At 63.8% G+C, this 57017-nt stretch carries 52 protein-coding genes, 1 tRNA gene and 1 riboswitch (2 of these 54 running past the window's edge); of the genes, 25 read left to right on the top strand and 28 right to left on the bottom strand.

Annotated elements, in window-relative coordinates; translation table 11 throughout:
* On the top strand, positions 1-1297 hold the 3' portion of the coding sequence (hydA, locus tag FQ746_RS26535) for a dihydropyrimidinase (RefSeq protein WP_144112738.1). It extends 155 nt beyond the left edge of the window; only the last 1297 of its 1452 coding nucleotides appear in the window; the start codon falls outside the window, past its left edge; the stop codon is at positions 1295-1297.
* 64 nt (positions 1298-1361) lie between these two features.
* On the opposite strand, the gene FQ746_RS26530 is transcribed toward hydA, so the two are convergent.
* The 7 genes from FQ746_RS26530 to FQ746_RS26500 all read right to left on the bottom strand — a co-directional run bounded on the left by FQ746_RS26530 (position 1362) and on the right by FQ746_RS26500 (position 9934).
* Complete coding sequence (locus FQ746_RS26530) at positions 1362-2747, bottom strand: LLM class flavin-dependent oxidoreductase (RefSeq protein WP_144112737.1); 1386 nt, start codon at positions 2745-2747, stop codon at positions 1362-1364.
* A gap of 74 nt (positions 2748-2821) precedes the next feature.
* On the bottom strand, positions 2822-3709 hold the full coding sequence (locus tag FQ746_RS26525; RefSeq protein WP_144112736.1) for an ABC transporter ATP-binding protein: 888 nt from the start codon (positions 3707-3709) through the stop codon (positions 2822-2824).
* A gap of 22 nt (positions 3710-3731) precedes the next feature.
* Positions 3732-4628, bottom strand: coding sequence for an ABC transporter permease (locus FQ746_RS26520; protein ID WP_144112735.1), 897 nt, complete (start codon positions 4626-4628; stop codon positions 3732-3734).
* Between the two features lie 56 nt (positions 4629-4684).
* A complete protein-coding gene (locus FQ746_RS26515) occupies positions 4685-5554 on the bottom strand; it encodes an ABC transporter permease (protein WP_260854168.1) in 870 nt (289 codons plus the stop codon).
* A gap of 11 nt (positions 5555-5565) precedes the next feature.
* Entirely contained in the window at positions 5566-6633 is a 1068-nt protein-coding gene (locus FQ746_RS26510) for an ABC transporter substrate-binding protein (RefSeq protein ID WP_144112734.1), read from the bottom strand.
* Positions 6634-7019: 386 nt separating this feature from the next.
* Positions 7020-8738 (bottom strand): 2-isopropylmalate synthase, encoded by a 1719-nt coding sequence (gene leuA, locus FQ746_RS26505; RefSeq protein WP_144112733.1) that lies wholly within the window; start codon positions 8736-8738, stop codon positions 7020-7022.
* Between the two features lie 281 nt (positions 8739-9019).
* Complete coding sequence (locus FQ746_RS26500) at positions 9020-9934, bottom strand: class I SAM-dependent methyltransferase (RefSeq protein WP_409932431.1); 915 nt, start codon at positions 9932-9934, stop codon at positions 9020-9022.
* Between the two features lie 201 nt (positions 9935-10135).
* Between FQ746_RS26500 and FQ746_RS26495 the strand changes: the two genes are divergently transcribed.
* Positions 10136-10492, top strand: coding sequence for a hypothetical protein (locus FQ746_RS26495; protein ID WP_144112731.1), 357 nt, complete (start codon positions 10136-10138; stop codon positions 10490-10492).
* Positions 10493-10558: 66 nt separating this feature from the next.
* On the opposite strand, the gene FQ746_RS26490 is transcribed toward FQ746_RS26495, so the two are convergent.
* Positions 10559-11191, bottom strand: coding sequence for a cadmium resistance transporter (locus FQ746_RS26490; protein WP_144112730.1), 633 nt, complete (start codon positions 11189-11191; stop codon positions 10559-10561).
* Positions 11192-11415: 224 nt separating this feature from the next.
* On the opposite strand from FQ746_RS26490, the gene FQ746_RS26485 reads away from it, so the two are divergent.
* Entirely contained in the window at positions 11416-12075 is a 660-nt protein-coding gene (locus tag FQ746_RS26485) for a hypothetical protein (RefSeq protein WP_144112729.1), read from the top strand.
* A gap of 204 nt (positions 12076-12279) precedes the next feature.
* Here FQ746_RS26485 and FQ746_RS26480 read toward each other — a convergent pair whose 3' ends face one another.
* The 3 genes from FQ746_RS26480 to FQ746_RS26470 all read right to left on the bottom strand — a co-directional run bounded on the left by FQ746_RS26480 (position 12280) and on the right by FQ746_RS26470 (position 16178).
* On the bottom strand, positions 12280-14184 hold the full coding sequence (locus FQ746_RS26480; protein WP_144112783.1) for a glycosyl transferase family 1: 1905 nt from the start codon (positions 14182-14184) through the stop codon (positions 12280-12282).
* A 151-nt stretch (positions 14185-14335) separates the two neighbouring features.
* Positions 14336-15622, bottom strand: coding sequence for a DUF3443 domain-containing protein (locus FQ746_RS26475; RefSeq protein WP_144112728.1), 1287 nt, complete (start codon positions 15620-15622; stop codon positions 14336-14338).
* A gap of 100 nt (positions 15623-15722) precedes the next feature.
* Positions 15723-16178, bottom strand: coding sequence for a DUF2844 domain-containing protein (locus FQ746_RS26470; protein ID WP_144112727.1), 456 nt, complete (start codon positions 16176-16178; stop codon positions 15723-15725).
* A 392-nt stretch (positions 16179-16570) separates the two neighbouring features.
* On the opposite strand from FQ746_RS26470, the gene bamC reads away from it, so the two are divergent.
* Both bamC and FQ746_RS34890 read left to right on the top strand, forming a co-directional pair.
* On the top strand, positions 16571-17806 hold the full coding sequence (gene bamC / locus FQ746_RS26465) for an outer membrane protein assembly factor BamC (RefSeq protein ID WP_144112726.1): 1236 nt from the start codon (positions 16571-16573) through the stop codon (positions 17804-17806).
* Positions 17807-18024: 218 nt separating this feature from the next.
* Positions 18025-18192, top strand: coding sequence for a hypothetical protein (locus tag FQ746_RS34890; RefSeq protein WP_186310844.1), 168 nt, complete (start codon positions 18025-18027; stop codon positions 18190-18192).
* A 480-nt stretch (positions 18193-18672) separates the two neighbouring features.
* On the opposite strand, the gene FQ746_RS26460 is transcribed toward FQ746_RS34890, so the two are convergent.
* From FQ746_RS26460 to FQ746_RS26435, 6 genes are all read right to left on the bottom strand, one after another.
* Positions 18673-19599, bottom strand: a complete 927-nt coding sequence (locus FQ746_RS26460) for a DMT family transporter (RefSeq protein ID WP_144112725.1) — start codon at positions 19597-19599, stop codon at positions 18673-18675.
* Between the two features lie 422 nt (positions 19600-20021).
* Positions 20022-21620, bottom strand: coding sequence for an L-lactate permease (locus FQ746_RS26455; RefSeq protein WP_144112724.1), 1599 nt, complete (start codon positions 21618-21620; stop codon positions 20022-20024).
* A 269-nt stretch (positions 21621-21889) separates the two neighbouring features.
* Complete coding sequence (locus FQ746_RS26450) at positions 21890-22414, bottom strand: hypothetical protein (protein WP_186310843.1); 525 nt, start codon at positions 22412-22414, stop codon at positions 21890-21892.
* A 186-nt stretch (positions 22415-22600) separates the two neighbouring features.
* Positions 22601-22813 carry a glycine zipper 2TM domain-containing protein gene (locus FQ746_RS26445; RefSeq protein WP_144112723.1) on the bottom strand — a complete coding sequence of 71 codons (213 nt, stop codon included), beginning with the start codon at positions 22811-22813 and terminating at the stop codon, positions 22601-22603.
* Between the two features lie 222 nt (positions 22814-23035).
* Positions 23036-24967, bottom strand: coding sequence for a phosphomethylpyrimidine synthase ThiC (gene thiC / locus FQ746_RS26440; protein ID WP_144112722.1), 1932 nt, complete (start codon positions 24965-24967; stop codon positions 23036-23038).
* A gap of 129 nt (positions 24968-25096) precedes the next feature.
* Positions 25097-25215: riboswitch (TPP riboswitch) on the bottom strand.
* A gap of 165 nt (positions 25216-25380) precedes the next feature.
* Complete coding sequence (locus FQ746_RS26435) at positions 25381-25791, bottom strand: GreA/GreB family elongation factor (protein ID WP_186310842.1); 411 nt, start codon at positions 25789-25791, stop codon at positions 25381-25383.
* 672 nt (positions 25792-26463) lie between these two features.
* On the opposite strand from FQ746_RS26435, the gene FQ746_RS26430 reads away from it, so the two are divergent.
* Complete coding sequence (locus FQ746_RS26430; protein ID WP_144112721.1) at positions 26464-27408, top strand: EamA family transporter; 945 nt, start codon at positions 26464-26466, stop codon at positions 27406-27408.
* A gap of 13 nt (positions 27409-27421) precedes the next feature.
* Here the strand turns inward: FQ746_RS26430 and FQ746_RS26425 are convergent, their stop codons facing one another.
* Complete coding sequence (locus FQ746_RS26425) at positions 27422-29494, bottom strand: NADPH-dependent 2,4-dienoyl-CoA reductase (protein ID WP_144112720.1); 2073 nt, start codon at positions 29492-29494, stop codon at positions 27422-27424.
* 362 nt (positions 29495-29856) lie between these two features.
* On the opposite strand from FQ746_RS26425, the gene FQ746_RS26420 reads away from it, so the two are divergent.
* Positions 29857-30651, top strand: coding sequence for a DUF4397 domain-containing protein (locus FQ746_RS26420; protein WP_144112719.1), 795 nt, complete (start codon positions 29857-29859; stop codon positions 30649-30651).
* A gap of 241 nt (positions 30652-30892) precedes the next feature.
* Here FQ746_RS26420 and FQ746_RS26415 read toward each other — a convergent pair whose 3' ends face one another.
* Entirely contained in the window at positions 30893-31027 is a 135-nt protein-coding gene (locus tag FQ746_RS26415) for an entericidin A/B family lipoprotein (protein WP_144112718.1), read from the bottom strand.
* Between the two features lie 235 nt (positions 31028-31262).
* The gene (locus FQ746_RS26410) at positions 31263-32753 is read right to left on the bottom strand and encodes a sensor histidine kinase (protein WP_409932434.1); all 1491 of its coding nucleotides are present in this window, start codon (positions 32751-32753) and stop codon (positions 31263-31265) included.
* Between the two features lie 224 nt (positions 32754-32977).
* Between FQ746_RS26410 and FQ746_RS26405 the strand changes: the two genes are divergently transcribed.
* The 5 genes from FQ746_RS26405 to FQ746_RS26385 all read left to right on the top strand — a co-directional run bounded on the left by FQ746_RS26405 (position 32978) and on the right by FQ746_RS26385 (position 35355).
* Positions 32978-33154, top strand: coding sequence for a DUF1328 domain-containing protein (locus FQ746_RS26405; protein ID WP_144112780.1), 177 nt, complete (start codon positions 32978-32980; stop codon positions 33152-33154).
* 93 nt (positions 33155-33247) lie between these two features.
* A complete protein-coding gene (locus tag FQ746_RS26400) occupies positions 33248-33409 on the top strand; it encodes a DUF1328 domain-containing protein (RefSeq protein WP_075643714.1) in 162 nt (53 codons plus the stop codon).
* 86 nt (positions 33410-33495) lie between these two features.
* On the top strand, positions 33496-34062 hold the full coding sequence (locus FQ746_RS26395) for a bacterioferritin (RefSeq protein WP_144112717.1): 567 nt from the start codon (positions 33496-33498) through the stop codon (positions 34060-34062).
* A 211-nt stretch (positions 34063-34273) separates the two neighbouring features.
* Entirely contained in the window at positions 34274-34906 is a 633-nt protein-coding gene (locus FQ746_RS26390; protein ID WP_144112716.1) for a response regulator transcription factor, read from the top strand.
* A gap of 20 nt (positions 34907-34926) precedes the next feature.
* Positions 34927-35355: a response regulator gene (locus FQ746_RS26385; protein ID WP_144112715.1), complete on the top strand. Its 429-nt coding sequence runs from the start codon at positions 34927-34929 to the stop codon at positions 35353-35355.
* Positions 35356-35377: 22 nt separating this feature from the next.
* Here FQ746_RS26385 and FQ746_RS26380 read toward each other — a convergent pair whose 3' ends face one another.
* Positions 35378-36580, bottom strand: a complete 1203-nt coding sequence (locus tag FQ746_RS26380) for an MFS transporter (protein ID WP_144112714.1) — start codon at positions 36578-36580, stop codon at positions 35378-35380.
* A 233-nt stretch (positions 36581-36813) separates the two neighbouring features.
* On the opposite strand from FQ746_RS26380, the gene FQ746_RS26375 reads away from it, so the two are divergent.
* Entirely contained in the window at positions 36814-37299 is a 486-nt protein-coding gene (locus tag FQ746_RS26375) for a DUF2569 domain-containing protein (RefSeq protein ID WP_144112713.1), read from the top strand.
* A gap of 105 nt (positions 37300-37404) precedes the next feature.
* A tRNA-Leu gene (locus tag FQ746_RS26370) sits at positions 37405-37489 on the top strand.
* A 151-nt stretch (positions 37490-37640) separates the two neighbouring features.
* Here FQ746_RS26370 and FQ746_RS26365 read toward each other — a convergent pair.
* From FQ746_RS26365 to FQ746_RS26345, 5 genes are all read right to left on the bottom strand, one after another.
* Complete coding sequence (locus FQ746_RS26365) at positions 37641-37925, bottom strand: BrnA antitoxin family protein (protein ID WP_144112779.1); 285 nt, start codon at positions 37923-37925, stop codon at positions 37641-37643.
* Positions 37926-37932: 7 nt separating this feature from the next.
* Positions 37933-38199 (bottom strand): BrnT family toxin, encoded by a 267-nt coding sequence (locus FQ746_RS26360; protein ID WP_144112712.1) that lies wholly within the window; start codon positions 38197-38199, stop codon positions 37933-37935.
* A 253-nt stretch (positions 38200-38452) separates the two neighbouring features.
* Entirely contained in the window at positions 38453-39451 is a 999-nt protein-coding gene (gene pbpG / locus FQ746_RS26355; protein ID WP_409932430.1) for a D-alanyl-D-alanine endopeptidase, read from the bottom strand.
* A 265-nt stretch (positions 39452-39716) separates the two neighbouring features.
* Complete coding sequence (locus FQ746_RS26350; RefSeq protein WP_144112710.1) at positions 39717-40943, bottom strand: alpha-hydroxy acid oxidase; 1227 nt, start codon at positions 40941-40943, stop codon at positions 39717-39719.
* A 141-nt stretch (positions 40944-41084) separates the two neighbouring features.
* Positions 41085-41861, bottom strand: a complete 777-nt coding sequence (locus FQ746_RS26345) for a hypothetical protein (RefSeq protein WP_144112709.1) — start codon at positions 41859-41861, stop codon at positions 41085-41087.
* Positions 41862-42206: 345 nt separating this feature from the next.
* Here FQ746_RS26345 and FQ746_RS26335 point away from each other — a divergent pair, with 345 nt between their 5' ends.
* Positions 42207-42710, top strand: a complete 504-nt coding sequence (locus FQ746_RS26335; protein WP_144112708.1) for a M48 family metallopeptidase — start codon at positions 42207-42209, stop codon at positions 42708-42710.
* A gap of 14 nt (positions 42711-42724) precedes the next feature.
* Here FQ746_RS26335 and FQ746_RS26330 read toward each other — a convergent pair whose 3' ends face one another.
* Positions 42725-45049 carry an FdhF/YdeP family oxidoreductase gene (locus tag FQ746_RS26330; RefSeq protein ID WP_144112707.1) on the bottom strand — a complete coding sequence of 775 codons (2325 nt, stop codon included), beginning with the start codon at positions 45047-45049 and terminating at the stop codon, positions 42725-42727.
* A gap of 184 nt (positions 45050-45233) precedes the next feature.
* On the opposite strand from FQ746_RS26330, the gene FQ746_RS26325 reads away from it, so the two are divergent.
* The 4 genes from FQ746_RS26325 to FQ746_RS26310 all read left to right on the top strand — a co-directional run bounded on the left by FQ746_RS26325 (position 45234) and on the right by FQ746_RS26310 (position 48904).
* The gene (locus tag FQ746_RS26325; RefSeq protein ID WP_144112706.1) at positions 45234-46685 is read left to right on the top strand and encodes a PLP-dependent aminotransferase family protein; all 1452 of its coding nucleotides are present in this window, start codon (positions 45234-45236) and stop codon (positions 46683-46685) included.
* Between the two features lie 18 nt (positions 46686-46703).
* Complete coding sequence (locus FQ746_RS26320; protein ID WP_144112705.1) at positions 46704-47018, top strand: helix-turn-helix domain-containing protein; 315 nt, start codon at positions 46704-46706, stop codon at positions 47016-47018.
* Between the two features lie 139 nt (positions 47019-47157).
* Entirely contained in the window at positions 47158-48300 is a 1143-nt protein-coding gene (locus FQ746_RS26315; RefSeq protein WP_144112704.1) for a BMP family ABC transporter substrate-binding protein, read from the top strand.
* A gap of 61 nt (positions 48301-48361) precedes the next feature.
* Positions 48362-48904, top strand: coding sequence for a nucleoside deaminase (locus FQ746_RS26310; protein WP_186310841.1), 543 nt, complete (start codon positions 48362-48364; stop codon positions 48902-48904).
* Between the two features lie 63 nt (positions 48905-48967).
* Here the strand turns inward: FQ746_RS26310 and FQ746_RS26305 are convergent, their stop codons facing one another.
* On the bottom strand, positions 48968-49606 hold the full coding sequence (locus tag FQ746_RS26305) for a lysozyme inhibitor LprI family protein (RefSeq protein WP_144112703.1): 639 nt from the start codon (positions 49604-49606) through the stop codon (positions 48968-48970).
* 201 nt (positions 49607-49807) lie between these two features.
* Between FQ746_RS26305 and FQ746_RS26300 the strand changes: the two genes are divergently transcribed.
* The 6 genes from FQ746_RS26300 to FQ746_RS26275 form a co-directional block, all read left to right on the top strand.
* Entirely contained in the window at positions 49808-50746 is a 939-nt protein-coding gene (locus tag FQ746_RS26300; RefSeq protein ID WP_144112702.1) for an SH3 domain-containing protein, read from the top strand.
* 309 nt (positions 50747-51055) lie between these two features.
* Positions 51056-53365, top strand: a complete 2310-nt coding sequence (locus FQ746_RS26295; protein WP_144112701.1) for a putative bifunctional diguanylate cyclase/phosphodiesterase — start codon at positions 51056-51058, stop codon at positions 53363-53365.
* Positions 53366-53555: 190 nt separating this feature from the next.
* Complete coding sequence (locus tag FQ746_RS26290; protein WP_144112700.1) at positions 53556-53744, top strand: hypothetical protein; 189 nt, start codon at positions 53556-53558, stop codon at positions 53742-53744.
* A 137-nt stretch (positions 53745-53881) separates the two neighbouring features.
* Entirely contained in the window at positions 53882-55282 is a 1401-nt protein-coding gene (locus tag FQ746_RS26285; RefSeq protein WP_144112699.1) for an FAD-containing oxidoreductase, read from the top strand.
* 126 nt (positions 55283-55408) lie between these two features.
* The gene (locus FQ746_RS26280) at positions 55409-55984 is read left to right on the top strand and encodes a TMEM175 family protein (RefSeq protein ID WP_144112698.1); all 576 of its coding nucleotides are present in this window, start codon (positions 55409-55411) and stop codon (positions 55982-55984) included.
* Between the two features lie 558 nt (positions 55985-56542).
* Positions 56543-57017 carry the 5' portion of a metallophosphoesterase family protein gene (locus tag FQ746_RS26275; protein WP_144112697.1) on the top strand. Its footprint extends 11 nt past the window's final position, so 475 of the gene's 486 nt are visible here — the first part of the coding sequence; it begins with the start codon at positions 56543-56545; the stop codon falls past the right edge of the window.

Raw genomic sequence — 57017 nt, 5'->3', positions numbered from 1 at the left:
GCAATACGTGATGCCGGGCGGCATCGACCCGCACACGCATATGGAATTGCCGTTCATGGGCACGACGGCGAGCGACGACTTCTATACCGGCACGGCGGCCGGTTTATCCGGCGGCACGACCAGCATCATCGACTTCGTGATACCGAGCCCGAAGCAGTCGCTGATGGAAGCGTTCGGCGAATGGCGCGGCTGGGCGGAGAAGTCCTCGGCGGATTACGGGTTTCACGTCGCGGTGACCTGGTGGGACGATTCGGTGCATCGCGACATGGGCACGCTCGTGCATGAACACGGCGTGTCGAGCTTCAAGCATTTCATGGCCTACAAGAACGCGATCATGGCCGACGACGAGGTGCTGGTGAACAGCTTCGCGCGTTCGCTCGAACTCGGCGCGCTGCCCACCGTCCACGCGGAAAACGGCGAACTCGTGTTCCAGTTGCAGCGGCAACTGCTGGCCAAAGGCTTTACCGGACCGGAAGCACATCCATTGTCGCGGCCGCCCGAAGTCGAAGGCGAAGCAGCCAATCGCGCTATTCGCATTGCGCAGGTGTTGGGCGTGCCGGTGTATATCGTGCACGTCTCCGCCAAGGAAGCGGTCGACGCGATTGCACGCGCGCGCAGCGAGGGCTTGCGGGTGTTCGGCGAAGTGTTGCCGGGCCACCTGGTGATCGACGAAGCGGTGTATCGCGATCCCGACTGGAGCCGCGCGGCCGCGCACGTGATGAGCCCGCCGTTCCGTTCGGCCGAGCATCGCGAGGCGTTATGGCGCGGTTTGCAGGCGGGACAGTTGCACACCACGGCGACCGATCATTGCGTGTTCTGCGCATCGCAGAAAGCCATGGGCCGCGAAGACTTCACGAAGATCCCGAACGGTTGTGGCGGCGTCGAAGACCGGATGGCGGTGCTCTGGCATCACGGCGTGAATGCCGGACGTCTCACGCCGAACGAGTTCGTGCGCATCACGTCGACCAACGCGGCGCAGATTTTCAACTTGTATCCGCGTAAAGGCGCGGTACGGGTCGGCGCGGATGCCGATCTCGTGGTGTGGGACCCGAACGCGAGCAAAACGATTTCGGTGAAGACGCATCACCAGAAGGTCGACTTCAACGTGTTCGAAGGGATGACGGTGCAGGGCGTGGCGATGCATACGCTGACACGCGGCGCGCTGGCTTGGACCGACGGCGACCTGCGTGCCGTGCGCGGGGCGGGACGCTATCTGAAACGTCCGCCGAATTCGGCGTACTTCGACGCGATCCGCGTGGCGAACAAGCTGAAGGAGCCGCATCCGGTGGAACGTTGAACAACCGGTTCGCCCGGTGCGCATCTGAATGACCGGGCGAATCGTTCGACGCGACAGTCCGCGTTCAACTCGCCTGCGCGTCGACAGCCGGCAAGGCTTCGCGCGCGGCTTTCGCATAGCGGTTTTCCGGCCGCGGCAAGCCGAGATTTTCCCGCAAGGTCCGGCCTTCGTACTCGGTGCGAAACAGGCCGCGCCGCTGCAGTTCCGGCACCACCTGCCCGGCGAATTCCGTGAGGCCGCCGGGCAGCCACGGCGACATGATGTTGAAGCCGTCGGCGCCTTCTTCCTCGAACCATTGTTGCAACTGGTCCGCGATGCTCTTTGGTGTGCCGACCACTTGCTGGTGGCCACGCGCGCCGGCAATGCGCAGATACAGATCGCGAATCGTCAGGTTCTCGCGCCGCGCCAGATCGAATAGCAGACGCTGGCGACTCTTGCCGCCGTTGGTCTCCGGTAGTTCCGGCAGCGGCCCATCGACCGGATATGCGGACAGATCGACCCCGCCCGACATGTTGGAGAGCAGCGAGAGACCGACGGTCGGATGAATCAGGTCCTGCAGCGCGGCGAATTTCGCGTCGGCTTCTTCCTGCGTGCGGCCAATGACCGGAAAAATGCCCGGCATGATCTTCAGATGATCCGGCTGGCGTCCGTATTTCGCGAGCCGGCCTTTAACGTCGCGATAGAACGACTGCGCTTCCTCGAGCGTCTGATGCGCGACGAAAATCACTTCGGCGGTTTGCGCGGCCAGTTCGCGGCCCGCGTCGGAGGCGCCTGCCTGCACGACGACCGGCCAGCCTTGCGGCGAGCGCGCGACGTTCAGCGGCCCGCGTACCTTGAAGTGCTTGCCCTCGTGGCCGAGCACATGCAGCTTGTCCTGATCGAAGTAGATCCCGCTCGCCTTGTCGCGAATGAACGCGTCGTCTTCCCAGCTATCCCACAGGCCGGCGACGACGTCGTAGAACTCGCGCGCCCGCTCATAGCGCACCGCGTGATCCGGATGCTGTTCGAAGCTGAAGTTGTGCGCTTCCGATTCGGTGTTCGACGTGACGAGATTCCAGCCCGAGCGTCCGCCGCTCAGATGGTCGAGCGAAGCGAACTTGCGCGCGAGGTTGTACGGCTCGTTGAAAGTGGTCGAGACGGTGGCGATCAGGCCGAGATGCTTCGTCACGACCGAGAGCGCCGAGAGCAGCGTCAGCGGTTCGAAGTGGTCGGCGCGCGCGGTGCGCGACAGCGAATCCAGTCGTTCGCCGCGCACGCTAACGGTATCGGCGAAGAAGATCGTGTCGAAGCGCGCGCGTTCGGCAATCTGCGCGAGTTCCGCGTAATGAGCGAAATCGAGGCCGCCGCTCGCGTGAGCATCGGGATGCCGCCATGCGGCGATATGATGGCCGGTCTCCATCAGGAACGCGCCCAGTTTGATCTGACGCTTCGGCTTATTGTTGTGGCTCATCGTTGCTCCGTGATTTAAGGGCGCTGGCTGCTCTTCGCTGGCTGCTCTTCGCTTGTGCTCTTGCTTGTGCCTTATTACCAGGCGAGCCGCCATTCGGTGATCGGCGGACTGACCGGCGCGGCATGCGCGGCCGGCGCGACTGGCGTGCCGCCGCCGGATGGCCGGTCGTCGTTCGCGTCGTCGGCAGGGTCCGCGGTCTCGGCGAAATCGGCGAGCACTTCGTCGCGCAGACGGATGAAGCGCGGATCGTGCCGCTCGCGCGGACGCGGCAGCGACACGTCGACAATCCGTTCGATGCGCCCGGGCCGCGGCGCCATGGTGACGACGCGGTCGCCCAGATACAGCGCTTCGTCCACGTCGTGCGTGACGAGAATCATCGTGATGCGTTCGTGGGCCCAGATGCGTTGCAACTCGTTTTGCAGACGTCCGCGCGTGAGCGCATCCAGCGCGCCGAACGGCTCGTCGAGCAGCAGCACGCGCGGCCGGTTGACGAGGCCGCGGGCAATCGCCACGCGTTGCGCCATGCCGCCCGACAGTTGATGCGGATACGCGTTTTCGAAACCGTTCAGTCCGACCAGCGCGAGATGGTCGGCTACCGCCTCGCGCTTTTCCTTCGCGGACAGCGGCGCGTTGCGTAGCGCCGCGAGCACGTTCTGCGCGGCGGTGAGCCACGGAAACAGGCGGTGATCCTGAAACACGATGCCGCGTTCGAGCGAGGTGTCGCGCACGCGTTCGCCGGCCACCACGATTTCGCCGCGATAGTCGGTGTCGAGTCCGGCGATCAGTCGCAGCAAGGTCGACTTGCCGCAGCCGCTCGAGCCGACCACGCTGACGAATTCGCCGGGGCGCACGCGCAGATTGATGTCGTCGAGCACGGCGAGCGGGGCGCCGCCGCGTTGCGGATAGTCTTTGCCGACATGCAGGATGTCGAGCCCGTCGGAGACGGTGGCGGACGTGGTCATGGGCGATCCTGAGTGGGTTGCGTCATTGGGCGGATTGCTTGAAGCGGCGCGCGAAAATGGCGCGTTCGGCGGCGCGTGCCAGCGCGTTCAACGCCCAGCCCGTGATGCCCACGACGATCACGCCGAACAGCACCAGGTCCATGCGAAACTGCTCGCTGCCGTCGATCAGCGTATTGCCGATCCCGCTGCCGGCCACCAGCAGATATTCGGCGCCGAGCGTCGCAAGCCAGGAGTAGATGAGAGCGAGGTAGATGCCGGTGAAAATCGACGGCAACGCGGCAGGCAGGATCACTGCGCGAATCAGTTGCAGGCGGGAATAGCGGAATGCCCGCGCCACTTCGATATACGCGCGCGGCACGGCGTGAATGCCGTCGCAAGTGTGGGCCGTCACCGGCAGCAATGCCGCAAGCGAGAGGAAGACCACCTTCGCGACATCGCCGAGACCGAACCAGACGGAGATCAGCGGAATCCACGCGAACAGCGAAATCTGTTTGAAGGTATCGAAGCTCGGGCCGATGATTCGCGTGGCAATGCGCGAGAAACCCAGCACGCTGCCGAGCAGCAGGCCGCCTGCCGTGCCGATTACGAAACCGCTCGCTTCCCGCGCGAGCGACGCGGAGAGGGCTTTGACCAGCGCGCCGCTGACGATCTGCTGCCAGGCGGTCGCGAGCACTTGTCCCGGACTGACGAGCAGGCCGCTTTTCACCAGATGCGCTTCCGAGACGGCCCACCAGACAGCCATCGCGACGAGCGGCAGAACGGCGCCGCGCCAGTCGATCCGGCGCGGTTTGCGTTTTATACGCGCACTGCGCTGTGCGGCCTTGACGAACGAGGCGGGCGCGCCGCAATCGCAGGCGGAGGAGGACGGCGAAGCAGCCGGTTTCGACGGATCGGCACGCTTGAAAGAGAAGCGGGTCATCGAGTGTTCCTTGTCAATGTGCGGTGAGCGCGGGGAGCGAATAACCCGCGTCGCCCTTACTCGCGAAACGCGGAAGGCTGACCACGCCGCAAGCGCGCTTCGAGCGCATCGAGCAGGCGGTTCATCGCGAAGCCAATGGCGCCGACCACGACGACCGACGCCATCACCAGATCGAGCTGGAACAACTGCCGGCCGTACACGATCAGATAGCCCAGACCTTCGGACGAGGCGACCAGCTCGACCACCACCAGCGCGAGCCATGCTTTGGTAAACGCGAGCCGCAAGCCGGTGGCGAGCGTCGGCACCGCGGCGGGCAGCACGAGATAGACAATCCGCTGCCAGCGTGTGTATTCGAACGCGCGCGCCACTTCGTCGAGCGCGGGCGGCGTCTGCCGGAACCCTTGCAAGGTGCTGAGCGTGACGGGCACCAGCGCCGCATGCGCGATCAGGATGTATTTGAGCGGCTCGCCCACGCCGACCAGCAACAACAGGAACGGCAGCCAGCCGAGTACCGGAATCTGCACGAGCGCGTTGAAGCTCGGCAACACGTACGCCTCGAGCGTGCGCGACAGACCGAGCGCCGCGCCGATCGTAAAACCGACTGCCGTGCCCGCTGCAAAGCCGAGCAGCACGCGTTGCAAACTGATCAGCGTATTGCGCAGCAGGTCGCCGCTGCGCGCGAGTTCGACGAACGTGTCGAAGACGCGCGCCGGCGGCGGCAGAATCTGCGGCGCGATCCAGCCGCGTTCGCAGCCGATGCTCCAGAGCGCGAACAGCACGGCGGGCAGAAGCCACGGTGCGAGCCGCCATAACAGCGAGCGCAACCGGGCATTGCGATGCCATGGCGCGTGCTGGTCCTGCTGCGTGCCGGTGGCCTCGCGAGATTCGCGGGCTTCACGCGCGGCTGTAATGGCGGGCTGGCTCATGGGGGCTCCGGTTAGCCAAGCGGTTTGCCCGCTGCGTCGTAGGGGGTCCAGTAGTGCTCTAGCTTCTGCGCGTGCAGCGCGTTGTCGAGATATTTCGGCTCGAACCAGCTGTCGACGTCGACCGGCTGACGAATCAGCTTGAGCTTCAATGCGTCTTGCGCAACCGACTTGTAGCGCGCGACGATGAACGGGTCGAGCAGTGGCGAGTCGCGGTCTTTCAGCGTCTGATTGGCGAACTCCGCCTGCCACGACGAGTACGGCACGCCGCTTTTCGCCCACAGCTTGAAGAGCGCGTCGCGATTCGCTTCGTCGGACGACCATTGCGAGTCCTTGACGAACACATTGACCACGCGCTGCACGACATCGGGATGCGCGCGATCGAAATCGTCGAGCACCAGCAGATGCGATTGGCGCGTGAGTTGCGGCCCGTCGTTCTGCGATTCGTAGATGATTTTCGCAAGGCCCTGATCGCGCAGCTTGTACAGGTGGTAGTCGTTCACCGACGCATCGATGCCTTTGGACGCGAGTGCCGCGAGCGAGCTGGCCGTGTCGAGGTTGATCACGCGCAGATCGCGTTCGTCGAGCTGGTTCTTCGCGAGCGCGTTGTCGACCACGAGTTGCAGATTGGTGCCGCGAAAGATCGAGACACGGCGGCCTTTCAGATCCTTGATGCCATGCACGTCGGAGTCCGGCGGCACGGCGATCTTGATGCCGCTGCGCACGCCCGACGCGAGAATGAGGCGGGTCTTGAGGCCGTTGGCACGCGCGAGCACGGCGGGCAGGTCGCCTTGCAGCGCGAAGTCGAGCGACTTGTCGGCAATCGCTTCGTTGACCGCGGGGCCCGCGCCCTTGAAGAACAGCCATTCCACCTTGATGCCGTCGGCTGCGAATTCTTTTTCGAGCGACTGGCGCAGTTGTACGGTCGCCGCGGGCGAGCCGCCGAACGTGGGTGGATCGCCCGTGCCTTGCTGCGCGACGCCAATGCGGATGACGGCGGGTTTGTCGGCATAGGCATGACTGGCGGCCAGCGAAAACATAGCGACCGTGAATAGCGATTTCAGCAAACGGATAGCGCGCATGCGATGGATTTTTCTGATGTGATGGACGGTGCCGGCCAAGGACGAACAGCGCACGAACAGCGCACGAACAGCGCACGAACGGCAGCGTTAGCAGGGGCGACTGGCGCGAATGAGGCAGAGACATTCTTGTCGAGGCGACTCGTCAGGACAAGCAAGTAATCGAGCTATGCTTATGGCCGACGATGTATTTGGCGGCGTTGGGGCAGGAGTTGTGGATGCTATGACGCCGGGATAAATGTCGATGCGTCTATCGGGATCGTGGCGGCATCGACATGGGTGGTCATGCAGAGAATTTCGGCGCGTGCCGCACGAAGAGTCGGCGCGAAAAAAACGGGCGCCGAAGCGCCCCTTTGATCAGACCAGATAAAACCTCAGCGGTCCGGCAACTAGACTGCGATGCGCTCCGCTGCTTCGTTCAACGCGATTTCGAAGAAACGCGCTTGCGCTTCGGGATTGGCGCGCGCATATGCACGATTGACGCCGCTGATGACCGCACGAATCGACGCGGTCACCAGATTCGCATCGACGCCCACGCCGAACGCGCTGCCCGCCACATCCGCGCCGGCCATCTCGGCAACGGCGATCGCGCGGGCATCCGCACCTTGTGTGAGTGCGCGCTCTTCGTAGTGCTGGATACGCACCGGAGCACCGATGGCGTGCATCAACGCATCCAGCGGACCGTTGCCCTGGCCGTTCAACACACGCGGCGTTCCGTTGATCTCGACCGTGAGCTTGATGTGCTCGCGTCCGTCGCGCTCCGACAGGCTGTGGCCGATGTAGCGGATCGGCGCGGCGTTCTGCACGTATTCCTGCTGGAACAATTCCCAGATCTGCGTAGGCGTGACTTCGTGGCCGCTGTCATCGGTGTAGCGCTGCACGGCCGAGCTGAAATCGACCTGCAGGCGACGCGGCAACACGACGCCATAGCTCTGTTCGAGCAAATACGCGATGCCGCCCTTGCCCGATTGACTATTTACGCGGATCACCGAGTCGTAGGTGCGGCCGAGATCGCTCGGATCGATCGGCATGTAGGGCACTTCCCAGATGGCGTCCGGCTTCTGCACGGCGAGCCCCTTCTTGATCGCATCCTGATGCGAGCCCGAGAACGCGGTGAACACCAGATCGCCCACGTACGGATGACGCGGGTGCACCGGCAACTGCGTGCATTCCTCGGCAGTGCGCGCGACTTCGTTGATGTTGGAGAAGTCGAGTTCGGGGTCGACGCCTTGCGTGTAGAGATTCAGCGCGAGCGTCACGAGATCGACGTTGCCGGTGCGCTCGCCGTTACCGAAGAGGCAGCCTTCGATACGATCGGCGCCGGCCATCACGGCGAGTTCGGCGGCGGCGACCGCGGTGCCGCGGTCGTTATGCGGGTGGACCGAGACGATCAGCGAATCGCGGCGCGCGAGATTGCGGTGCATCCATTCGATCTGGTCCGCGTAGACATTCGGCGTCGACATTTCGACCGTGGCGGGCAAGTTGACGATGGCCTTGTGATCGGGCGTCGGTTGCCAGATGTCGAATACGGCGTCGCACACTTCGCGCGCGAATTCGAGTTCGGTGCCGCTGAATACTTCGGGGCTGTATTGCAACGTGAAGTGCGTTTCCGGCGCGGCATCGGCGAAACGCTTCATGGTGCGCGCGGCGCCTTGCGCGAGTTCCTTGACGCCGCTCTTTTCGAGGTTGAACACGATGCGGCGGAATTCCGGCGCCGTGGCGTTGTACAGGTGAACGATGGCGCGCGGAACGCCGCGCAAGGATTCGAAAGTGCGTTCGATCAGGTCGTCGCGGGCCTGCGTGAGCACTTCAATGGTGACGTCGTCGGGGATGTGACCGCCTTCGATCAACTCACGCACGAAATTGAAGTCGGTCTGCGATGCGGACGGAAACGCGACTTCGATTTCCTTGAAGCCGATCTGCACCAGCGTCTTGAACATGCGCATCTTGCGCTCGGCGTTCATCGGCTCGAACAGCGACTGGTTGCCGTCGCGCAAATCGGTGCTCATCCAGATCGGCGCACGCGTGATGCTGCGCGACGGCCATTGGCGATCCTTCAAATCGATAGGTTTGAAGGCGGTGTATTTGGTGGCAGGGTTCTTCAACATTTTCATCATCCTTGGAAATCGACCTGAACAGGTGTGTCGACCGGACGACGAAAAGACAAAGTGAAGCCGCCGGTCGGGAACCGGTGCTAAGTCTTGACTGGGGGAATTCAGCGGTGCGTCAGGTAATTCAGAGAGCAGCGCGCGGCAGCAGACCTAGCCCGGTAGAGCGGGCTAGTAGTAGCGATAGGGTGGTCTGGGCGCGGTACATAGGGCGCAATGGGAACATATTATCGAGACGGCGTCAAGCGCCGTCCCGGTTCGATGGACCTCCGACTCGCCGGTTACCTGGGCTTAACGAAACGTAAGGTCATGCGGTCCGACTCGCCGATGGCCGCGAAGCGGGCCCGGTCGGCGTCGCCGCCCTCGTAGGACGGCGGCAGCGACCAGACGCCGTGCGGATAATCTTTGGTGTCGCGCGGATTGGCGTTGATCTCGCTCTTGCCCACCAGCACGAAGCCGGCGGCTTGCGCGTGTTCGATCACGTAGGCTTCGGTTACGTAGCCGGTGTCGATGGTTTGCTGCAGCGTTGTGCCGGGCGCGGCGCGATGTTCTTCGACGCCGAGTAGTCCGCCCGGTTTGAGCGCCGCGTAGAACGCGCGCAGGTTCGCGTCGATCTGGCCGTCCTTTATCCAGTTATGAATGTTGCGGAAAGTCAGCACACGGTCGACGCTCGCATTGGCCGGAAAGCCGCTGAACTGGCCTGCGCGCAGCGTGCCGACCACCACGTGCCCGTAGATGGCCGGGCTCGCCGCCAGCTTGCGTGCGAAGGCGGCGCGGCCGGCCTGTTCGCCGGAGGATGGCGCCGCGCCCACGCCGTCGTACTGTGCTTCGTACAACGTGCCGTGATCGTGCAGATAAGGCGCGAGGATCTCCGTGTACCAGCCGCCGCCCGGTGCGATTTCGAGCACGCTTTGCGACGGCGCGAGTTCGAAGAATTGCAGCGTCTGCTGCGGGTGGCGATAGACGTCGCGCGCGCGAGCCGTGTCGCCGCGTTGCGGGCCGGCGATCGCGGCGGTGAGTTGGGGTGTGTTTGGGGCGGCTGTGGTAGCGGAGGGGTTGAGTGCGTCGGGTGCGTTGGGTGCGTTGGAGTTGGCGCACGCGCCCAGCAGAATCGCGGCGCTGATTATCGTGAGGTTTGCGAGTTTCGCGCGTAGCGCGCGAGTCTGAAGAACGGGGATAGGGCGGTCGAAGGTCATGGCATCCATTATCGGGCGCGATCGGCGGGGAAAGAAGTCGGCAATGGGCATAAGGATATGCGCGGATCGGGTTTGGAGTCGCCGATGTGCGCACCCGTCGAATCCGATGGCGCGGGCCGTGCGTATAAACAGGGTGACTGGCGTTTGCTGGACATCGTCACGCACACCCGGTCGCCTTCGTTCACTTTGCTGGAGACGGATATGAAACGAACCTCGAAAATGTCGGGCCTCGCGGGCCTCGCGGGCATATGGCGGCCGGTCGTGTGCGCGATTGCATGTGGCATCGCAGCACACGCGGGCGCGCAAGGCCTGAGCGTGCAGGACGATACGAATGCGCCGCAGAACAATCCGCGCTTGATGCCGAACGCGGCGCGCGGCAGCGAGTATCCGACGCACGGCAATCAGCAGGCGGGCGAGATGAATCTGAATCCGACCGATCCGCGCGCGCAACTGGTTAACGGCTTGCCCAACAATACCAACGCTGGCGGCTATGGTTCGCCGCTGGCGGGCGTGCGGACTTATGTGCAGCCTTCCGGGCCGGCTACGCCTTCCAACTGAACGATGTTTGCGGTGACGGTCGTGCTGCATCGCGCGGATGGCGGCGCATCTCCGCACGCACCATCGCTACAAGCCGAATACGATTCGCAGCGTATCGTTCTGCGCGATGACCGAGACGCCGATCGTGAGCAGAATCAGCGGCAGCAGTGCCTCGCCATACCGCCGGATCGGTGCGCCGAGCAACGGATGTTTGACGAGCCAGACCGCACCGGCGCACCACAGGCCGATCATCACCACGAAGGTCAGCGAGATCAGCGCGCCTTCGGTATGAGAATGGCCCGCGTACAGCGGCACGTAGACGGCGAGATTGTCGGAGCCGTTGGCGAGCGCGACTGCGACGACGGTCCATGATGTCGAGCCGGTTTTTGGAAACGGGGGAAGCGGTGGATCTATCGAGCTTTGCGCTGGCTCGTGCTGCCGGCGTTCTACCCGACCGTTACCGAAACGCTGCCCTAGCTTGACCAGCCCGAGCCCGACCGGCAGAAAGCCCAGCAGGCCCACGTAGCCGGCCGGCAGATGCGTCAACACAGCGGCGAGCAATGCCGAACCGATCACCAGACCCAGCGAGCCGATGCATTGCCCTGCAATGACATGACGCCGCCGGCTGCCTGCCTCCGCGAGGAAGGCGAGCAGCACGAACAGGTTGTCGATATTCGTCGCGACGTAGGCGCCGATGGCGAGCAGGGTCAGGCTGAGCATGCAGGGGAAACCGGTCGATCGTGGAGTGGAAAAGCATGCGTGCGGGCCGCCGGGATGGCGGGTTGTGGGGGGAACGCCCGTCACGGCACGGCGGCAGGTCAATACCATGCCCATCCCGATTGCGGCGGTCAAGTCGCCGACGCTATGGATGGTCCTGCCGACGGTCCTGCTTTCGGGCAAATCGGTAAGCTACAATTGCCGACGGCTTGAAAAACGGAATATCAATGAAGATTCGGATTCTCTCTATCGCTTGCGTGACAACGGCCGCCGCGTTGCTGGCAGCCTGCACCGCCGTCTATAAGAACTCGGATGCATGCGAGCAGACAATGCGAAGCAAGCTGGCGGAAACGTCCCCGGATACGCTGAAAATTTCCCACACGGGAGCGGGTATCGACGGATCGCGAGTCGTCGTCGAAGGGGCGATCGAGCACGTGGTGACCGCGGCGGAAGCCGCGAGCGAGGCGGCAGCGACGGCTGCCGCGGCTGCGCAGGCTTCTGCTGTGCAGGCGGCGAGTGCGGCAAGTGCGACGAATGCGGCAAGTGCGGCAAGTGCGACGAATGCGGCAAATGCGGCAAGTGCGACGAATGCGACGAATGCTGCGAGTGCCGGCAGTAGGGCGGCGAGTGGCGCTTCGGGAGTGAAGGACGCCTTTGGGGCTCCGGTTGCGGCAGAGGCCTCCGGTGCGTCGGCCGTGCAGGCTGCTTCCGGTGTGGCGGCAACGTCTGCCAAGTCCACCAAATCGACCAAGCCGAAGACGACGACGGAGGCGGCTGCTGGCGAATGTACGTTCCACGGACGTTCGCTGGCCGTGTTCAGCTGGCTCGCCCCGGCGAAGCTGGCAGTACCACCGGTCGATACTGCGGCCAGCGCGGCTGCCCAGTGATGCAGGTTGATGCGGTTAGAGCAAATCGCGAAAGGCGCAGGCCACCCGCAACGGTGATTGCCCGATTGAACGCGACCGAGGCGACCACTCTGGCCGACCGCATCCAGCAACGCCCGCTAACCCTCTGTCGCGCCGCGGCTACCCGCGGCTACCAGCCGCTACCAGCCGCTACCCGCCGCTACCCGCCGCGCCGCTAACCCTCTCTTAAACCGCCGCTTCCACGCGGCGTTTTTTGTTTTTGCGCGTCCGACCCATCGCTTCCAGCACCCGCTCAGCGAACGCCTCTGGCCGCCCTTCGAAGCACCGCTGCACGGCTTGCGTGTCGATCAGATGCTGCCGTAGCGCCCGGCGCTCATCGTGCCCGTCGATCATTCGCGTGGCCGCGGTGATGTAGTCGTCGACGGTATCGGCGATCGTCCACGAAGGCACGCCGACGCGTTCGAACAACGCGCCGTCGATGCGTTCGAACACCTCCGGACCGCGCCGGCACACACCGGGCAAACCGAGCGTGAGCGCGTCGACGATGCCGTTGGTATTGCCGAACGGAAATGGGCTGAGAAACAGATCGGCCCGATTGACGCGCGCCAGATACTCCGCGTATCCGTGAAAGCCGTGCACGACCGCGCCCGGCAACGTCCGGCCGATGACATCGCGCATACGGTCGAGCGGCAACCCGGACTGCACGCCGCTCATGAAGTGGAACTCGACGGGCGAGGCGGCGCGCGCGGCGATGTCGCGGCACGCGTCGAGAAAGCCCGGGTTCAGTTTCATGGCGCTGGCGGTGACGATAATCTCTACGGTGTCGCGCGCCGGCGGAATCTGCGCGACGATGGTCGGCAGCGCAACCGATGGCCGGTACGGTTGCCCGTCTTTCGGCAGCGTCAGCAGACGTTCGCTGAAGCACGCCGGGTCGCCGACGTAGTCTTCCTCGACGCTCACATAGTCGATCTTGTCGGAGTGCGTGGTGGCCGGATGCCCGAGCCCCGCGATCTGCAACGGTGCGATGCGCAAATTCGACAGGAACACGGTCAGCACGAACATGCCCACGCTCGGCATGTAGAGCACGTCCGGCTGTTCGGCTGCGGCGAAGTCGCGCAGCGTGCTCAGGCATTCGCCGACGTATTCCGGCTGCTCCAGTTCGATGAAGCGGTCGAAGCATGCCCGCCCGGTGTCGTCGAGTGCGTAATCGAAACCGAAGCCGACCACTTCGAAATGCTCGCGCGCGGCTTCGATCGTGCGCGAGTGGGTGCGGTAAATAGAGTGCGCGCCGCCGAACCATTCGAGCACGACCATCATCAGCGGTTTTTTCTTGCCGCGGCCGGCGGCACTTTTTTGCGGCGCAGGCCCGGCGACAGGTTTCGGCAACGGCATGGCCACGTCCGTCAACCCAAGCTGCTGCAGCTTGCGGCGCACGAGCACGTTGATGTCGCGCTTGATTGCATGGCGGCGCGGCGTGTCCGCGTAACTGCAGAACATATACGCGTGATGCAGCAGCGCGGTGGGCAGGTCGTCGAGGTCGTCGATCTGTTGCAGCTTGCCGGGCAGCCATTCGATCAGCGCTTCGCGCTTGACGTGCGCGCTGGCCGATCCTTTGAACACGGGCGCGAGCAGCACCAGCGCGAGACCCGCGGCAAGCGTTTTGTCGAACGCCCACAACGCGGCAAAGTCGAGTTCCAGTTCCGACTCGGTCGAATACAGCACGCAGAGTTTCTCGACGAAACCGTCGCCGGGCAGAAACGCCGTATCGTCACGCCCGCGCGGATTCAGATGCGCGGCGACGTGATCGGCATTGCCGAAAGCCGTGGCCGAAAACACGAGGCCGACCCACTCGTGCAGGGTCAGAAAGAATTTGAAGCACTCGGCGGGCAGCTTGAAGCCGGGGTCGGCGAACAATGTGGACGCGGCACTCGCCAGCCGGGTGCAGAAGCGCGCGCGTTGTTCGTGCGCGGGCAGATGGGCAATGCCGGAAGCGAGGAAGTCGTTGTCGATCAGACCACGCTTCTGTTGCAGCAGCGCGAGCGCCGCCAGCAACTGGATGGTCGCTTTGACGTGCTGGCGGGTATATACGAGCTGCTCGAAGTGATCGAGCGAAAAGGTGGCGTCTTCCATCATCGGGCTATGTCAATGTTCGGGGCCGGGCGTCTTGCAAGCGGCGCCCGAGCGGAGACGCAAATTATCGCCGCGGATAAATATCAAATTTGTCCGCAGCGACGATTTGAGAATTTTCCCCAGCGAATGCGGCGAATGCTGAGCAGACGTCCTAGAACGCGTAGTACGGTCCCGGGCCCGCCGACGTCACGCGCGTGGCGATGGCGGTGAACACGCGTCGTCCGTAGAAGAACGGCAGGCCCCAGCCGAAGCCGTTGCTGGACACGCCGGCCAGGTTGTCGAACGCATTGTTGGCCGACGCGAACAGGGTGCGCGAGTTGCCGATTTCGAACGTTACTGCGCTCGTCGACCCGTCCGTGCCGGCAATCGACGCGTTCGCCGCCTGCGTCGAGCCGGGGCAATACCAGTAGCCGCATTGCGGCAACTGCGTGTCGCTGAAGAACAGGCCGTTCGAGCCGCTGTCCACATAGCTGCGCGGATAGGTCTGCCCGGCGCTGGTGGTGACGACATAGCCGGTCGAAGCATTCGCCTTGATGACCGACGCGGCGCCGAGCGTGTTGTTCGCCTGCGTGTCGATCCCGAAAATAAGCGAACCCGCGACGGTCGCGGCGCCGCCGTCGGCGACGGCGGGCAGGTCGATCACCACGCCATTGTTGTCGAGCGCAAAGCGGCTCACCGGATTGGTCACCTGCTGGGCCAGCGGCTGGGGACTCGCGGTGCACGCGCCACCGGCGTCGCAACGGTAGTACCAGCGCGGCAACGCGGCCGTGACGCAGGCGCTGCCGCAGTCGGTGGCGAACAGGCCGACGCCGAGTATGCCGTTGGCCCGCAGGCCGGCCACGCTCGTCATCGCGCGGCCCGATGCGGCGCAATCGGCGGGCACAGTGGGCAGCGCCGGGTCGGCGATCGTCTGGACCGGAATCGAGGCCGCCAGTTGCCCGGCCATCCGCACGTCTGCGCTGCGAATCGCGCCCCACGTATAGCCGCCGCCGAACACCGCGCATTCGCCCGCGACACCGCTGCCCGACGCAACGGCCGCGAGCGGCACGCTCGCCGGCAGCGCCGAGGCAAGAATCCGTAAGCCGTGCGAGCCGGTGTCGACCTGAATGTTATCGATCGTCGCGCAGTTGTCCGTGCCGGGCGCGCAGATCGTCACGCTGGTCGTCAGCATGTTGCGCGTCAGCCCCGGCGCGCTGGTTACGACGATGGGCTGAACGTTGGGCGTGTTCGACTGCGGGACCGAAGCGTTTGCGCCAGCGTCCGACGCTGCCGACGGCTGGCTCACCAGCGTACTGCTGGCGGCGCCCGGGATACTGGCCGGCGCGGCATTGGCCGAGGCGGGCGCGGTGGGCGAGCCGCCACCGCCGCCGCAAGCGGTCAGCACGGTGCAGACGAAAAACACGAGACACGCGGCAAACATGCGATGAGCGGCAGGCATGGTAAGAGCGTCCTTTGCGCGAGCGGAGAGGCGGGGCGATCAGGGAAATAACAGGTATGTCAGGCGCGTGAGGTCTGCCGGGCGGCAGCGGCTTGCGCCGTTACTGAAAATCGGCGGGACTCACGCCCGGCGGCAGGGCGGCCGGCAGCCACGCCCGGCCCATGTAGCCGCGCATCGGACCGCCGGATTCGACGATCACGTCCGGGCGCGCCACCCGCGACGCGTGCAGATTGCCGTCGGCGGAGGCCGCGGCCACACCCGTCTGGTACGAGTCGGCATAGCGGCCCAGAAGCTCGCGCAGATCCGGCATCGTCGGACCTTCCCACGCATACGCGACGATTTCGCCGGTATTGGTCGCGTACTCGTTGAGGGTCGTGTTGCCGGAGTCGGTCAAGGTGCGCATGCGCAGCGCGCCGTTCAGCAGCGTTTTCGACGCACTGGCCGACGACGCCGGCTGCACGCCGCCCAGTTCGGCATGCGCATCGCCCTGGACGCAAAGCAGGGCGACGAGCGTCGCGGACACAACCAGAAACGGGCGAAAAGCAGGGTGAGACATAGCGGTCGGCCTCGCGGTGGGGAGCACTCAGGGGTTATCGAGATGTCGAATTCAAGATATCACTCAGGTTTCCTGACCGTTACGGGACGGCGGGTTGGCGGCTTTATGAGATCCTAAAAAGGCCCGGCAGGCGGCTGGGAAGTTCCTTTTAAAACAATGATCTGACGATCAGGTAAGGCACTTCTTACAGGCCGTTGGGAAATGTTGTGGATTGTTAAAATCGCCGGCTTTGACGCGGCTCGATCCGTCGTCGAAGCCCAATGCAATCACACCGTGGCGTCGTCCATTCGATGGCCGGCTCCTGTGTTTTTGCACATGACCCGTCGGGATCGGTAAAATGTTGGGTTGATCCACGGAAACTTGCCGTGGCGTAGCGGAAGGATTCCCCGAACATGACTGATCTTCGTCTTACCAAGCGGTTTGCAGTAATGCTGATGGCAGGCGGTCTGGTCGCCTGCGGCACCTCGTCGCCGACCAAAATCGACTACAAAAGCGACTCGAAATCGAAGCAGGTTTCACTTGCGGTACCGCCGAACATGATCGATGAGACGGCCGATCAGCGTTCCCTGCCTCCGCAGGGCGGCGAAACCTCGTTGTCCGCGCTCAAGCAGGTTCAGGCGCAGGCGCCGGCCAGCAACACGCTGACCGTGGTGCCGCCGGTCACCGGCATGCACATCCAGCGCGACGGCACGGAAAGCTGGCTCGTTATCGACAACAAGGCGCCGGCGGCGGCCTGGGCGGCGATCCGCCGCTTCTGGCAGGAACAGGGCTTCCTGCTGGTGGTCGACCAGCGCGACAAGGGCGTGATGGAAACCGACTGGAACGAAACCCACGCACAGATCAACGACGGCCTGATTCGCAACACGCTGTCGAAGGCAATGGGCAACAGCTACGTCGCGTCGGAACGCAACAAGTACCGCACCCGTCTCGAGACGGCGCCGAATGGCGGTACGTATGTGTTCATTAGCCAGAAGGGCATGCGTGAAGCCGTCACCGGCACGAACAACGACTCGACCACGTGGCAACCGAAGCCGAACGACCCGGGCCTCGAGCAAGAATATCTGAAGCGCCTGATGGCCACGCTGGCACTCGCCGATTCGCGCGCGCAATCGGGCCAATCGGCAGATTCGCAGCAACTGTCGCCGGCCGGTGCGCAAACCGCGCCGAACGTGGCGCCGGGTGCTAAATCCGCGGCTGCGGCCACGGCGGCGCAGAACGTCGCGCTTTCCGCCCAACCGGCACCGGCCACGCCGGATTCGGAACTGGTCAATTCGCCGGCCGAACTGTCGGCCAACGAGCTGACGCTGGGTGAGTCGTACGACCAGGCTTGGGCACGCGTGGGCATCGCCCTCGACCGCAGCAATTTCACGGTGGACGACCGGGATCAGTCGCGCGGCCTGTACTTCGTGCGCTATGTCGATCCGCGCGATATGACCTCGGCCGAACAGGGCTTCTGGAGCCAGGTTTTCCACGGCAAGAAGGAAAAGGTTGCCAAACAGTATCAGGTGAACGTGCGCGCGGTCACGTCGAACCAGACGCGTGTGGCCGTCGTCGATACGAAGGGCAATGTCGACGAAAGCCCGCAAGCCAAGCAGATCATGAGCTTGATGGCCGATCAGCTGCACTGAGCGAGAAACCGCCGGGACGCCCGTTCGACGGGCGTCTCCGGATTCGCAGCAAGTTGCCGGATGTAAAGAAACCCCGCCAGGACTCCAGCGTCCGGCGGGGTTTTTTTAAGCGTGCTTACCGTCCGCTGCGGCATCGCCGGCTATCCCGCGTTGTCGCGCACGCGTTTTGCTTCTCAGCGAGAACACCGGCGTGAACCGGTACTCAACGGGAGTGGGCCATGTTTGACGTTATTCCTTACTGGATGTGGGCGGCGAGCTTGCTCGTCCTGGCGCTGGTCTGCGGCGCAGCCTTGAATCCGCGCGAAAGCACGCGCCGGCCGACTCTGCGAGGCGCGCGTCACGCGAGTAGCAAGCTGGCGCAGCGTGACCGCTCGCCGGTTCGGTGACAGGCCGTTCTAAACACGATTCCGCGGCCGCGCAATGCGGCCGCTGCGATGCGCCCGCATGTAACGTGACGTTACCCCGGTGACGTAACTGCCAGGACTGGCCAGACCCCTTCTCAAACCCCTCCGCGTTGCTACCAATATCAATAACAATCAAGGGCTTGCGAGCGCATCCCATCGACATTCTGAAACTGGCACGTAAGCTGCTTTTATAGACTCATAGGGCCGGATTAGTTGATCCGATGTGAGTTTGCGGTGCGTCCCAGGCGACCTCCCCAAATCATTGTTGCCCCGGCCCGCAGCCGGGGCCGAGCCCGACATCGGCCTGCGCGTTGCGCGCGGCCTCAGTGGCCCCGTCGCCTATCCTCGTAGGGCGACGGTTTCGCCCGCACTCCGACGGAGTGCGGGCTATTTTTTGTGCTGCCGGATGACAGGGCGAGCGCTCCGCAAAAACACCGGGAGCGTCGCGCAAACAGGAAGACTTCAGGTATCGGCGCGCCGCGTGTGCTGCCACGGCAGACGTTTGATCACCCCGGTGGCGAGCGCGGTGCCGACGAGAATCACGCCGCAGCCGACCAGCATGCCCGGCGATACGCTTTCGCCGAGAAACAGCGCGCCCCACAGGATGCCGAAGACCGGAATCACGAAGGTCACCGTGATGGCGCGTGCCGGGCCGATCACCGCGATCAGGTGGAAGAACAGCATGTAGGCGACGCCCGTGCAGGCGACGCCGAGTGCGATCACCGCGCCCCACGACGAGAGCGACACCGGCGTGGCCGGCCAGAAGATTACCGCGAGCGGCAGCAGCACGATGGTCGCGCCGGTCATGGTGCCGGCTGCGACCGTCAGCGCATCGACGCCGCCCAGATGACGCTTGGTGTAGTTGGCGGCAATGCCGTACAGCAGGGTCGCGCCGAGCGCCGCGGCTGCCGCGAGCCCCGTGGTCAGCGGCGTGGCCGCCGCACCATCGGGCGCGGCGATCTGGTCCCACACGAGCATGAGCACGCCGAGAAAACCGATCACCATCCCCAATGTGCGCAGCCCGCTCAGACGATCGCGCAACCAGACGAAGGCAACCAGGGCGCCCCACAACGGCGTGCTTGCATTGATCACGGAGGTGACCCCGGCCGACAGCGTCAGTTCGGCATAAGCGAACAGGCAGAAGGGCGCCGCCGAATTGAGTACGCCGACCACCAGCAGCGGCCACGCGCGAGTGCGCAGCAGCGTGGCCGACTGGCGCCACGGCCGCCGCGTCAGCAGCATGACCCACAGGAACAGGGCGCCGATACCGACCCGCAGCGCCATCAACGGCGCGACGCCGAAGTCGCCGACACCCATCCGGATGAACAGGAACGAAGCGCCCCAGAGGGCGGCGAGAATCAGCAGTTGCAGCAGGTTTTTGGAGTTCATTCGGGAAAGGCGCAGGGCGCGGTGGAGTCAGGACGCCCGCGCATCGTAGCAGCGCGTTCACACGAAACGTTTCAGGCCCGAACGAAATGGCAAGAAGCCGGAGAGAGGCGGGAAAGCGGCAGGAGACGAACTGGGAACCGCGGGGTAGCGGCGAAGACCAGCTCGGCGCTTCGCCGGCCGCTTTTCGGCCTCGCTCGCGTGCGCTGCGCGGCCGGAAGCGATGGCGTCGATAGGCGTCATCGTAAGCGCCGCCTGGGCTCGGGCCTAACGAGCAATTCTCACGCTGTTGTGAGAAAAATTACGATGTGCTTTCGGGTGGGTAGGCCGCCGGGCGTTGAAATGGTCTGCCGCGGGCCCGCGGAGCGTGAATTGATTTGCGCCGCGGGCGCTGCTGTTCGCAGACCGCCCGCGGTTCATTCAGGTCAATGCGGGATCATCCACTGCAAATAGTTCTGCTGGAACCACACCAGTACGCCGAGCAGCACCGTTAGCAGGATCGAATGCTTGAAGGTCTTCGCGAACACCACGCCTTCCTTGCCTTTGAGTTCGGTCGTCGCCACGCCGGTCGAGATGTTCTGCGGCGAGATCATTTTGCCCATCACACCGCCCGACGAATTGGTCGCCGCCATCAGGATCGGGTTCAAATTCAGTTGGTGCGCTGCGACCACCTGCAGATTGCCGAACAGCGCGTTGCCCGACGTATCGCTGCCCGACAGGAACACCGCAATCCAGCCGAGGAACGCCGACACCAGCGGGAAGATCGGTCCGACCGACGCCACGCCGAGGCCGAGCGTGTAGGTAAGCCCCGAGTAATTCATCAGATAGGCCAGCCCGACAATGGTCGCCACCGTGAGAATCGCAATTCGCGTCTGTACCCACGTGTCGGCCACCGCGCGGCCGAATTCGCGCGCGCTCAGGCCCACCACGAACGTCGTGATGAGCGCGGCCACCAGAATCGCGGTGCCCGTCGCGAGCGGCTGGAAGTCCCAGATCGCGCCGTACGGCGTGTTGTACAGCGTGATGAACACGGCTTTGTCGAGTCCCGGCCACGGAATCTTCACGTCGCCGATCAGGAACACTTTCGCGACGGTCCAGACGATCACCACGACCGAGACGATGATCCACGGATACCAGCCCTGCGCGCCGCCGATCTTGCCGCGTACCTCGCCGACGCGGTCGATGTTCACGGCGAACTTCGGATCGGGCGCGGGTTTCCAGACTCGCAGGAAGGCGATGGTCAGAATCAGCGAGACCATCGACGACAGCACGTCGGTCAGGCTGTAGTTCACGTAGTTGGCGGCGACGAACTGCGTTAGCGCGAAGCTCGCGCCGGACACCAGCAGCACCGGCCACACGCGCAGCATGTTGCGAAAGCCCGCATACACGCCGATCACGTAGAACGGCAGCAGCAACGCGAAAAACGGCAACTGGCGGCCGACCATTTTGGCAAGCGCGTCGGCGGGCAGATGCGTGACCGCGCCGAGCACCGTGATCGGCACGCCGAGCGCGCCGAAGGCCACCGGCGCGGTGTTGAAGATCAGCGTGAAGGTGAGCGCCTCGAGCGTCGGAAAGCCGAGCAGGATGAGCAGCGAACTGGTGATGGCGATCGGCGTGCCGAAGCCGGAAATGCCTTCGAGCAGCGCGCCGAACGAGAAGCCGATCACCACCAGCACGACACGCCGGTCGTTCGGCAGGTTGTCGATCATCCACATGCGGAACGCCGCGAAGCGTCCGGAGCGTTGCGCGATGTTGTACAGCAGGATGGCGGTGACCACGATCCACATGACCGGCCAGCAGGCGAACACGGCGCCCGCGGCGACGGAATCGATCGCGAGTCCGATTGGGAATTGCCATACCGTGACCGCGACCACGAGGCCGACGATCAGGCCGGCCAGCGAAGCCTGCCACGCAGGGCGGCGGGCCCAGCCCAGCAGAACCAGCACGACGACAATGGGTAACACGGCGACCAGAAACGAAAGCGGCAGGGAGTTGGCGACCGGAGTGAGTAGCTGGTGGAACATCACGTCTCCTTGATTGTTGTTCGGAATCGACGCGGTGCTGCGCGGTACGGTGCGTCGCTCTGTCAGGACGGACGGGCGTCGGCGCGTTGGAAAGACGTCGGCGGCGCTTTTAAACGGATACTGCAGGCGGCTCTGCCAAGCATAGGGCGCGGGCGTCGCGCGTCAAGGAGGGAAACTACCCGCGCGGAAGGCGGTGAGTTGGGAAGGGGCGCAGCGAGAGGATTGATCTGCAAGAAAAAAGCGCCGCAGAAAGCGGCGCTCGTCAGGCTTTAGTGATGGTAACCGTGGCCACCGCCGTGGCCGCCCCATCCGCCACCGCCGCCCCAACCCCAGCCGAAGCCCACGCCGATCGAGACCGAAGGCGCGTAATAGCCGGGATAGCCATACCCGTAGTAAGCCGGATAGGCCGGATAAACCGGTGGGTAATAAGCGGGATAGACCGGCGCATAAGTGACCGGCGGTTGCGCGACCGCATAGGTCGGCTGCGTGTTTTGCGCGTTGTTGTATTGCGAAGCGGCTTGTGCCTGTTGCGCCTGGGTTGGCTGCGGGCCTTGCTGCGCAGCGTCCGCATCGCCGCCGGCCGGCACTGCGGCCTGCCCCGGCGCGAGCGGCGCGGTCGCGTAATACGGCGAATAACCGGGATAAGCACCGGGATAGTACCCGTACGGGTAATAACAGCCGGACAGCATCAGCGCACAGGCCACACCGCCGAGCATCAGGCTCGCGTGCGGAAGCCGCCGCCCGAGCGAACCGGCGCTCGTCCGAAACGAAGAAAAATTGCCGCGAGACTTCATGACGCGCTCCTGGTCGATTCACCGCCGTTTAACGGCGTAACTCCGCGAGCTTACGCCGCCGTCGGCTGCGCGCCATTGCAAAACCGTAACCGCATATTTCGACGTGTTGCCGGCGGACGGTTTGCCGGTCTGGGGACCACCCGGCGACGCATCCAACACGCCGCCGCGCAACGCGCTAAAGGCCTCTTACTTCCCAACCTGATTGCCGATGATGCCGCCCGCCGCCGCGCCACCCACCGTCGACAGCGCACTGCCGCCGAGCGCCGCACCCGCTGCGCCACCCACACCGGCGCCGATCGCGGTATCGCGCTGACGGGTGGTCATGCCGTCACACGCCGAGAGGCTGGCGACAACCGCGACGAGCGCGGCAAGCGTACCGATTTGACGGATCGATTTCATGATGCTGACTCCCTGAGTTCTGTTTGGAAAATTCACCGGATCACGGCCGCGCCGCGTGTCGGCGGACTGTCGGTTTCGTAACCTGATGATTCTTCCGGGAGCACGCGGCGTGCCACCGTCCGCGCAAACGAGAAAGCCCGCCAGTGGCGGGCTTCGATGCTGCAATGCGGGGTTCGAACCATCGGCGCACCGTAGTTTCGGTGCGCCAAAGGCATCCCAACCTTACTGCCGCTGATAAATCTCGGCGCCTTTTTTCATGAACTCGATCGACTTCACTTCCATGCCTTTTTTCAGGGCTTCGTCGTCGGTCACTCCCTGTTGCGCCGCGAACTCGCGCACGTCCTGGGTGATTTTCATCGAGCAGAAATGCGGGCCGCACATCGAGCAGAAATGCGCGACCTTGGCCGAATCCTTCGGCAGCGTTTCGTCGTGGAATTCACGCGCCTTGTCCGGGTCCAGACCGATGTTGAACTGGTCTTCCCAACGGAATTCGAAGCGGGCTTTCGACAGCGCGTTGTCGCGCACCTGCGCACCCGGATGCCCCTTCGCCAGATCGGCGGCGTGCGCCGCGAGCTTGTACGTGATGATGCCGGTCTTCACGTCGTCCTTGTTCGGCAAGCCGAGGTGCTCCTTCGGCGTGACGTAGCACAGCATCGCGGTGCCGAACCAGCCGATCATCGCGGCGCCGATGCCCGAAGTGATGTGGTCGTAGCCCGGCGCGATGTCGGTGGTCAACGGTCCCAGCGTGTAGAACGGCGCTTCGTCGCACCATTCGAGTTGCAGGTCCATATTCTCCTTGATCAGTTGCATCGGCACGTGGCCCGGGCCTTCGATCATCGTCTGCACGTCGTGCTTCCACGCGATCTGCGTGAGTTCGCCTAGCGTCTTCAGTTCGCCGAGTTGCGCTTCGTCGTTGGCGTCGTAAATCGAGCCGGGACGCAGGCCGTCGCCGAGCGAAAAGGCCACGTCATACGCCTTCATGATTTCGCAGATGTCTTCGAAATGCTCGTACAGGAAGCTTTCCTTGTGATGCGCGAGGCACCACTTCGCCATGATCGAGCCGCCGCGCGAGACGATGCCGGTCATGCGTCTGGCCGTCAACGGCACGTATTGCAGACGCACGCCCGCGTGAATCGTGAAGTAGTCGACGCCTTGCTCGGCCTGTTCGATCAACGTGTCGCGGAAGATTTCCCACGTCAGGTCCTCGGCCTTGCCGTTGACCTTTTCGAGCGCCTGGTAAATCGGCACCGTGCCGATCGGCACCGGCGAATTGCGGATGATCCACTCGCGGGTTTCGTGAATGTGCTTGCCGGTGGACAGATCCATCACCGTGTCGCCGCCCCAGCGGATCGCCCACGTCATCTTGTCGACTTCCTCGCCGATCGACGAGGTCACGGCCGAGTTGCCGATGTTCGCGTTGACCTTCACGAGGAAGTTGCGGCCGATGATCATCGGCTCGCTTTCCGGGTGATTGATGTTGTTCGGAATGATCGCGCGGCCGCGTGCGACTTCTTCGCGCACGAATTCCGGTGTGATCGAGGTCAGACCGTTCGGACCGAATGCGCTCGCGCCGAATGCCTGGCCCGGGTGCTGGCGGCCCATCATGGCAGCCAGTTTTTCGCCGTTCGGGCCGCTCGTTTTGAGACTCTCCAGATACTCGGCACGGCGCTGGTTCTCGCGAATCGCGATGTACTCCATTTCCGGCGTGACGATGCCGCGGCGCGCGTAGTGCATCTGCGAGACGTTCTTGCCGGCGATCGCGCGGCGCGGCGTGCGGTGCAGGCCTTTGAAGCGCAACTCGGCGGTCGCGGTGTCGGCCGCACGCTCGCGGCTGAAGTCGCTCGACAGGCCGGTCAGCGCTTCGGTGTCGCCGCGCTCTTCGATCCACGCCTGACGCAGTGCGGGCAGGCCGTTGCGGATGTCGATCTTCGCGTCCGGATCGGAGTAAGGGCCCGAGGTGTCGTACACGTACACCGGCGGATTCTTTTCGCCGCCGAAACTGTCGGGCGTATCGGACTGCGAGATTTCGCGCATCGGCACGCGGATGTCTGCGCGCGAGCCGGTCACGTAGACCTTGCGCGAGTTCGGCAGCGGAGCGACGGCGGCTTCGTCGACGTGAGCGTCGGCGGAAAGAAACTTCGGATTGGCGTTCAAGGTGATCTCCTTTATCGACCCGGATGCACGAGGCGATGCCCGGGTCCCATGCAAATGCAATGTGGGGAGCTAGGCAGGAGACGAGACGGAAGATGTCGGAAATCGCGAGAGGATGAAGCCATACAACTGGAGCGAGTTCCGTACGCTTCCCTGCGCTGGCATTATCCAGATCAGGTTCAAAGGGTATTTCTCACCCACGCAACACGGCTAGACGACTGCCATGCTACGCAGGACCCCCGCGTTAGCAGCGCACACGATACACCGGGCGGCCGACGCTTGGCAACCCGTCGTCGAAAACGCGCCGCGGTGTGGAAGGCAATGAACGCTCGTGCGATGGGGCGCATTTCACCGGACAAGTCGCTGGAAATTCACGGCAAAAGGCACAGCAAAAGCCGCGGCAGGTCGCGCGAAACTTACAGCGTGAAATCGTCCGCGGCTTCGGGCTGGAACAGAATCTTGTCGAGCTTCAGCACTTTCTCCGTGCCGCTCGGCGGCGTGAAGCGGATCTTCTCGCCGCGTTTGGCGCCCAGCAACGCGAGTCCGAGCGGCGAGAACACATTCAGGCGTCCTTGCGCGAAGTCGGCGTCGGGCGGATACACGAGCGTCCAGGTCATGTGCTCGTCGGTGGCTTCGTCGATCAGCGTGGCTTGCGAATTCATCGTGACGACGTTGGCGGGAATGTCGTGCGAGTCGACGATCACGGCACGTTCCAGCACGTCGTCGAGCATGTCCTGCAGTTTTGCGTCGGCGCCCGGCGCGCCCGCATGTTTTTCGAGGCGGGCAACGTCGAGTTCGGTGAGGAAACAGGTTTTCGTCTTTTTCACGATGGGTACTCCAGTTCGATCTGCAGATGAGGGGATAGCGTGCGGATGAGATCGGCCCGGAACCCGACGACGCGGCTCCGGACATGGGTGGAGCAGCGTTAGATCGGGCGCCGGGCGGCGTGGAGCGGGAGCGTTCGGCGTGGCTCGTGAAGGCGGCGCAGTGCGTTTTCCGCGCGTGCGCAACCCGGTGCGCGGCGCGGGCGCAAACGGGTAGGGGCACGGAAAGCGGGAAAACGCATGGGCAATGGAGGCGAAGTCGGGGAGGAAAAGTCTGGCGCCGCCGTGGCGACGAAGAAAGGGGAATGTTAGCACGGTGCCGCGCCACACCCGCCGGGGCACTTTGCCGTCCAGTCTCGATGCGCCGATGCGCGGTAGATCAGGCGCCTTTCGCTTTGTTGCAAGTACGCCATAAAGTTACGATTCTCCGGCGCGATGCAGTGGACGCTTACTGCATAATTCGGGGCGCGCCGACGTCCGACGCAGATCTGCTGCTCCCTTACCGTTCCGCCACCATGTCCGCCAGCCTCGCCCAACCGACCGCATCGCCGATGCGGTGTCCGCCGTCCCGACTTCGGGCTCCCAGCGGAGGCGATGTTGCAGTTCGGGCCGCCTGTCCCGCCTCCCGACTGGTAACCCGATCACACGTTCCACCGGCACGGGCGGACTGAACGCATGTCGCCGCAACTGCCTGGCCGCTCTCCACGCTTCCCACGCTTTCCCCTTCTTTCGCTGCGTTTGCCGCAGTCCCGCAACGGCCAGATCGCGCTCGCGCTCGCCGTCGTCTATCTCGTGTGGGGCTCGACTTATCTGGCCGTGCATGTCGCGCTGGGTTCGTTCCCGCCACTTCTGATGTCGGGTCTGCGCAACCTGTTTGCCGGCATCGGGCTGTTCATTTTCGCGGCACGCCGCAAACCGGTCTGGCCGGGCGCGATCGAAATTCGCAACGCCGGTCTGGTCGGCACGATGCTGGTCGGTTTGTCGAGCGGGATGCTGGCGTATGGCATGCGTACCGTCGGCACCGGCACGGCCGCGGTGATGGTCGCGACCGTGCCGCTGTTCGCCACGGTGATCGCTGCGGTGGCGGGTCGCAAGATCGGCCGCAGCGAATGGTTCGCGGTCGGGCTCGGGCTGGTCGGCATCGCGATTCTCAGTCACGGCGACAACGCGCCAGGCTCCGCCGGCGGCAGCCTCGCGATTCTCTGCGGCGCGTTGTTCTGGGCCGGCGGCGCGCATCTGGCCGGACGTCTGAAGCTGCCGTCGGATCTGTTTCTGTCGACGTCGTTGCAGATCGGCCTGGGCGGCGCGATGTCGACGATGGTTGCGTGGGTGTCGGGCGAGCGCATGCTCGAGATTCATTTTCTGCCGATGCTGGCGTTCGTCTACCTGATGCTGATCGGCACCATGTCCGCGTATGTCGCGTACGGTTTTCTGATCCGCCACACGAGCCCGATCATCGCCAGCAGTTGCATGTACGTGAATCCGGTGGTGGCGGTGGCGCTCGGCGCGTTGCTGCTGGGCGAGCCCGTCACGCATTCGACGGTGATCGCCACCGTCGTGATTCTGGCGAGCGTGGGCTTGTCGTTCTGGCTCGACTATCGCAAGAAGGGACGCGCGTGAAGCAGGCGGTAATCTAAAGCGCCGCCGCGAGTTCGGCGCCTTCGCGAATCGCGCGCTTGGCATCGAGTTCGGTCGCCACTTTGGCGCCGCCGATCACGTGATAACGCGGCCCGCCGGGCACCGGTCGCTCAGGTGCGCCGGCCGATGCCGATGCCGTCGCCGACGCGGCTTGCGGCAGCAGTTCGCGCAACGATTCCTGCCCCGCGCAGACGACGATCGTGTCCACCTCCAGCCACTCTTCGACGCCTGCGCGCGCGATCTTCAAACCGCGCTCGCCGATCTCGCGATACGACACGTCGCCGAGCATCGTCACGCCGTGTCTGGCGAGCGTCGCGCGATGCACCCAGCCGGAAGTCTTGCCGAGTCCCATGCCGAGCTTGCCCGCCTTGCGTTGCAGCAACCAGATCTGCCGCGCGGCTTGCACGGGCGCGGGCGTTTTGAGACCGCCGCGCTCGCTCACCGACAGATCGACGCCCCATTCGTCCAGCCATGCGTCGCGCGGCATCGGCAGCGGCTCGCCCGCGCGATGCAGCAGAAACTCGCTGACGTCGAAGCCGATGCCGCCCGCGCCGATCACCGCGACGCGCGCACCCACCGGCGCACCGCGCAACACGTCGACGTAAGAGAGCACGTTCGGCCCGTCGATGCCCGCAATTGCCGGGCGTCGCGGCACGATGCCGGTGGCGACGATCACGTCGTCGTAAGCGCCCGCAGCGAGCATCGCGGAATCGACGCGCGTGGCGAGCCGCACGTCGACGTGATGCCGCTGCAACTGGCTCTGAAAATAGCGGATCGTCTCGCTGAACTCTTCCTTGCCGGGCACGCGCATCGCGAGATTGAACTGGCCGCCGATCTGCGGATGCGCTTCGAACAGCGTCACGCGGTGCCCGCGCGAGGCGGCCACCGTCGCCGCCGACAAACCCGCTGGACCCGCGCCGACCACGGCAACCGAACGCACCGGTTGCCCGGCCGCGAGCGGCCGGTAGACCAGTTCGGTTTCGTGTCCCGCACGCGGATTCACGAGACAGCTCGCCCGCTGGTTTTTGAACGTGTGATCGAGACAGGCCTGATTGCAGGCAATACAGGTGTTGATTTCATGCGCGCGCGAGCCGGCTGCCTTGGCGACGAACTCGGGGTCGGCAAGCAGCGGCCGCGCCATCGACACCAGATCGCCCGCGCCGTCCGCAAGCAGTGACTCGGCGAGCTCGGGCGTGTTGATCCGGTTCGAGACGATTACCGGCACGTTGACAGCGGCCTTCAACCGCTTGCTGAGCGCCGCGAAGGCCGCGCGCGGCACGGAGGTGACGATGGTCGGCACGCGCGCCTCGTGCCAGCCGATTCCGGTATTGAAGAGTGTCACGCCGGCCGCTTCGAGCGCGCGCGCGACCTGCACGGTTTCGTCCCAGGTGTTGCCGCCTTCCACGAGGTCGATCAGCGAAAGCCGGTACACGATGATGAAGTCGCGGCCGCACACGGCGCGCACCCGTTCGACGATTTCGCGCGCGAGGCGCAGGCGGTTTTCGATACTGCCGCCGTAACGATCGGTGCGCCGGTTGGTGCGCGGACAGAGGAACTGATTGAGCAGATAGCCTTCGCTGCCCATGATCTCGACGCCGTCGTAGCCGGCGCGTTGAGCGAGCCGCGCACAGCGCGCATAGTCGCGCACGGTGCGGGCGACGCCGGCGGTGGTGAGTGCGCGTGGCTTGAACTTCGAAATCGGCGATTTGATTGCCGAAGCGGACACGACGAACGGTTGATAACCATAGCGTCCGGCATGCAGGATTTGCAGCGCGATCTTGCCGCCTTCCGCGTGCACGGCGTCGGTCACCAGCCGATGGTTGCGCAGGTCGAACACCGAATTGAGCGTGCCACCGAACGGCAGCAACCAGCCTTGCCGGTTCGGCGAGATGCCGCCGGTGACGATCAGCCCCACGCCACCTTTGGCGCGTTCACGAAAATAGGCGGCGAGTTTCGGGTAATTCCAGAAGCGGTCTTCCATCCCCGTGTGCATCGAACCCATCACCACGCGGTTGCGCAAACGGGTGAAGCCGAGGTCGAGTTCCGCGAGTAAGTTTGGGTAAGACATGCCGGGCGCCGTGTAAGGTTGGGATGCGCACGAACGATACACCGCACACTGTGCCACTCGATGCGAAGAAACTTTCTAATTCGTGCAACTGCTTGACCTGAAAGACCTTTGCAAGGAGCACGACACCTTGTCGACCGCCGCGGCACAGGCATTGCTCAATGCGAGCGTCCTTTGACACGGACCGCGCCAGCCAAAAAATGGCGCGATGTGCGCAGGGAAAAAAGGAGGGGTGTTTCGTTGCAGAGGACCGCGCCACGACGTTCAGCGACCGGTGAACGTCGATTAAAACGGCCGGCTTTCCGACGGCGAACGCCTATCAACCAGAATGGGTCGAGCACCCACCATCGATATAGGTGAACACAATGAAAATGATCCGAACCATGGCGGCCGTCGTTGCCGTCGCATCCGTACTGAGCGCATGCGGAGGCGGCTCCGACGACGTAGGCAAGGAGCTCGGCCTGACCAACCCCGAGATCCATTTCATCCACGCCATTCCGAGCGGGCCGGCCGTGGACTTCCTCGTGAACGGCAGTGCGCCGTCGGGTCAGACGAACATCAGCTATAAGGGCGTCACGAACTTCACCAATATCAATACCGGCTCGATCAACGTGGGCTACGCCGCGACCGGCACGACCACGGCGCTCTCCAGCGGCAATTTCCCGGACGTGTCGAAGGGCCACGAGTACACCGTGCTGGCGTTGCCGGGCGTGACCGGCACGGACATCGGTCTGATCGACGATCCGTTCGACAAGGGTCTGCTGTCCAACAGCGCACGCGTGCGTGGCTTCAATGCGTCGGCTAACGCGACGAACCTCGACCTGTATCTGGTGCAGGCGTCCAACACGAGCATCAGCGCCGTCTCGCCGACGATGTCGGCTGTCGCATTCAAGAGCGCGGTGCCGGCCAGCGGACAGGATTCGATCTACGTGTCGGGCGGCCAGTACGTGTTGATCGCGACGGTGGCCGGCAGCAAGACGCCGATCTTCCAGTCGCAGGCATTCTCGCTGTCGAACAATGCCGACTGGCTGATCACGTCGGTGCCTATCGCCGGTGCGCTGAGCCAGTTGCTGCCGGGCCAGATCCATCTGCTGATCGCGCAGAACGGCAACACGAGCACGCCTAGCGTCGAGTTGACGAACTCGTTGACGGGCGCTTAAGCAGGCGCATCGATCCCGCTTCGTATTGCATCGACCAAACAGAACAGAAGCGGACAGGTCCGGGGGAGGACACAGCGGCGGTCCACGCAAGTGGGCCGCCGTTTTGTTTTGGCGCTGCGCAGTCGCCATAAAAAAAGCCCACCGCGTTTTCACGCGATGGGCGATGCCTTGACGGCTTGCGCTGCACCCGGCCAGAAAAGCGCTGGCGGGTGGCGCGTCTTGTTTAAAGCGTAAGTCCGGCTTACTTGGCCTGCTCGGCCGTATTCGAGATGGCGTGACCACCCGAAGAGATGTCCTGACCCGCGCCTGCAACCGTGTTGCAACCGGCAAGCGCAGCTGTCCCTGCAATGAGAAGCAAAGCGATCAGTCGATTCATGAAAGTTCTCCTTGTCGAGAATGCATCGGTTGACGTGCTGCTATCGAGCGGCACGTGCTAGCTGCGCTAGCTGTCGTCCGACCGGGGCTTACGCCAGTCGATCCGGTCTGACTGCATGTTAAAAAATCGGCAAAGGGTGCGCTGTCAGTTGCGTCGCGATTCTCCTGTAGGCGCCCACCGGACTTTGCGTCGGCGTCGTCCTACACGATGCGGGCGAGGCCTGTCTGGTGCCGGTTCACACGGTGCTCTTCGACGGCACCGCGGGCGGCAGATCGATCGACGGTGTCGCGGTGCTGACACTCGGCATGCTCACGTCGATGTCGGTGCCGCTCGGCGTGCCGCGCCGGATATCGAAGCGGCCGCCATGCGCCGCGACCCGCTGGCGCATGCCGAGCAGGCCGTGCGTGTGAGTCCGCTTCAGATCGGCCGGCATGATGCCCACGCCGTTGTCCGCGATATGCAAGGCCACCTCGCCGTCGCCGACCTGCAACGCGATCGACACCTTCGACGCGCGCGCGTATTTGGCCGCGTTCGTGAGCGACTCCTGCGCGACGCGGAACAGCGCGATCTCGGTCTGCTCGTCGAGCTTGATGTCGTCTGCGGGCAGATGCAGTTCGAGCGTCCAGCCGTTGCGCTGAGCCGCTTCGTCCGCGAGTGTGCGCAGCGCGGTGACCAGCCCGAAGTTGGCGAGCACCGTCGGCCGCATGTCTTCGATGATGCGGCGCTTCAACGCAATGCCCTGGTCGAGATTAGCCAGCGCGCGCCTGAGCTTCTCGGAGATGTCCGGCTCGCTGTCCTTCAGTTTGCGGTTGGCCCACGCGACATCCATCTTGCTCGCGGTGAGGATCGCGCCCAGTTCGTCGTGCAGTTCGCGTGCGAGCTGGGTCTTCTCGTTCTCGCTGACCGCCTGCAAGTGCCAGCCGAGCGCCTCGAGTTGCCGGGTGCGTTCGGCGACCAGCTGGTCGAGACCTTCCTGCTGCGTGATCAGTTGACGCTGCACGCGTGCCTGGCGATCGAGCTGAATGCCGAGGTTACGGAACAGCAGAATGAACAGCACGATGTTCAGCGCCGATAGACCGGCCGCGCACAGCGTGGAGATACGTTGATCGGCCCGGCTCGCGGCGAGCGCATGCTGCGCGCGACGGTCTTCGTTGTCGCGCAGCAGCAGGAGCGTGCTGTCCACCAGGGTCGCGCCGGCCGGGTCGGCCTGACTGATGGGCCCGCACGCCGACAGATCGAGCGGATGAGGCGCGGCGCGCTGCAATGCGTTTGCTCCGGCGCCAATGCGCGCGTCGATCAGCGAAAGAATCTGGGTGAAGCTCGCGAGCTCTGCGCTGTCCGCCTTATTGCTGCGATAGAAGCGGCGCAACGGCTGCTCGTTCTCGCGTATTCGTGCTGCGCTCGCGCAGAACTCGTGCGCCGCGGCGTCCTGTTTCGTGAGCAGGAATTCGCTTTGATGCTCGCTCAGCCGTGCTAGCTGACTGGCAAGCGTGCTCAACTGGACAGTCACGTCGCGCGCTTCGAGCGCGGTTTCGTACTCGGCGGCAATGCGTTCGCGCGCCGTTTCGAGAATCACGAGGCCGCCCACGGTGATGACGATCGCCACTGTCATCGCGATCGCCCAGCTGCGATTGCGCATCCAGTCTGCCAGTCGCGTAGCGGCGCCGGAGCGCGGCGCGCTCGACGGGTTCGGCCGATCGGGCGGGTTGGGTTGCGGGGTGGACAGGCTGGGCACGTTCGCTCCTGAGGTGGTCCGTGAGTGTAGACGATGCGTGCATCAGGTATGAAGGCGAACCATCGGAGCGCACGATCGACGGATGACGTAAAGCGGCCGTCAGCTCGTGTAAGCGGATTCTCACACGAAAAACGGCGAGTGTCGGAATGCGCCCGGCGTGACGGCTCGATAGGATGGACCCGATCGTTCAACTATTCGTTCTGGAGGTAGCCATCATGCTGAAATGGGCGTTGTTCTTCGCCGTCGTGGCCGTGATTGCCGGCCTTCTCGGCTTTACCGGCGTAGCCGCAGGCGCGGCTGCCATTGCCAAGTTCCTGTTCGTCGTGTTCGTGATCCTGTGCGTGGTGTTTCTCATCCTCGGCTTCGTGGTGACGAAAAAGATCATCGATTAGCGCGCCGGGCCGCGAGCCCGGCGCCTCGACCTGGTTTTCGTCACGCTTCGCTTTACGCGGAACTCAACCCAGCACAAGAGAAGGAGAGTCGCCATGCTTCACTATGCCGTCGTCTTTTTCGTGATCGCAATCATCGCTGCGGTGTTCGGTTTTACCGGTATCGCCGCAGGCGCGGCCGAAATTGCCAAGATCCTGTTCTACATTTTCCTGGTCGTGTTCGTAGTGACGCTGCTGCTCGGCGTATTCCGTACCTAGACCCGAGGCGATGCCCTCGACCGGCACGTCAGGCGCGATTCGTGCGTGACGTGCAGTTCCCATCTACCGGATAAAGGAGAAATTCAATGGCAAATGCAACTGATGCTCAAGGTACGAAGTCCAGCGATCCGTTCGTGATGGACATCGACAGGATTCGCGCCGATGCGCGCAAGCATATGTCCGATGGTCCCGTGACACAAAGCTACGGCGCCGATCGCGACACCGTGCTCAAGCTGCTCAACGACGCGCTGGCGACGGAAATCGTCTGCACATTGCGTTACAAGCGCCATCACTTCATGGCCAAGGGCATCAACTCCGAAGCCGTGGCAGCCGAATTCGCCGAGCACGCGACGGAAGAGCAGGAACACGCCGATCGCATCGCCGAGCGTATCGTGCAGTTGGGCGGTGAGCCCGATTTCGCACCGGACGGCCTGAAGTCGCGCTCGCATTCCGAATACAAGGAAGGCGACAGCCTGACGGACATGATCAAGGAAAACTTGATCGCCGAGCGCATCGCTATCGATACGTATCGCGAGATCATTCACTACCTCGGCGAGAAGGACGTGACGACGCGTCGCCTGTTCGAAGAAATTCTGGCGGTCGAAGAAGAGCACGCCGACGATATGGCGGATTTGCTGGAAGGTCGCGAGTAAGCGAGTCAGGCAGTCATTGGGCGGATGGGACGGCGCGCGGGGTGACCCGCTGCGACGCGTCTCGCCGCCGCTGTGTTGGCTCGCCGTATCGGCTCGCCGTATCGGCTCGCCGTATCGGCTTGCCGTATCGGTTCGCCGTACTGGCCGGGCCAGACCCGCGGGTCATTACAATAGCTGCTTTGGAGCGATTCCTTGCACGGACACCAGACCGATGATTCGAGTGTTGATAGCTGACGACCATGCCATCGTCCGGGGCGGCTTCAGGCAGTTCGTCGCCGATGAGCCGGACATGTGCGTCGCCGCCGAGGCTGCAACCGGCGACGAAGCCATCGCGTTAGTGCGCGAGCAGGCGTTCGACGTGGTGCTGCTCGACATCGCCATGCCGGACAAGAACGGTATCGACACGTTGCGCGTCATCAAGCAGGTGCGCCCGGAGCAGGGCGTGCTTATTCTGTCGGGTTATCCGGAGAGCCAGTATGCAATCAACCTGCTGCGCGCAGGCGCGAACGGTTATCTGAACAAGGATTGCGAGCCCGACGAAATCGTGCGGGCGATCCGTTCGGTGGCGCGTGGGCATCGGTATCTGTCGGAAGCGGTCGCCGATACACTGGCCGACAATCTCGACAAACCGTCGGCGGGCCGGCCGCACGAATTGCTATCCGAGCGCGAATTCCAGATCTTCTGCAAGCTCGCGGCCGGGCGTCTTCCGACCGAGATCGCAGACGAGTTGCATCTCTCCGTGAAGACCGTGAGCACCTATCGCGCGCGTGTGTTGGAGAAGATGCGGTTGGCTAACAATGCCGATCTGACTTATTACGCGATCAAGAACGGCTTGATCGAATAATGAACGATCGAAACAGGGCGATGAACAGCGAATCGAACTCCAGTGTCGTACGACCCAGCCACGCGCCTCTGCGCGTGCTGCTGATCGAAGACTCGCCGCTGATTCGTCGCAGCCTCGTCGAGGCCATCGACGCGTCCGGCTTCCTGCAGGTCGCCGCCTACGCCGACTCCGCCGATCAGGCCATCGCGCTGCTGAACGACGAAGCGTTCGACGCGGTCATCGTCGACCTGCAGTTGAAGGAAGGTTCGGGTGTACCGGTTCTCGCTTACCTGCAACGGGAAGGGCTGACCGAGTCGATGTTTGCCGCCGTGCTGACCAATCACGCGTTGCCTGCGTATCGGGCGCGCTGCGAGCAATATGGCGTGCGCCACTTCTACGACAAATCGTTCGAGTTCGACCGCGTGCTCGATGCGCTGCACGAGTATGCGTCGGCGCGTGGCGACGAATAACATTCGCCCGCACTCCTCGTGATCAGCCCGCTGCCGTGCGCGAAGGCAAGCGCAAGTGATTCCACGCAGCCAGTCCGGCGAATGCCACGCCAGCCACACTGACGCCGAGCCAGCCGAATATCGGCCAGACCACCGCGCCGACTCCCGAGCCAACTGCTCCGCCAATGAAATACGCGACCATGTACACCGTATTCACGCGACTGCGTGCATCGGGCTTCAACGCGTAGATGCGCGACTGATTCGAAATCTGCGCCGCCTGCACCCCGATGTCGAGCACGATCACGCCGATGACGAGGCCAGCAATACTGGTCGCCGACACGCCAAAGACCACGAACGAGATCGCGACCAGCGCGATGGATAACGTGATGATGGCGCGCGGTCCGCGCCGGTCGGCGAATTTGCCGGCGAGCGGCGCGGCCATCGCACCTGCCGCGCCGACGATCCCAAACAGCCCCGCCGCTTGCGGTCCGAGATGAAAGGGTGCACCCGCCAGCAGCAACGCGAGCACCGACCAGAAGATGCTGAACGCGGCGAACATCGCAGCGCCGGTGAGCGACGCTTCACGCAACGCGCGATGCTCGACGACCAGATGCCACATCGAAACCAGCAGCTTGCCGTAGGGTAGCGTCGAGGTCGGCTGGCTCCTGGGTAGTCGCAGGATGATGACCACGGCCAGCAGGATCAGCACCACCACCGAGATCGCGAACACCGCGCGCCAGCCCAGATATTCCGCAATCACGCCTGCTGCGGTTCGTGCGAGCAGGATGCCCAGCAGCAGCCCGCTCATGACCACGCCGACCGCATGACCGCGCCCGGACGGCGGCGCGAGTTCGGCGCCGAACGGCACGGCCTGCTGGGCAATCGTGGCCAGCACGCCGATCGCCAGACTGGCGACGATCAGCACGGCGAGCGAAGGAGCAGTGGCCGCGACGACGAGCGCGACGCAGATGCCGGCGATCTGCAGCAGGATCAGCCGGCGCCGGTCGAAGCGGTCGCCGAGCGGTGCGAGCAGCAACATGCCGGCCGCGTAGCCGAGTTGCGTGACCGCGGGCACTGCGCCGACCCACGACGCGCTACGGGGAAACGACTGACGCAGATTGTCGAGCAGCGGCTGGTTGTAATAGATGTTCGCGACCGAGACGCCGGCGATGGTGGCAAGCAGAAACAGCAGGCCGCGCAGCGACCGGTTGGCGGAAGCGGGTGTGGCAGCGTCGGGAGTGGACATGAGAGCGGGAATTCGATGGACCGGCCCATGCACGGTCCTTGAGCGTGCCGATCATACCGGAGCGGGGCACATCGTGTGTCGCTCTGGCGCATTGGTTCGAGCGTCGCAGTGAGGATGGGGGCGAGTGCATGCGCGTGCACGTGCGCATGTGCGTCGCCGGCGAAATTGAGATGGTGGTTTGGCGATTGTTCGTAGAATGCCGCCGTTTCCCGACACGATGCAACTTCGATTTGATGAACACGACGACAAAGCCGGTGACGAGCGCGCGAGGCGGCTGGCTGCCGGTCGTACTCATCGGACTGGCAGCCTGGGTGCTGAGCACCGCGATCGCATTACGTGAGCCGCTGAAGCTGATGCTCGAATGGGAGTTGCTGGCGGTGTTCGTGCGGCCGCAGACGCATGGCTGGTATCGCACCGTGATTGCCATGGTCGGATGCGACGTGCTGATCGGCGGGTTTATCGTCGCCGGAGCGGGGTGGATCGCGTTGCTGGCGTGGCGTCGCTCGGTGCGCTTTCTCATGCAGGTGCAAGCGTGGTTGTTGACGATCGTCGTGCTGCGAGCGGGCGCCTATCTGCTTGGCGATTACATGACGCACGCAATCGGCATTGCGATCGCGATACCGTTCGGCGGATTCGCTCAGGCTGTCGTGGTGGCCGGGCTCGCAATACCGTATTTCAGATTGTCGCGGCGCGTCCGGGAAGTTTTTACGAAAGCGTGAGCGGGCGAGGGTGTCGAGGTAGTGGTAAGCGGGTCTGCGTGAGACCGGCTTGGTGGGGGCGGGGGGCGATGGTAGAATTCGCGTCCACGTAAGTTTGCGCCCCCTGCCGGGGTGATGAAATTGGTAAACATAGCGGACTTAAAATCCGCCGCCTCACGGCTTGCCGGTTCAAGTCCGGTCCCCGGCACCACAATATCAGCAAGGCTCTCGGCGTTTTAGCTATCCCCGGCGTCTTCACCGGGGGTGTGGGTTTTTCTGCCTCATTCCGAACGTCTGATTTCCTCCTGCCTCTTGTCTGGTGGCCCCGGCGCAAAGCGCGGATCCGGGGTTCCTCGACTGACTCAACTGTCAGCGTGTTCAGACATTTCAACTGGCTGATGATCTTTCAGCCAATCACGCAGCGCGTCGTTCATGCGCGTTTGCCACCCATCACCTGTCGCTTTAAATCTCTCGACTATGTCTGCGTCGTATCGGACAGACAGCAAGACTTTTGGCTCATCGAGCCGCGGTCGGCCGCGCGCGCCCATCTTTTTCATCTTCTTAAAATCTTCGGGCGGCACTTCGTACGTGTCGGGATCTTCGGCAATGCCGCGATTGATTGCCGCGTCCTCTTCGTCCGTCGGCATGATGATCTTACGTTTGCTCATAGCTTTTCACCTCGCGTTTGTTCGCTTTCCGGATACTGATGATGTGCATTGAATTACCGCGCTGCGTCAGCACGATGCAGTAAAGGCGCTCATTGATGATGCCGAAACCGACCTCGCGCACTTCTTTATAGTCGGCGCGAGTATCGACATACAACATCAACTCTGACCAGTCCAGATTCGCCGCAAATTTCAGCGGAATCCCGTGCTTGCGTATGTTCGTTTCGTTTTTCCTTGGGTCGTACGTGATCTGCATTCTATTAATTGTAGCTACATTTAACGCCCGGAATCAAGAATTTTTTGTAGCTACGTTAAGTTATGGGTTGAACCGGCTCTTTCGAGGTCAGCTGAAAAGCGCAATCGGAGTTTTTGCGTCTCGCACTTTGTAAGCCATCCTTATGACTGGACCTGCGGCTTCCCCGTTCGCCCCCATGACAAAAAAGCCCGTACGGTCTAATCCGTACGGGCTTTTTCCATTCGACCGCCAACCCAACCCAATCAGATCAGAATCAGGTCCCGCCATGCCCGCCATCGTTCGCCGTGAGCCTCGTCCGCTCATCCGTGATGATGAACGAGCGCAGGGCCGCGGCATCGGCGAAATCGGAATACCGTCCCGACGAATCCAGTAGCACCATCACGAGCGGCCGCTCGGCCACGGTCGTTTGCATCACGAGACAGATGCCCGCCTCGTTGATAAACCCGGTCTTCTGCAACCCGATCTCCCAGCGCGGGTCGCGAATCAACGCATTGGTGCTGCGATACGCGATATTGCGTTTGCCGGTGTCGACCGTATAACTCCGATCGGTCGAATAAGTGCGGATCATCGGATACTGATAAGCCGCCTCGACCATCTTCACGAGATCGCGCGCGCTCGACACGTTTTTGCTGGTCAGACCCGACGGGCTTTCGAAGTGCGTGTCCGTCATGCCCAATGCTTTGGCCTTTGCGTTCATCGCCGCGATGAAGCCGGGCCGTCCGCCCGGGTAGTAGCGCGACAACGCAGCCGCCGCGCGATTCTCCGACGCCATCAGCGCGATATGCAGCATGTCGGCGCGGCTGAGCGTCGAGCCCACCGCGAGACGCGAGCCCGTCATTTTCTCGTAGTCGCGATCCTCGTCGGTCACCGTGATGGGCTCGGTGAGCGACGCCTTGGAGTCGAGCACGACCATCGACGTCATCAGTTTCGTAATCGACGCAATCGGCACCACCGCAGCAGAGTTCTTGTCGAACAGCACGTCGTGCGTGTGCTCGTCGATGACATAGGCAACCGTCGAGCGCAACGCGGGCTTGCGTTGCGCATCGGTCATGCCGAACGGCGCGCTCGACAGCGGCCGCCGTTCGAACACGGCCCGCCGCACACCGCCGTGAAGGCGAGCAGCATGCTTCGCTTCGTGTGCGGACTGCGCGTGCACGGGTTGCGAGACCCTCGTCGCAACATGTTTCGCCGCGTGTTTTGCCCGGTGTTTGACTGGCTCGTGGGCGGCATTCGCCGTCGCGGCAAAAGCCATGGGCGAGGCCAGCAAGCCGGAAGTGAGAGCGGCAACGGAGCAAAGCGCGCCAAGCGCAGCGAATGCAGGTTTGAGACGCAGGCGGGGCAGCGGCCACGCTCCGGCCTTCGGTGGCCGGGTGGTATGAATGCTCATTGAACCTTGGGATTTAGTAAGGCGGAAAACAGGCCCGGTGAGTTTAAGTTCTTATCGAAAAATCGGCAATTACGCGGGCTTACGCGCAGGTTTCGAAACCGGAAAACCAGAACACCAGCCCGCCCAGGCGTTACCCGCTCGCGCCGACCTCGAAAATCCGTTCGTCCACTTCCGCGCAGGAGCGCACGCCGAGTTGACCGAGCGTGCGGTGAATCTCCGCGCTCAGCAGCGTGAGCATATGGGCGACACCGGCTTCGCCCGCGGCGGCGACCGCGTAGAGCAAGGGACGGCCGATCATCACCGCGTCGGCGCCGAGCGCGAGTGCCTTCACCACGTCCGTGCCGCGCCGGAAGCCGCTTTCCGCGAGCAGCGCAGTGTGCTCGCCGAGCGCGGCGCGCATCGGCCGCAGGACATCGAGCGCCGAGCAGCAGCTATCCAGTTGACGGCCACCGTGATTGCCCGCGACCACGCCATCGGCGCCGGCATCGCGCGCTCGCAGTGCGTCGTCCACGCACAGCACGCCCTTGACGAGCAGTTTGCGCGGCCAGAGCCGGCGAACCCACGCGATGTCGTCCCATGTGAGCGTGTCGGTCATCTGGCTGGCGATGTATTGCGAGCCGGCTTTGGCGCTGGCCGGCGCGCTGGCCGCCGAGCCCGCCACCGCGCCTGCCGCCGCGCCGGTCGTGAAGCCCTCGATATTCGAAAAGCGCGGCGCGCCGTGCGGCACCATCACGTCGAACAGCCAGCGCGGATGGGCCAGCACGTCGAGCTTCGAGCGCAACGACAGTTGCATGGGCCGCGTGAAGTTGCGCTTGTCCCACTCGCGGTTGCCGAAAATCGCCGCGTCCGTGGTGACGACCAGCGTGTCGTGATCCGCCTGTAACGCGCGCTCCACGAGTTGTTCCGTGCAGCGGCGGTCTTTGAGCATATAGAGCTGGAACCACGGTTGGCCTTGTAGCGCATGACTCGCCTGCGCGACCGTTTCGAGGCTCACGTTGGACACCGTGCTCAAGGTCGACGGAATGCCGTGTCGCGCGGCGGCGCGCGCGATATGCAGATCGGCGTCGCGCGTCAGCATGCCGTTGAAGCCGGTCGGCGCGACGACGATCGGCGAGCTGATCGGTTTGCCGAGCAGCGTGGTGCCCGTCGTGCGCGCCGACGTGTCGACGAGCGTGCGCGGCGCGAAGCGATAGTCGTCGAAGACGCGCCGGTTGTGCGCCATGGTCCGTTCGTCTTCGGCGCCGCTGTCGACGTACTCGAACACGAAATGCGGCAGTTTTCTTTGCGCGATCAGGCGCAGTTCATCGGCATTCAGCACGCGGGCCAGGTCGCGGCCGGTATAGAGGCGTCGTTGCATGGCGGTCAGCGTCCTTCGACTGTGCGAGTGTGTTCCTCGCGCGATGAAGCGACCTTGCACGGTTTGCCGGACGTGGCGATTCTAATGGCCATCTGTTGTCTCGTAGTTTGTTGTTGGCGTGATGGGATGAAACGGAAAAACTCAGTCCGCGAGGCTGTCGGCCGGCTTGCGCGCGGCCAGTTGCGCGACGAGATCGCCCAGCGCATCGCGGTAGATCGAGGCCGGGAAAATCTGCGTCGACAGTGCGTCGGCTTCGGCGGCGCCCGTCGCGCTCCCGGCTTCAGCCGGTGTTCCCGCCTGTTGTTCGAGCGTTGCGCACAGCAGGCCGAAGTCGTGCAGCAGTTGGGTCTGCTGTGCGCTCGCGCCGGTCAATGCCGCGCTGAGCGTGCAGCACCCTGCGTAGGCGGCGGCCATCAGCGTGCGCGGCTGGTCGGCGGAGGTGATCTCGTGCGGAGCAAAGCGGTCGCGCGTGGCGGCGACCACCATGCGCTCCGTAATATTCGCCACTTCCGCGATGCCTTTTTCCAGTCCTGTCCCCGCGATCAACCGGAAGGCCCGGCTGTAGAGCAGGTCGCCCAGCAACACGCCGATCGCGGGTCCGAGCGACAACATGGGTTGCGTGGAGGAAGCCTCCTGTTTGTCGGGCAGGCTCGCATGCGCGCCCAGCGACAGCACGATCAACTCCATGGCGGCGGCGAAAGCGTGAGCGCCGGGGGCCAGCGGCGCGGTCGGCGCCAACGCCCGCGCGGTCAGCAGAAGCAGCGCGCTCGGCACGTGTCCGTGGCTGTCGACCGAGTTCGAGACGAGCGAATCGACGAAGCCGAGATGCGCGGATTGGTCTGCTTCGATGAGTTGCACGACGACCTGGAGGTCGGCGGCAACAGGCTGTTTCCAGGCAGAATTCGCGTGATGATTCATAGGTGTGACGAGCCCCGGGGCAAATGCTGTTTCATAAGTTCCGGGCGATGCTAACACCGAAGCCAGGCGTCGCGCAGCGGCGCCTGCCGGCGCGCCGTTCGCAGATTGTGCGCGGGCTTCGTGTTATGAATGCAACTGCGTTTGCACCCGCGACTGCACCCGCGTTTGCAACCACGTTTGCAACCACGTTTGCACCCGCGTTTGCAACCACGTTTGCACCCGCGTTTGCACCCGCGTTTGCACCCGCGTTTGCACCCACGTTTGCAACCGCGTTTGACCAGACCGCCGCCGCCAAACAATAATGCGCGGGTCGTCCCGTCACTGACCCATCAACTGGTGTGCGCATTGTCACAGCTGAAATACCTGAGCGGCTATCCGCCGGAACTGCAGGAGAAGGTCCGCAAGCTGATCGCCGGCGAGCGGCTCGGCGCGTATCTGGCCGAGCGCTATCCGCACGGCCACGACGTGCAGACGGATCGTGCGCTGTACGAGTATTGCGCGAACCTCAAGCGCGAATATCTGCGCAGCGCCGAGCAGATCGACAAGGTCACCTACGACAGCAAGCTCGACGTGATGCGCCATGCGCTAGGTCTGCATACGAGCATTTCGCGCGTGCAGGGCGGCAAGCTGAAGGCGAAGAAGGAGATTCGCGTGGCGTCTCTGTTCAAGGGCGCGGCGCCCGAGTTTCTGAAGATGATCGTCGTGCATGAACTCGCGCATCTGAAAGAGAGCGATCACAACAAGGCGTTTTACCGTCTGTGCGAGTTCATGCAGCCGGGTTACCACCAGATCGAATTCGACCTGCGGCTGTATCTCACGTATCGCGATCTGACGAAGCGCGACACCTGAGTTCGTCGGTCCATTCAGGCCGCGATCGCTTCGCTCGCCTCGACAATCGACGCCCGCAACAACACCGGAATCGATTTCGAAGTCGGCGTCCCCGCGCCGTCGGCCACCGACGATAGCGGCACCAGCGGATTCGTCTCCGGGTAATAGGCGCCCAGACAACCGCGCGGAATGTCGTACTCCACCAGCAGGAAACCGTTCGCGTGACGCTCGACGCCGTCGGCCCACACACTCGTGATATCCACCCGCTGACCCGCAGCGAAGCCGAGCATGGCCAGGTCGTCCTTGTTGGCGAACAGCACGCGCCGCTGACCGAACACGCCGCGATAACGGTCGTCTAGGCCGTAGATGGTCGTGTTGTACTGATCGTGCGAACGGGTCGTCATCAGGGTCATCAGACGCTCGCCGTGTTCGGCGCGGGCGCGGTGGATCGGCGTGTCGGTGGCGATGGCGTGCACCATGAACTGTGCCTTGCCGCTCGGCGTCTTCCAGATGCGCTCGCGCGAGGCCACGCCCAGATGAAAGCCGCCCGGCTGCTTGAGCCGTTCGTTGTAGTTCTGAAAACCGTCGAACACCTGCTCGATGCCGTCGCGAATCAGCGCGTAATCGGCCGCCTGGGCGAGCCAGTCCACTTTCGCGCTGCCGAGCGTGGCGTGCGCCATCCGCGCGACGATCGCGATTTCCGACAGCAGGTTCTCCGAAGCCGGTTTGTTCATGCCGTATGAAATGTGCACCATGCTCATCGAGTCCTCGACGCTCACGCCTTGCGCCACGCCGTTCTGCAGATCGACTTCGGTGCGCCCGAGGGTCGGCAGAATCAACGCGTCGCGACCATGTACGAGATGGCTGCGGTTCAGCTTGGTGGTGATATGCACGGTCAGCGCACAGGAGCGCATCGCCTCCCACGTACGCGGGGTGTCGGGCGTCGCGATCGAAAAATTGCCGCCCAGCCCGATGAACACTTTGACCTTGCCGTCGAGCATCGCCTGAATCGTGTTGACCACGTCGAGCCCATGTTCGCGCGGCGGCTCGAAATCGTAGACCTTGCCGAGCCGGTCGAGAAACGCCTGCGTCGGCCGCTCCTCGATGCCGACCGTGCGGTCGCCTTGCACGTTCGAATGCCCGCGCACCGGACACAGTCCCGCACCGCGCCGGCCGATGTTGCCGCGCATCATCATCAGGTTCGACAGCAGTTGCACGGTCGGCACGGAGTTCTTGTGCTGGGTGAGTCCCATGCCCCAGGTCGAGATGACCGCGCGGCCTTTCACGTAGATGTCGGCGAGCTTCAGCACCTCGTCGTACGGCACGCCCGACTCGGCGACGATGGCCGCCCAGCTTTCGGCGCGCAGGTCGTCGGCGAAGGCGTCGAAGCCGACCGTGTGTTCGGCGATGAACTCTGTGTCGAGCACGCGCTCGAGCCCCGAGGCGAGCGCTTCGTCGTCGAGTTCGACGACGCGCTTGGCGACGCCCTTGATGAGCGCGAAATCGCCGCCGATGGTCGGACGGATGAACACGGAGCTGATTTTCGTGCTGCCCATCGTGAGCATTTCCACTGGATGCTGCGGGCTCGCGAAACGTTCGAGCCCACGCTCCTTGAGCGGGTTGATCGACACGATGGTCGCGCCGCGTTTCGCGCACTCGCGCAGTTCGCCGAGCATGCGCGGGTGATTGGTGGCCGGATTCTGACCGAAGATCAGCAGCGTATCGGCGTGTTCGAAGTCGTCGAGCGTGACCGTGCCCTTGCCGATGCCGACCGTGTGCGGCAAGCCGCGGCTGGTCGCCTCGTGGCACATGTTCGAACAGTCGGGGAAGTTGTTGGTGCCGTACATGCGCACGAACAGCTGGTACAGGAAGGCGGCTTCGTTGCTGGCGCGCCCGGAGGTGTAGAAGGCGGCTTCGTCGGGATCGTCGAGCCGTTTCAGATGACGGGCGATCAGGTCGAACGCTTCGTCCCAGCCGATCGGCACGTAGCGGTCGCGCAGCGCGTCGTAGACGAGCGGATCGGTCAGACGGCCGTGCTGTTCCAGTTCATAGTCCGACTGGCCCATTAGCGACTCGACCGTGTTCGCTTCGAAGAACGCCGGCGTCACGCGCTTGCTGGTGGCTTCGGCGGCGACCGCCTTCACGCCGTTCTCGCAGAACTCGAAGGTCGACGCATGCTCGCGGTCCGGCCACGCGCAGCCCGGGCAATCGAAACCGTCCGGCTGATTCTGCTTGAGCAGCGTGCGGTAGTTGCCGCCCGTCACCTTCTCCTTGAGCAGGTTGATGGCGACGTACTTCAGCGCGCCCCAGCCCGCGGCCGGGTGCGTGTACGGTTCGATGCGAGCGTCGGGTTTTTTCATGGTCTGTCTGCCGGGTTCAGCAGGAAAGTGGGTTTTTTTGGGCTTTTGAGCCGATGCCTGCAAGCCTACTGTATTCCCTTGTCGGAGCGGAACACAGAAAATCGCAAACAGGAGGGATACAGTGGCCGGCTTTTGGCCTAGACTGCCGGTTCCGCTGCGGCGTTCGCGATCGAGACCTGATGTCATGAAGCTGTACGAAAAACTCGCCGATGAAGTGGCCGAAGCCATCCGCCGAGGGGTGTTCGCGGTCGGCGAGCGGGTGTTGTCGGTGCGGCAGGCGAGTCGGCAACATGGCGTCAGCATCAAGACCGTGCTGAATGCGTACGCGCTGCTGGAAAGCCGCGGGCAGATCGAAACGCGGCCGCAGTCCGGCTATTTCGTGCGCGAGGCTGCCCAGACGGCGCTGGTTGCCGCGAGCGGCGCGCCGTCGAAGCACCGCGATGTCGACCCATCCAGCCTGCCGGCCGCGCCGCCCGAGGCCGCGGCGGTCGACGTGAGCCGCCTCGTGCTGTCGACGCTGCGCAGCATCCGCGCGCACGATGCGGTGCCGCTCGGCTCGCCGTATCCCGACCCGTCACTGTTCCCGTGGCGGCGCATCAACCAGTACGCGAACGCAATTGCGCGGCGTCATACCAGCTGGAATCTGATCGACGACCTGCCGCCGGGCAACCCCGAACTGATCCGCCAGATTGCGCGGCGTTACGCTGAAAACGGCTTGCCGGTGGACCCGGACGAGATTGTCATTACGCTCGGCGCCACCGAGGCGATCAACCTGAGTCTGCAGGCGGTCGCGCGTCCCGGCGACACGGTGGCGGTCGAATCGCCGACCTTTTACGCGATGCTGCACGCGATCGAACGGCTCGGCATGCGTGCGATCGAGGTGGCTACGCATCCGCGTACCGGCATCGACATCGACGCGCTCGAGCAGGTGATCGCGCGGCAAAAAATCGCCGCCTGCATGGTGATGCCGAATTTCCAGAATCCGCTCGGCTTCCAGATGCCCGACGAGCGCAAACGGCAACTGGTCGATCTGCTCGCAGCCCACGGGATTCCCGCGATCGAAAACGATGTCTACCAGGAACTGTATTTCGGCGATGCCCGTCCGTCGACGCTGAAGACTTACGACACCCAGGGGCTGGTCCTCCACTGCGCGTCGTTTTCAAAAAGTCTGGCGGCGTCGTACCGCATCGGCTGGGCCATGCCGGGGCGCTTCCGCGCACAGGTGGAAAAGCTCAAGTTTCTGAACACGCTGACCACGCCGTCGGTGCCGCAAGTGGCGGTCGCCGATTATCTGCGCCAGGGCGGTTACGACCGGCATCTGCGTCACGTGCGCAAGGTTTACCGGCAGCAGGCTCGCATCATGACCGCGATGGTGCAGCGGTTCTTTCCGGCGGGCACTCGCATGTCCGAGCCGCAGGGCGGCTACGTGCTGTGGGTGGAATTGCCGGGCCAAGTCGATTCGATGCGGCTTTATCAGGCGGCGCTCGCGCGCGGCATCACCGTCGGACCGGGGATGATGTTCTCGAACCGCAGCGACTTTCGCCATTTCATCCGGCTCAACTACAGTTATCCGTGGACCGCGCAGACCGAAGCCGCCTTGAAGACCTTGGGCGAACTGGTCGCGCAGATGGCCTGAACGGGCGAGGAGCAAGACATGCAGCAAGACGACGAACTCGACCCGGTGCTGGTGGCCGTGCTCGCACAACTGTGGCGGGCTTATCGGCAGAACGCGGAGCCATCGCGAGGCGGCGCGGACAGAAACGCCTGGTCGCTCGCGAAACTGTCCAAACAGGCGGGCGTGCCGATGAGCGGATTACGGCGCTACCTGACGACGCTCGGCGACGGCGGTCTGGTGGAGACGACGTTCGACGAGGCAGGGACCGGCAGCGCGCGGCTGAGCGAGCTTGGCGCGAGCGTGTGCGCCGAACTGTTCGAAGCCGGCGCCGGGACGGATGCGCCGCTACCTTAATACGCGTTTCGTTATGGGCGAGATAACGGATCATAATTTTGCCGCTGAAATTGGCCTTCGAACATGAGCGCCTGTGTCGCGATCCCGCCTCGGGCGGACCGGGTGGGACCGGCACCCACACCCCATCTTCGGAGAGTTCATGAAAACAAAGCTGGCGCGTGCGCTGCATCGTTCATTGCGCATCAAAACCGTCCGGACCGTGTTGTCGGCGACGCTGGCCGCCGCGCTGGCCGCCACGCTCGCGTCGAGCGCCATCGAAGCCTCGGCGGCCACACCGGCGCCGCTCGGCATCGCGTTCGTCTACCTCGGCAATCCCGGCGACGCCGGCTGGACTTACGCGCACGAACAGGGCGTGAAAGAGGTCGAGGCCAAATACGGCGACAAGATCAAGGTGACACGGGTCGAGAACGTGCCGGAGTCGGCGGATTCGGAGCGCGTATTTCGCGACCTCGCGTCCAAGGGCAACAAGATCGTGGTGGGGTCGAGCTTCGGCTTCCAGGACTTCGAACTGAAGGTCGCGAAGGACTTCCCCGACACCGTGTTCGAACATGCGACCGGCTACAAGAAGGCCGCCAACTTCGCCACGTACGACGTGCGCACGTATCAGAGCGCGTACCTCGCCGGTCTGGTCGCCGGTTATACCAGCAAGACCAACACGCTCGGTTTCGTCGGTTCGGTGCCGGTGCCCGAAGTGGTGCGCAACATCAACGCGTTCACGATGGGCGCGCGCTCGGTGAATCCGAAGATCCACGTCAAGGTCGTGTGGATCAACAGCTGGTTCGACCCGGGCCGCGAAAAGCAGGCGGCCGAAACGCTGATCGGCCAGGGCGCCGACGTGTTGATCCAGAACACCGATTCGACCGCGACCATGCAGACCGCCGAGCAGAAGAAAGTGCACGCGTTCGGCTGGGACTCGGACATGAAGAAGTTCGGTCCGAACGCGCAACTCGGCGCGTGCGTGAGCAACTGGGGCGTGTACTACACGCATCTGGTGGATCAGGTGATGTCGGGGACGTGGAACAACTCGCCGGTCTGGTGGGGGCTCAAGGAAAAAGCCATCGATCTCGCCGACATCAACACCAGCGCCGTGTCGCCGGCCGCGCAAAAGGCGTTGAGCCAGAAGCGCGACGACATCGTCGCCGGCAAGTTCGATCCGTTCGCCGGCCCGATCGCCGATCAGACCGGCGCGGTGAAAGTCGCCGCGGGCAAGTCGTTGAGCGATGCGGAACTGTCGCGTCTCAACTGGTTCGTGGAAGGCGTGGACGGATCGCTGCCGAAGTAAGTTTTCTACGTTACCGTCGGGCTCGATCCCGGGCCCGACGATTCATCGATGGAGAGTACCCGTGAGTCTGACCGTCTCGAACGAGGCCGCCGCGCAGGCGGCCACTTATCCGCCGCAGGGTCTTACGCCGACGCACGAGCAGATCGTGCGGCATCTGCGGCATTCGAGCCGGGTGGCCGAGCGGGCGACGCTGCTGGGCCATCATCCGTTCGGTGCCGTATTGGTCGGCCCGGACCAGGAAACGGTGTTGATGGAGCAGGGCAACGTCGACACGGTCAATCACGCCGAGTCGGTGCTGGCGCGCGTGGCAGCGTTGAATTTCACGCCGGCTTATTTATGGAGTTGCACGTTGTACACCTCGGTCGAACCGTGCTGCATGTGCGCGGGGACGATGTACTGGGCGAACATCGGGCGGGTCGTGTTCGGCATGACCGAGCAGCGTCTGCTGGAAGCCACGGGCGATCACGGAGAGAATCCGACCATGAGCGTGGATTGCCGCTACGTCTTCGATCATTGCCAGAAGAAGGTCGAGGTCATCGGGCCGGTCGCCGACGTGGAAGGCGAGGTGATGGAGGTGCAGCGGCGCTTCTGGAGTAGCCGGTAGCGCTTCTTCGGGCAGTGACTAACGGCCGCCCCGCCCGCCTCGCGGGCGAAGCGCTGTCCGTTTTTATTGTTCGCTGTCCGCTCGCGCGTCGGTCTGCTCCGGCGCGAGCATCGCGACACCGCAGAACCAGTCGCCGCTGTGCGGCGCGGAGCGCCAGCGGCTCGACTGATCCTTGATCACCGTCGCGCATGGCGCGTTCATCACGATGCCGGGTTGCGTCGCCGTGCATTGCAGCGACGCGGTCTCGAGACGGGCTGCGGCAAGCACGGCGCCTTTGTGCCGTGATGCCGGCGCGGGCGACGCCGTCGAGTCGACCGGTGCGACCGGCGCAAGCAGGGTCGCCGTTTTCGCGGGCTCCACCGGTCCGGTTTGAATCAGCTGTTTCAGTTCTTCGATACGCGTCGCGTACCACGTCCCCAAACACTTCAAGTCGCGGCAATTGGCTTCGCGCCACGCCCATTTGCGATCGCTGTCGTTCAGAAAGGCCCGCCGCTGGCCGGGTCCGCCGCTCTGACTATCGCTCACCCGACGACGCACTTTCCAGTAGAGTTGCCCGAGCGCATCGTCGAGCTTCGAGAGCGTGGGGTCGTTGCAGATCAACTGCTCGGTCGGCGAGTGCGCTTTGCCGCAGTCGAAGCTGGTTGCATGAGCGGGCTGCGCCAGCACGAGAGCGGCGATCAGAAGAGGGCGAACGATATTCATGGCGATCCGGCAGGTAGGGTTTCACATGCCATGGATGATCGTTCGAAGTGCCTGCGCGCAGCGGCCCGAAAACGTATGTCTTCGCGTGAGTGCTTACCAGATGTTGCCGGCCGGACTCGGGCAGGCACGCGCTGTGCGTCTGCATGCACGCCACACGCTCGACAAGAGACATACGGCATAAGACATAAAACGGGAGAAAGAATGAAACGACAACTCGTTCATTGCATCTACGCGGCGGCCGGCCTGCTGGCACTGCCCACTCTGGCTTGCGCACAATCACAGGCTTATACGGCGGGCCCGGTCAACGTGCACGCCGGCCCTGCTTCCGATTATCCGGTGGTGGTGCAGGTGCCCGGCGGCGTGCCGCTCACGGTGATGGGATGCCTCAGCAACTATGAATGGTGCGACGTAGCGGCGCCTAATCTGCGCGGCTGGGTGTATGCCGGGCGTTTGAATTATCCGTATCAGGGGGGCAATGTGCCGTTGATGAACTACGGCACGGTGATCGGCTTGCCGATCGTCTCGTTCTCCATCGGTTCGTACTGGGGCAACTACTATCGCGGACGGCCGTGGTACGGCCAGCAATCGCGCTGGTCGCATCATCCGCCGCCGCCGCCGCCGAGACCCGGCGCAGGCCGCCCGCCTGGCGGCGGTCGTCCGGGCGGGCCGCCGCCGGGGCACGACGGTGGACGTCCGGGTGGCCCGCCGCAGGGCAATGCCGGAGGGCGTCCGGGTGGCCCGCCGCCAGGCAATGCCGGAGGGCGTCCGGGTGGCCCGCCGCAAGGCAATGCCGGAGGGCGTCCGGGTGGCCCGCCGCAGGGCAATGCCGGAGGGCGTCCGGATGGCCCGCCGCAGGGCGAGCAAGGCGGTCGTCCGGGCGGCCCGGGTGGTACGCAACCCGGGCATGAAGGGGGACGTCCGGGTGGTCCACCGCAGGGTAATGCCGGCGGGGGCGGGGGCCGTCCCGGCGGTCCGCCGCAAGGTAACGCCGGTGGTGGTGGCCGTCCGCCCGGCAACGAAGGCGGCCGTCCTCAAGGCGGACCGCAAGGCGGTGGTGGTGACCGCCATGAAGGCGGTGGCGGTGGCGGGCAACGTGGCGGTGGCGGTGGCGGCGGTGGCCGTCCTCCCGGCGGTGGCTAACGCGTCGCAAGGCTGGCAGGCGGGGCAACCGTCACAGAACTTTCCCCAGGCCTGCCGCCCGGCATAACCGTGATGAGCCGCTCAGACCGGCTCCAGAGATGAAGCAACCGATCGCAGGATCGATTGCGGGAACGATCGGGACAGAAACGGCAGGACCGACAGAACGGACGAGGCGGCGCTCGCGCTCCCCGTCCGACTGCGTTTCTTTCGCCCGCGCGGCGGCGTTCCCAATTATTATGCGCAATGCTCGCGTATACCCCGGTGTGCCGCGAAAGCTAAATTGCCGATGTTGGGTTGGGGGGCGCATTTATGACAGGTGATACACCATCTAGCAACGCGGCGGTGCAACCGTCCGGGGGAATCCGCTGCCGGCCTGACCAGGCCGAAGAGCTGCTCGCGTCGGAGCGCGCCGTGTTGCGGCTGATCACCCGCAACACGCCGTTGCCGGAACTGCTCAACGAAGTCTGCCGGCGCGCGGAAGCGCTGCTGGGCGAAGGCGCGAGCTGCTCGATCCTGCTTCTCGAAGCCGACGGCGTGCATGCGCGAGTGGGCGGCGCACCGACGCTGCCGGCCGGGTTCAGCGCCGCGATCGACCATGTGATGATCGGTCCGTGCGTGGGTTCGTGCGGCACGGCGATGTACGAGCGCCGTCTCGTCGTGGTCGAAGATATCGAAACCGATCCTTTGTGGGCGGATTATCGCCATCTGGCGTTGCCGCTCGGTCTGCGTGCGTGCTGGTCGGTGCCGTTCGAAAACGATGCCGGCGTGATGCTCGGCGCTTTCGCCGTCTATCACCGCACCCGGCGCCGCCCGAGCGCCGAAGAAGAAGCGATCTTGCGCGACATCGGCCACAGCGTCGGCGCGGCGGTCCATCAGGACGCCATCGCGCAACGTCTCGCGCAAAGCGAAGAACACTACCGTCTGGTGGTCGATCACCTGAACGAAGGCATCGTGGTGCAGTCGCGCGACGGCGTGATCCTGGCGTGCAACCCCAGCGCGCAGCGCATGTTGCGCACGAGCGCGGCGGTCGTCGGCCAGCGTGTCCACACCGTGATGAAGCGGTCGTATCACGAAGACGGCTTGCCGATCGATCCTGCCGAGCGCCCGACTGCCCAGGTGTTCGCCAATGGCCAGCCGAAACTCGGCGTCACGGTGGGCATCGAACTGGTGGACGGCACCGTCGTGTGGATTACCGAAAACGTCGTGCCGATCGTGAAGTCCGGAGAAACCGAGCCGGGTTCGGTGCTGATCTCGTTCACCGACATCGGGCCCGTGCGCGAAGCGCAGCGGCAACTGCGCTTTCTCGCGACACGCGACTCGCTCACGGGCTTGTTCAATCGCGCGTATCTGACGGAACGTCTGCACGACATGTTCGACATGAAGCCGGCGGCCAGCGCAAACGAACTGGTCGGCGTCGGCCTGCTGTTCGTCGATCTGGACGGCTTCAAGAAGGTCAACGACACCGCCGGTCACGAAGCCGGCGACGCGCTGCTGTGCAGCGTCGCCGAGCGGCTGTCCGCGTGTATCGGCCGCGACGACATGCTGGCGCGCGTCGGCGGCGACGAGTTCGTCGTCGTGGTGAGCGGGTACGACGACACCGCGCATCTGATCGGACTCGCCCGCCGCATTCTCGAGATGATCGCCGTGCCGTTCGCGATTGCGGACTACGAGTACTACCTGGGCGCGTCGATCGGTATCAGTCTGTTCCCGGACGACGGTCAGGACGTCGCCACGTTGATGCGTAACGCCGACTCGGCCATGTATCACGCGAAACAGCGCGGCCGTAACAACTTCCAGTTCTTCACCGCCGAGCTGAACCAGCATCTGCAACGCCGCTTCACGATCGAACAGTCGTTGCGTCGCGCGCTCGCCGCGGACGAACTGAGTCTCGTCTATCAACCGATCGTCGACAGCCGCGACGGCCGCACGATCGGCGCCGAAGCGCTGCTGCGCTGGTACAACGCGGAACTCGGCAACATCTCGCCGGCGGAATTCATTCCGGTGGCCGAAGACGCGGGCCTCATCATCCAGATCGGCGACTGGGTGCTGGCGCGGGCCTGCGAGCAGGTCGCGCAATGGCGACGCACGCTGGCGCCGGAACTGATCGTCGCGGTGAACCTGTCGCCGCGGCAGTTCAACGACAATCTGCTGGATCGTATCCAGCGATGTCTGGCGCAGTCCGGGCTGGAACCGGCCGCGCTCGAACTCGAGATTACCGAGCGGCTTCTGATGAGCGATAGCGAAACCGTCCTGCCGACATTGAGCGCGCTGACCGAAATGGGCGTGCGCATTTCGGTCGACGATTTCGGCACTGGCTATTCGTCGCTGTCGTATCTGAAGCGCTTTCCGTTGCATAACCTGAAAATCGATCGCTCTTTCGTCGCGGGTCTGCCGGATCATCGCGATTCGATTGCGATCACCCAGGCGGTGGTCGCGATGGCGCATTCGCTCGGCATGAACGTGACCGCCGAAGGCGTGGAGACGATCGAGCAGGCTGCGTTTCTGCGCGGCATCGACTGCGATAAACAGCAGGGGTATCTGTACAGCCGCCCGGTCGGGGCGAGTGCGTATGCGCGCAGTTTGCTCGATGCGCGTACGGACATGGCCGAAGCGCGGTAATCAGGTGAGCGTTTGTGTGCAAGGGCATGCGCAGCGGCATGCGCAGCGGCGTGCGCGCGATTGTTCGCTTTCACTAACAAGTGCCTTCGCGATCGGGCTATTTATCGGCTCGGGCAGTCTGCCTAGAATCCTCCCATCGAAACGTCAATGGAGCGGGGAGCCGAAGCGGCCCCTCGCGATGGGAACCGTCATGCCAGCCGCAATCAGGAATCAGCTTTACCGGCCATCGGTGGTCTTGCCGATGGTGGCCCTCATGCAGGTGATGGTGTCGCAGGACTTCAATCTCGGCCAGGTGGGCTGGGTAGTGGCCACCCGCGGCGCGCAAGCCGCGCTGCAGCGTTCACGCGAATTGATCTGCGCCGTGCATTGCCACGCATGACACGCGGTGTCGTTCAAGCTGGCAGCGGTATGTTCTTCCTGATGCAATAGCGCGGCGCGAGTCGAGGCGAGCCGAGGCAAAGGGGAAAGTCGCGGGTAAGATGCTACGACTTTCACTGGAGCTTCGGGAGCGTTGCCATGCCACAGCACTTCGACTCAATCGTGATCGGCACGGGCCAGGGCGGCGCGCCGCTCGCCGTTCGGCTGGGCCAGAGCGGGCGGCGCACCGCGGTGGTGGAACGCGGCGCGTTCGGCGGCACCTGTGTGAACGTCGGCTGCACGCCGACCAAATCGTATGTGGCGAGCGCCCGCGCCGCGCACGTCGCGCGTCACGCGGCGGAACTGGGCGTGCAGGTGAGTGGGGCGGTGAGCGTCGACCTCGCGGCGGTCAAGGCGCGCAAGGACGGCATCATCGGGCAGTCGCGCGACGGCGTCGAAAAGTGGCTGCGCGGCGCCGACAACGTGACGGTTTTCAACGGGCACGCGCGCTTCACGGGCGAGCACACGCTTGCCATCACTGGGCCTGACGGTGCCCTGCTCGACGAACTGAGCGCCGACGAGATTTTCATCAATACCGGCACACGTGCGGTCGTGCCGCCGCTCGAAGGGCTCGAGCGGATTCGCTATTACACCAATTCCAGTCTGCTCGAACTAACCGAACTGCCGGCACATCTCGTGATTGTCGGGGCGAGTTATATCGCGCTCGAATTCGCGCAGATTTTTCGCCGCTTTGGCAGCCGCGTCACGGTGCTGGTTCGCGGTGATCGCGTGCTGGCTCGCGAGGATGCGGATTTCGCCGAGTCCGTGCAAAACGTGTTGACGCGCGAGGGCATCGAGTTCGTGTTCGGCGTCGAACCGGCTCGGGTCGAACCGCATCCGCATCACCCGGACCGTGTTTGCATCGGCTTCGTGCAGAACCGGCCCGCGCTCGAAGCCTCGCATCTGCTATTCGCGACCGGCCGCGCGCCGAATACCGACGACCTCGGGCTGGCGGCTGCGGGCATTGCGACCGACGCGCACGGGATAATTCCCGTTGACGGCGAGTTGCGCACCCACGTGACGGGCGTGTGGGCGATCGGCGACGTGAACGGGCGCGGCGCGTTCACCCATACGTCCTACGACGACTTCCAGATCGTCGCGGCGAATCTGCTGGATGGCGGTACGCGCTCGGTCGATACGCGGATCATGGCGTATGCGGTGTTCGTCGATCCCCCGTTGGCGCGCGTCGGTTTATCGGAAGCCGATGTACGGCGCTCCGGCCGTGCTGCGCTGCTCGCCACGATGCCGATGACGCGCGTGGGCCGCGCGCGCGAACGCGGCGAGACCGATGGCTTCATGAAGGTGCTGGTCGATCCGCACAGCCAGCAGATTCTCGGCGCGGCGATTCACGGCATCGATGGTGACGAAGCGATTCACACGTTCATCGACATCATGACGGCGGGCGCACCTTACCCGACGTTGCAGTACGCGATGCATATTCACCCCACCATTAGCGAGCTGGTGCCGACGCTGTTCGGCGGACTCGAGCCGATGCTTTAGGTGCGCCGAAAGCGCATCGACAAAGCGTCGGGCCATCGCGGATAATCGCGAGCGGCGCGGGCCGTCCACGACAGGAAGACGGGCTGGGCGCCTTACCTCATTCATTCATATTCAGGAAGACGACCGATGGGCAAGGGACGCGTCGAGGCTTTCAGCGATGGCGTGATCGCCATCATCATCACGATCATGGTGCTCGAGGTGAAGGTGCCGGAGGGGCACGACCTTGCTGCGTTGACGCCGTTGATTCCCGTGATGTGTGCTTATGTGCTGAGTTTTATTTACGTCGGGATTTACTGGAACAATCATCATCACATGTTCCATGCGGTGCAGAAGGTGAATGGCGCGGTGTTATGGGCCAATTTGCATCTACTGTTCTGGTTGTCGTTGCTGCCGGCGGTTACGCATTGGGTTGGTGAGAATCATCTTGCAGCGTGGCCGATGGCGATGTATGGGGTCGTGCTTTTTATGTCCGCGATGGCGTATTTTATTTTGACGCGGGTGTTGATTCGGGAGCATGGTCGGGAGTCGACGATTGCCAGGGCGGTTGGGAATGACTTTAAGGGGAAGGTGTCGGTGGTGATTTATCTCGCGGGGATTGCGCTGGCGTTTTTCGCCCCTTGGGGGGCGGCGGCGCTTTATGCACTTGCGGCGGGGTGGTGGTTGGTGCCTGATCGGCGGATTGAACATTTGGTTGAGGGGTGAGGGTTTTTTCGTTGCACTGGCTTTTTGGCCTCTCCTTGTATTGTTAGTGGTCTATTAGCGTTCCCCCTGTGCGGGGGGGCACTTACTTCTCTTTGCCGCCGCAAAGAGAAGTAAGCAAGAGAAAGCGGCTCACACCGCTAATTCTTAAGTGGGAACCGCGGCATTTCCTTGGTAGTGGTGCATCTGGAATCCGTGCCGTCGCGCATTTGACGTTAGTGACAAAGCACTCATCAGCTCCCACTCCGCACTGCGTGCGTCGCGGATGGGAACACAACGGAAGTCGAAAAACCGAAGGTGGTAGAACGACCCGGGGGCGCGCGAAGCGCCGCCGGAAGAATGACTGCCTTGTCACTGAGGCGGAATGTGCGGGAGCACGGATTCCAGATGCACCCCTAGCAAGGAAATGCTGCGGGGCCCGCTTAAGAATTAGCGGTGTGAGCCCGCTTTCTTTTGCCTACTTTTCTTTGCGGCGGCAAAGAAAAGTAGGTGCCCCCCGCACAGGGGGAACGCTAATAGACCACTAACAAAACAAGGAAAGGCCAAAAAGCCAGCAAACCAATGCAACAAAACCCAAGCCGCATAGGCGTAATAGCCGACACACACAACCTCCTGCGCCCCGAGGCGCTCCACTACCTATCGACTTGCGAAGCAATCATCCACGCAGGCGACATCTGTACCCCAGAGATCCTGGACGCCCTCCGAAAAATAGCCCCTCTCACCGCGGTCCGCGGCAATAACGACACTGGCGAATGGGCCCAATCGCTCCCAACGCATGCGAAGCTCACGATCCAGCAGGTGACCATCCTGGTCGTCCACGAAATGGCCGACGTAAGCGGCTACCTGAACGCCGACCCGAATCGCGAGAACATCCGCGTAGTGATCACCGGCCACTCCCACAGACCGTCGATAAACGAACAGGATGGCGTGCTCTACATGAACCCCGGCAGCGCCGGACCGCGCCGTTTCAAGCTCCCCATCTCAGCGGGAATGCTGATAATCCATGGCTCGCAAGTCAGCGCGAATTTCGACCTGC

This window comes from Paraburkholderia sp. BCC1886 (genome assembly GCF_900996245.1).
In the GTDB taxonomy this organism is placed as follows: domain Bacteria; phylum Pseudomonadota; class Gammaproteobacteria; order Burkholderiales; family Burkholderiaceae; genus Paraburkholderia.
This window is presented reverse-complemented; position numbering and strand designations above follow the sequence as displayed.

Coding starts and splice junctions, on each gene's coding strand:
- FQ746_RS26455 (WP_144112724.1), bottom strand. CDS start 21,620: ATGTTCCACCAGCTACTCACTCCGGTCGCCAACTCCCTGCCGCTTTCG.
- FQ746_RS26515 (WP_260854168.1), bottom strand. CDS start 5,554: ATGAGCCAGCCCGCCATTACAGCCGCGCGTGAAGCCCGCGAATCTCGC.
- FQ746_RS26280 (WP_144112698.1), top strand. CDS start 55,409: ATGGGCAAGGGACGCGTCGAGGCTTTCAGCGATGGCGTGATCGCCATC.
- FQ746_RS26500 (WP_409932431.1), bottom strand. CDS start 9,934: ATGACCTTCGACCGCCCTATCCCCGTTCTTCAGACTCGCGCGCTACGC.
- FQ746_RS34890 (WP_186310844.1), top strand. CDS start 18,025: ATGTTTGACGTTATTCCTTACTGGATGTGGGCGGCGAGCTTGCTCGTC.
- FQ746_RS26490 (WP_144112730.1), bottom strand. CDS start 11,191: ATGCTCAGCCTGACCCTGCTCGCCATCGGCGCCTACGTCGCGACGAAT.
- FQ746_RS26520 (WP_144112735.1), bottom strand. CDS start 4,628: ATGACCCGCTTCTCTTTCAAGCGTGCCGATCCGTCGAAACCGGCTGCT.
- FQ746_RS26445 (WP_144112723.1), bottom strand. CDS start 22,813: ATGAAATCGATCCGTCAAATCGGTACGCTTGCCGCGCTCGTCGCGGTT.
- FQ746_RS26300 (WP_144112702.1), top strand. CDS start 49,808: ATGAAACGACAACTCGTTCATTGCATCTACGCGGCGGCCGGCCTGCTG.
- FQ746_RS26420 (WP_144112719.1), top strand. CDS start 29,857: ATGAAAATGATCCGAACCATGGCGGCCGTCGTTGCCGTCGCATCCGTA.
- FQ746_RS26525 (WP_144112736.1), bottom strand. CDS start 3,709: ATGACCACGTCCGCCACCGTCTCCGACGGGCTCGACATCCTGCATGTC.
- FQ746_RS26530 (WP_144112737.1), bottom strand. CDS start 2,747: ATGAGCCACAACAATAAGCCGAAGCGTCAGATCAAACTGGGCGCGTTC.
- pbpG (WP_409932430.1), bottom strand. CDS start 39,451: ATGGCTTTTGCCGCGACGGCGAATGCCGCCCACGAGCCAGTCAAACAC.
- FQ746_RS26495 (WP_144112731.1), top strand. CDS start 10,136: ATGAAACGAACCTCGAAAATGTCGGGCCTCGCGGGCCTCGCGGGCATA.
- FQ746_RS26470 (WP_144112727.1), bottom strand. CDS start 16,178: ATGTCTCACCCTGCTTTTCGCCCGTTTCTGGTTGTGTCCGCGACGCTC.
- FQ746_RS26285 (WP_144112699.1), top strand. CDS start 53,882: ATGCCACAGCACTTCGACTCAATCGTGATCGGCACGGGCCAGGGCGGC.
- FQ746_RS26395 (WP_144112717.1), top strand. CDS start 33,496: ATGGCAAATGCAACTGATGCTCAAGGTACGAAGTCCAGCGATCCGTTC.
- FQ746_RS26330 (WP_144112707.1), bottom strand. CDS start 45,049: ATGAAAAAACCCGACGCTCGCATCGAACCGTACACGCACCCGGCCGCG.
- FQ746_RS26345 (WP_144112709.1), bottom strand. CDS start 41,861: ATGAATCATCACGCGAATTCTGCCTGGAAACAGCCTGTTGCCGCCGAC.
- FQ746_RS26350 (WP_144112710.1), bottom strand. CDS start 40,943: ATGCAACGACGCCTCTATACCGGCCGCGACCTGGCCCGCGTGCTGAAT.
- FQ746_RS26385 (WP_144112715.1), top strand. CDS start 34,927: ATGAACAGCGAATCGAACTCCAGTGTCGTACGACCCAGCCACGCGCCT.
- FQ746_RS26480 (WP_144112783.1), bottom strand. CDS start 14,184: ATGGAAGACGCCACCTTTTCGCTCGATCACTTCGAGCAGCTCGTATAT.
- leuA (WP_144112733.1), bottom strand. CDS start 8,738: ATGTTGAAGAACCCTGCCACCAAATACACCGCCTTCAAACCTATCGAT.
- FQ746_RS26360 (WP_144112712.1), bottom strand. CDS start 38,199: ATGCAGATCACGTACGACCCAAGGAAAAACGAAACGAACATACGCAAG.
- FQ746_RS26295 (WP_144112701.1), top strand. CDS start 51,056: ATGACAGGTGATACACCATCTAGCAACGCGGCGGTGCAACCGTCCGGG.
- FQ746_RS26475 (WP_144112728.1), bottom strand. CDS start 15,622: ATGCCTGCCGCTCATCGCATGTTTGCCGCGTGTCTCGTGTTTTTCGTC.
- FQ746_RS26390 (WP_144112716.1), top strand. CDS start 34,274: ATGATTCGAGTGTTGATAGCTGACGACCATGCCATCGTCCGGGGCGGC.
- bamC (WP_144112726.1), top strand. CDS start 16,571: ATGACTGATCTTCGTCTTACCAAGCGGTTTGCAGTAATGCTGATGGCA.
- FQ746_RS26485 (WP_144112729.1), top strand. CDS start 11,416: ATGAAGATTCGGATTCTCTCTATCGCTTGCGTGACAACGGCCGCCGCG.
- FQ746_RS26315 (WP_144112704.1), top strand. CDS start 47,158: ATGAAAACAAAGCTGGCGCGTGCGCTGCATCGTTCATTGCGCATCAAA.
- FQ746_RS26320 (WP_144112705.1), top strand. CDS start 46,704: ATGCAGCAAGACGACGAACTCGACCCGGTGCTGGTGGCCGTGCTCGCA.
- FQ746_RS26415 (WP_144112718.1), bottom strand. CDS start 31,027: ATGAATCGACTGATCGCTTTGCTTCTCATTGCAGGGACAGCTGCGCTT.
- FQ746_RS26325 (WP_144112706.1), top strand. CDS start 45,234: ATGAAGCTGTACGAAAAACTCGCCGATGAAGTGGCCGAAGCCATCCGC.
- FQ746_RS26380 (WP_144112714.1), bottom strand. CDS start 36,580: ATGTCCACTCCCGACGCTGCCACACCCGCTTCCGCCAACCGGTCGCTG.
- FQ746_RS26305 (WP_144112703.1), bottom strand. CDS start 49,606: ATGAATATCGTTCGCCCTCTTCTGATCGCCGCTCTCGTGCTGGCGCAG.
- FQ746_RS26430 (WP_144112721.1), top strand. CDS start 26,464: ATGTCGCCGCAACTGCCTGGCCGCTCTCCACGCTTCCCACGCTTTCCC.
- FQ746_RS26450 (WP_186310843.1), bottom strand. CDS start 22,414: ATGAAGTCTCGCGGCAATTTTTCTTCGTTTCGGACGAGCGCCGGTTCG.
- FQ746_RS26405 (WP_144112780.1), top strand. CDS start 32,978: ATGCTGAAATGGGCGTTGTTCTTCGCCGTCGTGGCCGTGATTGCCGGC.
- FQ746_RS26290 (WP_144112700.1), top strand. CDS start 53,556: ATGCCAGCCGCAATCAGGAATCAGCTTTACCGGCCATCGGTGGTCTTG.
- FQ746_RS26375 (WP_144112713.1), top strand. CDS start 36,814: ATGAACACGACGACAAAGCCGGTGACGAGCGCGCGAGGCGGCTGGCTG.
- FQ746_RS26400 (WP_075643714.1), top strand. CDS start 33,248: ATGCTTCACTATGCCGTCGTCTTTTTCGTGATCGCAATCATCGCTGCG.
- FQ746_RS26365 (WP_144112779.1), bottom strand. CDS start 37,925: ATGCCGACGGACGAAGAGGACGCGGCAATCAATCGCGGCATTGCCGAA.
- FQ746_RS26460 (WP_144112725.1), bottom strand. CDS start 19,599: ATGAACTCCAAAAACCTGCTGCAACTGCTGATTCTCGCCGCCCTCTGG.
- FQ746_RS26510 (WP_144112734.1), bottom strand. CDS start 6,633: ATGCGCGCTATCCGTTTGCTGAAATCGCTATTCACGGTCGCTATGTTT.
- FQ746_RS26425 (WP_144112720.1), bottom strand. CDS start 29,494: ATGTCTTACCCAAACTTACTCGCGGAACTCGACCTCGGCTTCACCCGT.